Source organism: Advenella sp. EE-W14, from assembly GCF_012923605.1.
Classification (GTDB): domain Bacteria; phylum Pseudomonadota; class Gammaproteobacteria; order Burkholderiales; family Burkholderiaceae_B; genus Advenella; species Advenella alkanexedens.
This window is the reverse complement of sequence record NZ_JAAVNG010000009.1, coordinates 287,886-343,769: the sequence shown is the minus strand read 5'-3', so window position 1 is coordinate 343,769 and position 55,884 is coordinate 287,886. Positions and strand designations below refer to the sequence as shown.

Genomic DNA, 55,884 nt, shown 5'->3' with positions numbered 1-55,884 from the left:
TTTGAACGAAAAGGTGGAGGTGTTTTTGTGGGGGCAGGCATTGTTCCCAATTGCTTTGAACGGATGAGACAGGATGGGCTTGATTTTGACCCGACGCTGTTCAGCCAGCGTCATGAGGGCAGTGCTCATGCGGCCTCATTCAACGATATCGTTATGGAATGATATGGGCCCCGCGTATGCAAAATAGCATGATCTGGTTTGTATTGGTGTTGTGCAGTGTTGCTGCTGCCATTCTGTTCTGGTTTGCCTTGAAATGGTTTCTGAGCGCTTTCAGGAAGTATGAACATGATTTCAAGTACCAGACCCAAAAAAGTCTGGGTGATTTTTTCCTGTTTTTTGATCCGGTGCAGTTGTGGGTATTGGCTGTGCTAATGGGCGCGTTGACCGTTATTCTGGTCTGGTTGCTGTCTAATAGCTTGCCGGTTGCTGTGGTGATGGGGCTGGTGATGTTGATGGCGCCACGTCATGTGCTGTCTGTGTTAAGAAAACGTCGTCTTGAGCGGTTTGACCGCCAATTGCCGGATATGTTGTTGTCCCTGTCTGGTGCGCTGCAGGCTGGAACAGGCGTGCAAAATGCCCTGAAGTTGCTGGTCGAGGAAGCACCGTCTCCCTTGGGACAGGAGATTGGTTTGATGCAGCGGGAGCAGCGTCTGGGGTTGTCATTTGAACAGGCCTTGGACAACCTTGCTCAACGCATGCCTTCGGAAGCAACCGGGTTGGTGGTGTCAGTCCTGAAAATCGCGACTCAAAACGGGGGGAATCTGTCCGAAGCATTGGATCGGATCTCTCTGACATTACGTTCACGGATACAGGTTCAGGGACGCATCAAGGCGCTCACTTCTCAAGGAAAAATGCAGGCCTGGGTTATGTCCAGCCTGCCCGTTGGCCTGATGCTAGTGCTTAACGTGATTGATCCGCAGTCCATGCGGTTTTTATGGGAAACACCTATAGGTTGGGTTGTGCTGGCCGTTATTGTGGTGCTTGAGGTGGCCGGGGCATGGATGATTAGAAAAATCGTGTCCATAGATATTTAGGAGCAGAAATTGAAGTTCTGGTTAAGTATAAGTGCTGCGGGGGTTTGCTTATGTTTGTGTGTGCTTCTGTTGCTTCGCCCCGGCATGCAAGGTGCCTCATTGCCCTCGGGGGATGCACATCCCTGGATGTTGAGGCTGCTTTGGCCATGGATAGATCGTATGGGGCATTTTGTGCAGCCATTTTTACCCTGGAAGTACCGGCTTCGGGTTGACAAAGAGTTGCGTCATGCAGGACTGGAACGCAATCTGACTTGCATGAATATGAGCGCGTTGCAGTTGCTGGCCGGACTGACTGGCACTTTACTGATGATGTGGGTGAGTGTTCGTGTTTTATCACGGCCTTTGGGTTTGTCTTTGCTGCTTGCCATAGTGCCAGGCCTGTTTTGTGGCTGGTTACCCCGGCACTGGCTGCGTTTGCGGGGCAGACAAAGGCAGCGGCAAATATTGAAGGCTTTTCCCTTCATGCTTGATATGACCACTTTGTGCGTGGAGTCCGGGCTGAACCTGCAGGGGGCACTTATTCAGACAGCCCGACTCAGTCCTGAAGGACCTTTGCGTCAGGCGCTTGGGCATGCGCTTAATGATATGCGTGCAGGCATGCCCCGGCTGGATGCCTTGCGGGCCATGGCAGACCGTACCGGGGTGCAGGCTTTGCGTCAGTGGGTCACGGCCATGGCGCAGGCCGATGCATTGGGTATGGGGCTGGGGCCCATTTTGCGGGCGCAATCCGATCAACGACGTTCGGAACGCTTTCTTCGGGCAGAAAAACTGGCCATGGAAGCACCTGTCAAAATGCTGTTGCCTTTGGTGTTATGTATTTTTCCCTGTACATTTATTGTGATTGCCTTTCCAATCGGCATGAAACTGCTTCATTCAGGCCTGTCTTAATGCAACTGTCTCAGGCAAACACCTTCTGGCAGCGCTTCAAGGGCCTGCTTGGCAAAAAAAACTGGCCTGCCAACCAGGTATTATTGATTCGGCCCTGCAGCAGCGTACATACCGTGGGCATGCGGTTTTCCATCTGCGTGATTTTTCTGGGCCGTGATTATCAGGTGCTTAAAGTGATTTCTTTCCTGAAACCATGGCGGTTTGCCTATTGTCGCAAGGCATATTGTGTGCTTGAGCTGGCAACAGGCGTTTTGTCTGATGATGAGGCACTTGCCTGGGAGCAGGCATGTTGTCTGGCTGAAGGTTTTTTTCAGCAGATATCTGAAAAGCGGACAGGCAACTGATGCAATGGCTGGCGTACACCAGAGCAACACCGCTGAATTGATATCCTCTCCGCCCTAAACGGCGGGGCCTGTCGCGCACCGGGTCAATCAGACTCGTTTTAAAAATAAAAACGCCAATATATTGTTTTATATTAAATTTAAAACCCGCGATCGAAACAATTTTTAACAGTTTTATCGTAGAATAAATCGTTTATATTAACCAGACTTGGGTTTTTTTTCTGGTAGCCAGATGTGGGCCGTTTTATATTGGTTTTTTGGCCATCGAAATTGGTCAGGTCGTTTTTTTGAATTTATAACTATTGAGCAGGGACAAAAATGAGCTATAAAGCGCCAATTGAAGATATTGTCTTCAATCTTAAAGATATGGGTTTGTTGAACGATGTTTTGCCATTGCCCGGATTTGAAGAGGTCTCCGAAGATGTGGTAGAGGCGGTGCTAGAGGAAAATGCCCGTTTCGTGGAAGAGGTGGTGGCACCATTGAATGTGGTTGGCGATCGCGAACACTCCATCTGGAACGATGGGCATGTCAAAACCCCGCAGGGTTTTAAAGAAGCGTTTGAAATTTTTGCCTCGGGTGGTTGGCAAGGTTTGCAGCATGATGCTGAACATGGTGGGCAGGGCTTTCCCAAAGTCGTGGCGGCAGCCACTTCTGAAAACCTGAATGCAGCCAATCTGTCTTTTGCCTTGTGCCCCATGTTAACCGATGGCGCCATAGAAGCCATTACCCAGGCAGGATCCCGGGAACAAAAGGAAACCTATATTCCTCCCATGCTTGAAGGGCGCTGGACCGGCACCATGAACCTGACCGAGCCGCAGGCCGGTTCGGATCTGGCATTGGTGAATGCCAAGGCTGTTCCCCAGGATGACGGCAGTTATCGTATTTTTGGCCAGAAAATTTTCATTACTTACGGAGAGCACGATATGGCAGAAAATATCGTGCATCTGGTGCTGGCCCGTACGCCAGGTTCACCGGTGGGTATCAAGGGAATTTCACTTTTTATTGTGCCTAAATTCCTGGTCAATGAAGATGGCAGCCTGGGTAAACGCAATGATGTATGGTGCGCTTCCCTGGAAGAGAAGCTGGGTATCAATGCCAGTCCCACTGCAGTGCTGTTGTTCGGCTCAGGCAAATCGGAAGAGGTGGGTGAGGGGGCGATTGGTTACCTGGTAGGCCAGGAAAACCAGGGTCTGCAGTATATGTTTGTCATGATGAATGCGGCCCGTTATAACGTGGGTATCCAGGGTATCGCCGTTTCCGAACGCGCCTTGCAGCAAGCTCAAGAGTATGCTCAGGAACGGGTCCAGAGCAATGCCCTGGAAGGGTCTGCCGGGCCAGTGCCCATTGTCAATCATCCCGATGTGCAGCGCATGCTGGCCACTATGCGTGGCCTTACCGAGGGTGCCCGTGCGGTTGCCATGTATGCGGCCCGTGCCAATGACCTGTCAGTCAATCATCCGGATGAGTCCGTCCGGGCCAGTAACAAGGCGGCTTATGAGTACCTGGTGCCTATCGTAAAAGGGTTTTCTACCGAAAATGCCGTTGAGGTTTCCTCGCTGGGTGTACAGGTGCACGGAGGCATGGGTTTTATAGAAGAAACAGGTGCTGCCCAGTATTACCGTGATGCCCGTATTTTATCCATCTATGAGGGTACCACGGCTATCCAGGCCAATGATTTTGTGGGTCGCAAAACCTTGCGTGATGGCGGTGCCGTTGCCAAAGGATTTGTCAAAGCCATGCATGAAACCGTGGCTGAGCTTAAGCAGGCAGCCAATAGCAGCAGTCAATTGGCTTTTATTGCCACCCGTCTGGACATTGCCATTCAAGCCTACGAGGCCAGCATTGATTATGTGCTTGAGACTGCCAAAGCGGGTAATGTGCGTGCTGTTTTCATGGGTAGCGTGCCATTTTTGATGCTCTCTGGTTATGTGCATGCCGGTTGGCAACTGGCACGTGCCGCGCTTAAATGCCAGGGGCGCGACGAAGCTTTTTACAGGCAAAAACAGTCTACGGCCGTTTTTTATGCCGCGCATTTGTTGCCTCGCGTCTCTGCATTGTCAGCAGCTGTACAGGCTGGCGACCTGGCCCAGGAAAGCCTTGCTTATTTGAAAACGGTTTAAACCGCTTGTTTTGCCGGCTTTTATTGGGCCCGAATCCTCGCGATAGCAAGTAAGCGCTTGTTGTTTGTACGGATATAAGACCGCTTGCTCCTTTTGGGGCAGGCGGTTTTTTTGTTGTGTTTTCACCAAGGAGAAAATAATCACTTGCCAAAATTACTGTATAAATATACAGTACAGGTTATCGCATGCATAGTTGCGATATCCCAGGTTAGGGTCCTGGTACTTCTGCCGGGTGTGGCTAATGCCATATCCGGCAGTCCCGAACTTTCAGGAGGCTATAAATGCAAGCAGGTAAACTTTCTTCATCAGGTTCAATCAATCGTCATATGGCTAACGACATTTCCTGGTCCCCATATGATCAAACGTATGCCATGTTAAACAATCTCAAGCATCATTGCCACCCCCGTAAAAACCATTTGTCTTTAGGTCGAATGTTTATGGACGTTTGTTCCGCACTGGTATGGGCAGTGGCCATACCCCTTGTGTTGTTTATTGGTACCATGGCAGGGTATTAGCCTAGTATTAGCCAATATAGTACTCAATAGCACCCGAATGTTGTGAAAATATTACTTTTTCTGGTCTGTAAAAAGGTGCTTAATGTCTTAAACATAAGAAAACACTGGCATTTATCCGTTTAAGGATATATAATTTTCTGCTTTATTGTATTCATCCTCTGGCGGCTTTGCGGGTAAAGGGTTATCTGCAAGTACGGCGTAAAAAATAAATGCTTTGTATCAGTTTTTAGCCGTGTATGATGATTTAAGGAGTTCTCATGAACCTTATCGAACAACTCGAGAAAGAAGAGATTGATCGCCTGACTGGTGGTACACCAGCTGTTGAGTTTGCACCGGGTGACACAGTTATCGTTAACGTAAACGTGGTTGAAGGTACACGTAAACGTGTGCAGGCTTACGAAGGTGTTGTTATTGCCAAGCGTAACCGCGGTCTGAATTCTGCTTTTATCGTACGTAAAATTTCTTCCGGTGAAGCCGTAGAGCGTACATTCCAGTTGTATTCTCCCACCATCGCTTCCATCGAAGTGAAACGTCGTGGTGATGTACGTCGTGCCAAACTGTACTACTTGCGCAACCGTTCCGGTAAAGCTGCTCGTATTAAAGAAAAACTGGTACGCAAAACAGTGGCAGCATAATTTCATTTTTTATGAAATTCAGTTGTCCCTGAAGGAAAAAGCACCTATATTTATAGGTGCTTTTTTTATTTCAGAGGATTTTTATTTGTCGAAAGAAATTATCAGGCCCCAGCAAAAAATAATATTGCCATTTGATCCGGTTATTCAGCCTTGGTCTCCGGCCAGTGAAAACCTGTCTGCGGTGCCAGGCTCATTGTTGACCCCCGATTTATTTCAAAAGGCTTTTGATCATCGTTTTGTCTGGCAGGCAGAGTCGCTGCTGCACGACTGGAATAATGTCAAATTCACAGAACAGCAAACGTATATAGATGCGGCTGTCCTGTTGCCGCTGGTTTATGTCAACAAAGAAATTCATGTTATTTTGACAAAACGTTCCCCTCGGCTGAAAAAACATGCCGGTCAAATCAGTTTTCCTGGAGGACGGGTTGAGGCAAGCGACCCCTCTGCCAAAGATGCCGCTTTGCGTGAGACGGAAGAAGAAATTGGTATTCCGGCTTCCAGTATAGAGGTGGTTGGCCAGTTGCCAGACCTGTTTACCGGGACCGGTTTTCTGATGAAGCCCTATGTGGGCTGGGTTGATGAAGGGTTTTCAATCCGGAAGGACAGTAACGAGGTGGAAGAGGTGTTTTATGTCCCCTTGTCTTTCCTTATGGATCCACGCAACCACCGTTTGCACAATGCAAAATTGCCCGATGGCACGATCAGAAATTATTTTTCAATGCCCTGGAATTCTTATTTTATCTGGGGTGCAACGGCCTCGGTTATCAGAAATTTGTATCATCGCCTGCACCAGGCAGCCATTTGAGCAAAGCAGGTAAAACCACCAGGATTGCCACGGCATAAGCGAGGGGTGGTTTTGCCCGTTTTTTCTTTTAATCAATAGCGTTTTGCTGACTGGCTTTCAAGCAGGATACGCTCATAAAGCTCATGGCGCTTGCTGTTTATTTTGCCGTCTTTCAGCGCAGCCAGCACGCCACATCCCGGCTCATGCAAATGGGTGCAATTATAAAAGCGACATGATTCAATATGTTCCTTGAATTCAGGAAAGCCATTGGCAATATCGGTTTGTGCCAAATGGTAAAGACCAAATGCCTGGAAGCCGGGCGAGTCAATAAGACAGCCGGTTTGGCCGGGTAAGTGATACAGCCGTGTGCTGGTTGTGGTGTGTTTGCCGGTACCCAAAGCTACCGAGTGCGCCTGGGTGTGCGCTTTGGCATCTGGAATAAGCACATTTAAAATGCTTGATTTGCCCATGCCGCTTTGCCCAAGCAACAGGCTGGTTTTGTCTTTCAGCAAGGGTAGCAGGTCGCGCTTTAACTGTTCGGGCTCGTAAATACTGCATGAAATAATCGGAACGCCCATCTCACGGTAAATTCCAAGGGATTCCTGCGCGCGGGCCAAACCGCTTTCCAGATCGCATTTGTTCAGCAGGATGATGGGGCTGATGTTTGCACTCCAGGCGCCGGTCAGGGCACGTCCGGTAAGATCATCAGAAAAAACCGGTTCGGTGGCGACCACAATGAGCAACTGGTCTACATTGGCGGCAAACTGCTTGGAACGCATTTCATCCGAGCGGTAGAGCAGGTTTTGTCGTTCCAGGGTTTCTTCAATGCTGCCTTCGTCCTCTCCCTGGGGTTGAATGCGAACAAAATCGCCAACGCAGATGCCGGTTTTTTTGCCACGGGTGTAGCATTGCCGCAGTTGGCCGTTTTCAAGTTCAACCTGGTAATGACGGCCATGGGCGGAAATTACGCGTCCTTTCATGTGTTTACGCCTTTGAACCGGTTAACAAGTGCTGGATACGGACAGAGGCCGGTGGATGGCTGTCATAGAAGGCCGAGTGTATCGGATCAGGAGTGAGTGTGGCGGCATTGTCATCATAAAGTTTGACCAGGGCTGAGACCAGTGATTGGGCTTCGGTTTGCTCACTGGCATATTGATCGGCCTGGAATTCGTCTTTACGGGAAAACCAGCTTGCCAGCGGAGAGAGCAGGAAGGTAAATACCGGCACGGCCATGAAAAACAGAATGAGTGCCAGCGCATCATTGCTGTGCATGAGTGCCGGGGGGGCACCCAGGCCTTCGTAAAACCAGATGGTGTTTTTGACATAACCTAACAAGGCAAAAAACACCAGGGCAACAAAGAAGCTGATGGCCATTCTCTTGATAATGTGTTTGTGTTTGAAGTGACCCAGCTCATGGGCAAGCACGGCCTCAATTTCAGGACCATTGAGTTTGTTCAGCAGAGTGTCAAAAAACACGATGCGCCGTGATTTGCCAAAACCGGTAAAGTAGGCATTACCATGGGCGGAGCGTTTGGATCCATCCATGACAAACAGGCCCTTTAATGTAAACCCGCAGCGCGAAGCCAGTTTATTGATCCGTTCAGCCAGTTCCGGGTTATCAAGCGGGGTGAATTTATTGAATAGCGGTGCAATAAATGTGGGGTACAAATACAGGATAAGTACATTGAATCCAACCCAAAGAGCCCATGCCCAGAGCCACCAGCCGTTGCCCGCTTCAGCCATTAGCCATAAAATGGCGGCCATTAAGGGCAAGCCAAGAATAAGACTGACCACAATACCTTTGATGGAATCGCTGATGAACAGTTTAAGGGTCATGCGATTGAAGCCGTATTTGGCTTCAAGCCTGAACTGACGCCATAAACTGAAAGGCAGGTGCAGCAGCCCGGTAATAATGCCAACTGAAGCAAGCAGGGCCAGCTGACGCCACATGTCTCCTGAAAATTGCTGTTGCAGGAAAATGTCCAGCAGATGCAAACCACCCAGCAGGGTAAAGCCAATAAGTATCATTGCGTCAAATATCCACTCGCCCATCCCCAGTTTCATGCGTTCAATCGTATAATCAGCTGCCCGCTGGTGACTGCGCAGGCTTATTTTTTCAGAGAATTCTGCAGGAACCGCGTTGCGGTGCTGGCTGACGTGACGGATTTGACGGCTTGACAGCCAAAGTCTAACGATGGCTTCGAGGCCAAGAAACAGGATAAATAAGAGTGTAAACAGCGTTGTTGTCATATGTTAATGATTGCTCTGTGCGAAAATAACGAAACTCAGTATTAAGGATAAATGAAAATGGCAGTAAATGATTTGCGTCTGGTTTGGCTGGATATGGAAATGAGCGGTCTGGATCCTGAAAAAGAAAAAATCCTGGAGATCGCCGTTGTGGTTACCGAACCGGATCTGACTATTGTGGCTGAAGGGCCTGTATTGGTTATTCATCAACCTGATAGTGTATTAGATGCCATGGATAAATGGAATACGTCCACCCATGGTAAAAGTGGATTAATCCAAAAAGTTAAAGATTCCACTTTAACAGAAGAGCAGGCTGAAGATATTTTGATTGAGTTCCTGTCCCAATATGTGCCGAAAGGTGCATCTCCCCTGTGTGGCAATACCATTAGTCAGGATCGGCGTTTCATGTTCAAGTACATGCCTCGTTTTGAACAGTATTTCCATTACCGCAATCTGGATGTCAGTACGCTTAAAGAACTTTCCCGCCGTTGGAAACCCGAGGTTTACAAGGGTTTTGCCAAGAAAAGCAAGCACGAGGCGCTGGCCGATATTCATGAGTCGATTGAGGAAATGAAGTATTATCGGGAACACTTCATTAAAGTGTAGATGTATTGGGGACTGGCGAAGACATGCAGACACTAATCGGACAGGCGGGCCCGCAGGGAATTGCCGGTATTGGCACAGACCTGATTTATATTCACCGGATACAGTCGTCTTATGACCGTTTTGGCATGCGCTTTGTAAAACGCATCCTGGGGCCAGGGGAAATCCTCAAGTTTGAGAGGCGCTACACGCGTGATGCGGCCCGTGGCATCCGTTTTCTGGCCACTCGTTTTGCTGCCAAAGAGGCTTTTTCCAAGGCCATTGGCTTGGGCATGCGCATGCCCATGTATTGGTCCGGGATGCAAACCCTGAATGCGGCCAGTGGCAAGCCCGTGGTGGTGCTGGCTGAACCGCTTAAAACCTGGTATGAACAACGGTTTGGTACGGCACATGTGTCAGTTACCGACGAATCTGATCTGGCCATGGCATTTGTCCTGGTTGAATCTAAAAAAGGACAATAAAATGCAATCATTGGCAGTACCGCCCGGACCCGTTATGGTTGATGTGCAGGGCACGCAGTTAACCCAGCGCGAAAAAGAACGTTTGCGTCACCCGTTGGTGGGGGCGGTTATTTTGTTTGCCCGCAATTATGAAAGCCCCGAACAGCTAAGTGCACTTACCCGGGAAATCCATGAAGTCCGGAAAGCGCCTCTGCTGATTGCGGTTGACCATGAAGGGGGGCGGGTACAGCGTTTCAAAACCAACGGTTTTACACACTTGCCCGGCATGCGCGAATTGGGGTGTTATTGGGAGAAGGATCCGCAGTCGGCCATTCGTGCCGCCACTGAGCTGGCTTATGTCATGGCGGCCGAGTTGCGTGCCTGTGGGGTGGACTTTACCTTTGCACCGGTACTCGACCTTGACTATGGGGTCAGTCAGGTGATTGGCAGTCGTTCTTTTCACCGCGATCCCAAGGTGGTGACCACATTGGCGCGAGCCATTATTCAGGGGCTTTGCCTGGCGGGTATGGCGGCCTGTGGCAAACATTTTCCGGGGCATGGCTTTGTGGAAGCCGATTCCCATTTGGCCATTCCGGTGGATGAGCGTACCCTGGATGAAATCATGAATGAAGATGCGCTGCCATACCAGTGGCTGGGTGATATGGTTTTGCCCGCTGTGATGCCCGCCCATGTTATTTATCCCAAGGTTGATAATTCACCTGCCGGTTTTTCCCGGAAATGGGTGCAGGATATTCTGCGCCGGCAACTTGTCTATAATGGGGTGGTGTTCTCTGATGATCTTACGATGGAAGGTGCATCGGTCGCTGGCGATATCGTCGCACGTGCGCAGGCAGCCCTGAACGCCGGTTGTGATATGGTGCTGGTGTGCAACCGTCCTGACCTGGCTGATGAATTGCTTGAACGGCTTGAATTTGCCATTACAAGCGAGTCCATTGAACGGATTCAGCGCCTGATGCCAGCCATGCCTTTCATGAATTGGGAAGCCTTGCAATTGAATAAGCGGTACCAAGATGCCCGAGCCTTTCGACATAAAATCGTTTCTGAGTGACCTGCCTCATTTGCCGGGTGTTTACCGACACCTGGATGAAAATGGTACGGTCCTTTATGTGGGCAAGGCGCGTGACCTGAAGAAAAGGGTTTCTTCCTATTTTCAGAAAACCCCGTCCAGTCCGCGTATTGCCCATATGGTGGCCCGCGTGGTGCGTCTGGAAGTCACTGTCACGCGCTCCGAGGCCGAGGCCCTGATTCTTGAGAATAATCTCATTAAATCATTGCGCCCGCGCTATAACATCTTATTCAGGGACGACAAATCCTATCCCTATTTAATGGTTAGCGATCATGCGTTCCCGCGGATTGTGTACTATCGGGGCAGCACCAGCAAGAAAGGGCGCTTTTTCGGACCCTATCCAAACTCCTGGGCAGTGCGGGAAACCATTCAGATCCTGCAAAAGGTGTTTCGTTTGCGCACCTGTGAAGACACGGTCTTTGCCAACCGTTCCCGTCCCTGTTTGCTGCATCAGATCGGGCGCTGTTCCGCATCTTGTGTGCAGGCGCTTTCCGAAGATGCTTACCGGCAGGACGTGGAAAGGGCTGTGCGTTTTCTGGATGGTCAGGCCAGTGATGTGATTGATGATATTGAGAAGCGCATGATGGCGGCTTCCGATGCACTTGAATTCGAGCAGGCTGCCGTTTTGCGCGATCAGATGCATGCCCTGGCCACGGTTTTGCACCAGCAATCCATGGAAGAAGCCGGTGGAGGCGATGTGGATATTATTGCGGTTGAAATGCTGGGCGGCAAGGTCTGCGTCAATTTGGCCATGGTAAGAGGCGGGCGGCATCTGGGTGACAAGGCATTTTTTCCGGCACAAACAGATGGCGATACGCCTTCTGATGTGTTAAGTGCCTTCGTGGCACAGCATTATCTTGATAATGTGATGCCTGCCTTATTGGTTTGCTCTCACCCCTTGTCTGAACCGGAATTGCTGGATATGCTGAATGAGCATGCGGCAGGCAGGGTGAAGGTGCGGTTGCAGACGCGTGTTCAGGGTATTAAAAAAGCCTGGCTTGAACAGGCAGTGAAAAATGCCCAATTGGCCTTGTCGCGGGTGTTGTCCGAGTCGACGGCAAAAGCGGCCCGTACGCGGGCGCTGGCCGAGTTGCTTGGGCTGGATACCGATGAGAATGCACTGGATGACATTCGGATTGAATGTTTCGATATCAGCCATACTGCCGGAGAGGCTACCCAGGCTTCATGTGTGGTTTATCTTCATCATGACATGCAACCTTCGCAGTATCGTCGTTACAATATAGCGGGTATTACACCGGGTGACGATTATGCCGCCATGCGCCAGGTGTTGGAACGACGCTTCTCAAGAGTGGCCGATGCGGAATCTCCCATGCCAAACGTGGTGTTGATTGACGGCGGCAAGGGTCAGGTTGAAATTGCCCGGCAGGTATTTGAAGAGTTGGGTCTGGATACCAGCGTGATTGTTGGTGTGGCCAAGGGTGAAGGGCGTAAATTGGGACTTGAAACCCTGGTATTTACCGATGAACGGGAACCGGTGGCGCTTGGTTTGGGTTCTCCGGCCTTGATGCTGGTAGCACAGGTGCGTGATGAGGCGCACCGCTTTGCCATTACCGGCATGCGGGCCAAACGGGCCAAAACCCGTAATGTATCCAGGCTTGAGGAAATCGAGGGAGTGGGTACCAAACGCAGACAAAAGCTGCTGGCACGTTTTGGTGGTTTTTCTGGTGTGGCAGCCGCCAGTATTGATGATTTGCGATCGGTGGAAGGAATTTCGCAGGCTTTGGCAGAACGTATCTACGAATCACTAAGATAGTGGTAGGATTACACATTATGAAAACAATGAACATACCCATTATTTTGACCTGGATGCGGGTTGCCATGATTCCGTTGGTCATTGCCCTGTATTACTTGCCTACCGAGTGGATGGGCATTCATTTGCGCGATACGATTGGTGCATTGGCTTTTATTGTAGCTGCGCTTACTGACTGGTTCGATGGCTGGTTGGCCAGGCGCTGGAATCAGACTTCTTCGTTCGGGGCGTTTTTGGACCCGGTTGCCGACAAGCTGATGGTGTGTGCCGCCTTGCTCATTTTGCTTGATCTGAGCCGGCTTGATTCTTTTATTGCGCTTATTATTATTGGACGTGAATTAACCATTTCCGCCCTGCGTGAATGGATGGCGACTGTTGGTGCCCGTGATAGTGTGGCCGTGCACTGGCTGGGCAAGCTTAAAACCACGGCACAAATGGTGGCCATTCCCTGTTTGATGTTTGCTCAAACCTGGCAAGGTATTCCTTTTTATCAGGTGGGGCAGGTACTTATTTATGTGGCTGCCATATTAACGGTATGGTCCATGTTTTACTACATGCGCAAGGCATGGCCTATTCTCCGGAAACAGGCATGAAATAACTTTTTGAAAATATTAATTAACCACTCGTATCAGGGTGGTTAATTTTTTTAAAAACAAAATGAGACATGAACACGCAAGTATTATCTCCTGATGCAACGCTGGATGAAAAAGAAGCGGCAAGCCGTGACTGGCAAGTCATTTCCCTGATTGGGGTAGTGCATGCCGGGTCACATTTTTTTCAGCTGGTATTGCCATCTCTGTATCTTTCACTTAACCGGGAATTTGGTTACAGTTTTGCCGAGCTTGGTTTGGTCACCATGGTGTTTTTCGTGGTTTCCATGCTGGGGCAGGCCAGTTCAGGCTTTATCGTTGATAAAAAAGGGGGGCGGCCAGTCTTACGCTTTGGTTTGGCATTTATGGCAATTTCCGCTTTCCTTATCGCCCTGGCGCCAGGGTATCCGGCTTTGCTATTGGCGGCTATTATCGGAGGATTGGGTAATGCCATTTTTCATCCGGTGGATTTTTCTCTCATCAATCAACATGTCGGGGTAAAACGCCTGGGGCATGCATTCAGTGTGCATGGAGTGTCAGGTAACCTGGGTTGGGCATTTGCGCCTGTTTTCATGGCGTTCATGATTGCCATGACCGGCTCATGGCGAATTGCCGCAGCGGCTGCCGGGGTGTTGTTGCTATTGCTGCTTTTGCTAACGTATCTCAAGGGGGCATTGATTGCGCCCGTCAAGGATAGTGGGCAGACTGCACATCCCGAACCCCATCAAAGCATGGGGTTTGTTCAAAAATTGTTGTTTTTGCTGAAAAATCCGGCTTTATGGGGAGCGTTTATCTTTTTTGCCTGTGGCACGATTGCCATGTCTTCGGTGCAGAATTTCACCGTACCCATTATGGGTGCGCTTTATGACACGACCAAAGAGGTTGCCAGTACGGCTTTGTCGCTTTATATGCTCTCGGCAGGGGCGGGGTTGCTGATTGGTGGTTTTCTGGCCGGCACTACCAGCAGGACTGAAAAAATAGTGGGCGTGGCTTTGTTTGGCTCAGGGCTGGCCTATTTATTCCTGGCCAGTGGTCTTGTTCCGTCGTCCTGGGCTATTTTTGGTTTATGTGTAGCTGGTTTTCTGTTTGGGATGGCCGGACCGTCGCGCGATATGCTTATCAGGCGGGTGGCGCCCAAAGGGGCCATGGGCTCGGTTTATGGGCTGGTTTATTCGGGTATGGATGTCGGCTCGGCACTTGGGCCGGTTGCCTATGGCGTCATGCTTGATTATGGACAGTTTTCGGGGCCTTGGATAGGTGCCGGACTGGCTTCTTTTGTGGCCGTGGCGGCTGCATTCTGGGTTGCTTATTGTGCAAAGCTAAAAGGGTTGTAATAATGGATGTTCAAACAGAAAAACAAAAAGTTCTCACTATGGCGCAGCTCTTGTTTTGTGGCGCCTTTATTGTCACCATGTCAATGGGGATACGACATGGTTTTGGCTTGTGGTTGCAGCCCATTACCCAGGCCAACGAATGGGACAGGGAAACCTTTTCATTTGCCCTGGCCATGCAAAACCTCGTTTGGGGGTTCACCGGTATTTTTGCCGGGATGGTTTCTGATCGTTTCGGTGCAGTCAAGGTCATTATCCTGGGGGGTATTTTGTATGCTCTTGGTTTGTTGGGAATGGCCTACTCAACCACCGGTCTGGGATTTATGCTGTCCAGTGGTTTTTTAATTGGTATAGCCCAGTCAGGTACGACGTACGCGATTATTTTTGGTGTCATAGGACGTAATATTCCGGCTGACCGTCGTTCATGGGCCATGGGGGTTGTTGCTGCAGCCGGTTCTTTCGGCCAGTTTTTAATGGTGCCCGTTGAGAATTTTCTGATTGATGTGTTTGATTGGAAGATTGCCCTGGTGGTGTTAAGTGGCCTGGTCCTGGTTATTGTTCCGTTGGGTATGGGCATGCGTGAGCCTTCACCAGTGGCCGGTGTTGCCTCGGGTGCACGCCAGGGTATTGTCCCTGCCATTAAAGAAGCATTTGCATACCCCAGTTTCCGCTTGCTGGTGGCCGGGTATTTCGTATGCGGCTTTCAGGTCGTGTTCATTGGCGTTCATATGCCCAGTTACCTTAAAGATGCAGGCATGAATCCGGAAGTGGCCAGCTATGCCCTGGCTTTAATCGGGCTTTTTAATGTATTTGGCACTTATGCGGTTGGCCTGATGGGACAAAAATATCCCAAACGTTATTTGCTGGCCGGTATTTATACCTTGCGTGGGATTACGATTATTATTTTCCTGTTGGCACCCCTGACGCCTGTGAGCGTATATGTGTTTTCAGCTGTCATGGGTTTGCTTTGGTTATCCACCGTGCCGCCGACGAATGCGATTGTGGCGCAAATATTTGGTGTCCAGCATTTTGCGATGCTGGGTGGGTTTGTGTTTTTCAGTCATCAGATAGGTTCTTTCCTGGGGGTCTGGCTGGGTGGTATCATGTACGATATCTATGGCAGTTATGACCCTGTTTGGTATTTGGCCATTGCGCTTAGTGTTTTTGCCACTGCCATGAATTTACCGATTAAAGAGAGTGCCATTGTTCGTCCGGTGGTAGTCGCTTAGTCCAGGAGTAAAATCGGCATGCATCCAATGTTAAAAAAATGTTTTATTTATGGTGGCTTGGTACTGGTTCTTGCACTGGTATTTATTATGTATACACAGCCCAGCCTGTTTATTACATTATCCAACCAGTTTTGGTCCTGTTTTTAGCGCCTGAACTTTTCCCTTTTTACAACACCGTCATCATGACGGTGTTTTTTATGGCTGGCTGGTTTTGATCATAACCCTTGCTTATATGTTTGTTTTTTATATTGTGAATACAGCATTTCATAATATGAAAAAATGATGTTGCGATGTTGAAAAAAATATTTCATAAACAAAAAAAGCATTCCATATTATAAAATTAAATTTATAAGTATATGAAAAATATATAAAAAATAAATGGTCTTATATAAGACATAAGTGTGTTTTGCGGTGCCGCAAAGAGATAGAATTTATCCAACTTCTCAAACATTTTTAATCTTTATTTTTTATCTTTATTTTTCCAGGAGATGACTATGTCAAACCGTGAAACAGCAATCCGTAACTTGCAAAAAGAATGGGCCGAAAACCCACGCTGGCAGGGCATTAAGCGCAATTACAGCGCGGAAGATGTTGTCAAGTTGCAAGGTTCCCTGCAACAGGAATATACCCTGGCACGTCGTGGCTCAGAAAAACTGTGGAATTTGTTGCACACCGAGCCTTTCGTCAACTCTTTGGGCGCACTTACCGGTAACCAGGCCATGCAGCAGGTCAAGGCCGGCCTTAAAGCCATTTACCTGTCTGGCTGGCAAGTAGCTGGCGATGCCAATATTGCCGGTGAAATGTATCCCGATCAATCCCTGTATCCGGTTAACTCTGTACCAAACGTTGTTCGTCGCATCAACAACGCTTTAACCCGATGTGACCAGATTCAATGGATGGAAGGCAAAGAGCCCGGCGATGAAGGCTTTATCGACTTCTTCGCTCCTATCGTTGCCGACGCCGAAGCCGGTTTTGGTGGCGTTCTGAATGCTTACGAATTAATGAAATCCATGATTGAGGCAGGTGCTTCCGGCGTTCACTTTGAAGATCAGCTGGCTGCAGCCAAAAAATGTGGTCACATGGGTGGCAAAGTGTTGGTCCCAACCCGTGATGCTGTTGCAAAACTGGTTTCAGCACGTTTGGCCGCCGACGTAATGGGTGTTCCCACTTTGTTGCTGGCCCGTACCGATGCTGATGCCGCCGACCTCATCACCAGTGATATTGATGAAAACGATCGTGAGTTCATCACTGGTGAACGTACTGTTGAAGGCTTTTTCCGTACCCGTGCCGGTGTTGATCAGGCAATTTCACGTGGTTTGGCTTATGCGCCTTATGCAGATCTGCTCTGGTGTGAAACCTCAACCCCTAACCTGGATGATGCCAAAAAATTTGCTGAAGCCATCCATAAACAATTCCCTGGCAAATTGCTGGCTTATAACTGCTCACCATCTTTCAACTGGAAGAAAAACCTGGATGACGTTACCATCGCCAAGTTTCAGAAAGAGTTGGGTGCCATGGGTTATAAATTCCAGTTCATCACACTCGCAGGCTTCCATGCACTGAACTATGGCATGTTTGAATTGGCTCATGGTTATGCCCGTCGTCAAATGAGCGCATTCGTTGAGTTGCAGCAAAAAGAGTTTGCAGCTGCTGACTTGGGCTTTACAGCGGTTAAACACCAGCGTGAAGTTGGAACAGGTTACTTTGATGCGGTTACACAAACGATTGAAGGTGGTCGTTCTTCAACCACAGCACTCACAGGCTCTACCGAAGAAGCCCAGTTTGCCGCTCACTAAGCTGGCCGGGTTTAAAAACAGCTTGTAAAGGCTCCGTCAGGGGGCTTCGCAAGATAGGATGCGAGGCCTCCGTTTCTTTACACAGCAAGCGATTGCCATGCAGTACTCATTCTTTGCAAGGCAGCACTTATGGAAAAGTAATGTTGTAACCGTTGCTGCGTTGTTTCTGGGCCAGAGCCTGGGCCAGGTCGGCAACAGCGGTGGCGTAGAAGTAGCTGCGGTTGTATTTGGTGATTGCAAAGAAATTGGGTGTGGCGGTGCGATATTCGGTTTGCCCACGGATTTCATCAGGCAGGTTGATAACGCCCAGTTGTTTACCCGACTTCCAGTTGCTGTTGTTGCTGTTGTTGGAAAGCGTTGCACCGGAAGATTGCAATTGTTCCCAGCTCAGGTAAGGCTCAAGGCCACCATCAACCAAGGCAGCGGGATTGGCAGGCAGGCGAACAGGTGCAAAGATCGGTGTGTTTTTTTGCCAGCCGTGTTTAACCAGGAAATTGGCCACAGACATAATGGCGTCTTCTGTACTGTTACGTAAATCAATTTTGCCGTTTTTGTCACCGTCAATTGCGTAGTGCAAAATACTGATTGGCATGAATTGCGGTAGACCGGTTGCACCGGCAAAAGAACCCTCTTCGTGCAAGGCATTCAGCTTTCCCTGGTAGTCAAGATTTATCAAGGCAGCCAGCTGATTTCTGAACATTTGGCTTTTCTCGGGGCGAGAGGCATCAGGGTGATTGAAGCCCAGGGTATACAGGGCATCCAGCATGCGGAATGAGCCCATGTAACGGCCGTAAACTGTTTCTACGCCAATAATGCTGGCAATAACGGCTGCGGGTACTCCGTACTGGCTTTCAGCCCGTGCAAGTGCGCTTCGGTTGGCTTCCCAGAATTCGGTACCTTGTTGCAAGCGGACCGGTTCGACAAAACGTGCCCGGTAACTGGGCCAGACACGCTTGATGCGGCCTTTGGGGCCTTGCGGCATAATAAGCCGGGCAACCCTTTCATTGTATTGGGCATTGTTCAGCAGGTTTTGTACATATGTTTCGGGAATGCCATAACGTTGGGACACTTGTTTTACAAACTGCTCCCGAATGGCTGACAGCGGAGAGTTTTCAAGCTGCCAACCGGTTTTGGCGGATTGGGTCGATGTGTTTGCGTTGTTGATGGCTGTTTTGTTTTTCTGCTCAACAGGGGCGCCGGCACAGGCTGTTAAAAGCAGGGAGCTTAGGGCTATCAAGAGCGGGGTTCTGGTTTTTAACATCATGATTCGGTATGCTTGTTTTAAGGTTGGACGCGGTAATTGGGATTTAGGGCGTATCACGTTTGATTTGATGAAAAATGTAATGGATAGGCCGACTTCTTTGAAAGAAGTATGTTAGATTGTAATGATTCATTAAAATAAATGGTGTTTTTTTTAGCCATAACACTATTCAATCAGAGAGTTGAGCGTGGAGACTTTATATATTACACATCCAAACTGTCGTTTGCACATGATGCATAAGTGGCATCCAGAGGCGCCTGCCCGCCTGGATGAAATCAATGATCGTTTGTTGGCCAGTGGTGTTTCCTCATGCCTAAGGCACCTTGATGCGCCTAATGCCTCAGATACCGATGTGTTAAGGGTACATACGCCAGAATACCTTGCCTATCTGAAAGAAAACCTGCCCCAGGAGGGTTATTTCAGTATAGACAACGAGGAAACCAGCATGAATCCGCATACCTTGCGGGCCGCGTATTCTGCAGCAGGAGCAGGCATTCTGGCTGTTGATGAAATTATGGCGGGTCATGCGCTTAATGCTTTTTGTGCGGTCAGGCCTCCGGGACATCATGCCGAACGTGGCCGAGCCATGGGTTTTTGTTTTTTCAATAATCTTGCCATTGCTGCCCGTTATGCGATTGAAAAATTTCAATTGAAAAAAATTGCCGTCATTGATTTTGATGTTCATCATGGTAATGGTACCGAGGATATTTTCAAGGATGATCCCCATATCATCATGTGCAGTTTTTTTCAGTATCCGCTGTATCCTGACTGTGGTATTGGCAATGTTGCGCCCAATATGCTCAATACACCGGTACCTGCCTTTACCAAAAACGATGTGATCAGGGACATTGTCCTGAACAGGTGGTTGCCTGCCTTAAATGCCTTTGAGCCCGAACTGGTGCTTATATCGGCAGGTTTCGATGCCCATCGTGAGGATGAAATGGGGCAATTGGATCTGGTGGAAAAAGATTATGAATGGATAACCAAACAACTGATGGAAGTGGCCGATAGGTATGCACACGGACGAATCATCAGTTTTTTGGAAGGAGGGTATAGTTTATCGGCGTTGGGAAGAAGTGTAACCGCACATATCAAGGCACTGGCTTCTTTATAAAAGCTGAAACAGGTCTTCAGTAAAGAAAAATAGTCAGTTGTATTAAAATAGCTTACCTTTATCATGACTACATTGTAGAATTGATGGGTTTTGTTTATGGCAGTAAAGTTGCCAATATTAGGAGATACTTGGATGAAGGTATTAGTACCTGTAAAACGTGTCGTTGACTATAACGTCAAAGTGCGCGTCAAATCAGATCAAACCGGGGTAGATATTGCCAATGTAAAAATGTCAATGAACCCGTTTGATGAGATCGCTGTTGAAGAAGCAACACGATTGAAAGAAAAGGGTGTTGCTACTGAAGTAGTGGCGGTTTCTTGCGGTGTCACACAGTGCCAGGAAACACTGCGTACGGCAATGGCCATCGGTGCTGACCGTGCCGCTCTGGTTCAAACAGATGCTGAACTTCAGCCATTGGCCGTGGCAAAACTGCTTAAAGCCGTTACCGAAAAAGAACAGGCCCAACTGGTTATTCTGGGTAAACAGGCCATCGACGACGATGCCAACCAGACTGGTCAGATGCTGGCTGCATTACTGGGCTGGCCTCAGGCTACTTTTGCCAGCAAAATTGAAATTGAAGGTGACAGCGCCAAGGTTACCCGTGAGGTTGACGGTGGTCTGGAAACCATTTCAGTCAAATTGCCTGCCATTATCACCACAGACTTGCGCCTGAATGAGCCACGTTATGTAACGTTGCCCAACATCATGAAAGCGAAGAAAAAACAACTGGATACTTTTACACCGGAAGATCTGGGCGTTGATGTGACTCCTCGTATCAAAACATTGAAAGTATCAGAGCCGCCAGCACGCAAAGCCGGTATTACCGTTCCTGACGTGGCTACTCTGGTAGATAAACTAAAGAATGAAGCAAAGGTGATTTAATATGACGATCTTGGTTATTGCTGAACATGATAATGCAGAATTAAAAGCAGCCACATTAAATACCGTTGCCGCAGCAGCAAAAATTGGTGGTGCTATTCACGTTTTGGTTGCCGGTAGTGGTGCTCAGGCTGTTGCCGATCAAGCCGCCAAAGTGGCTGGTGTCAGCGCCGTATTGCTGGCAGATGCGCCTCAATTGGCTGATGCTTTGGCTGAAAACGTGGCTGAACAGGTTATTGCCGTTGCCGGTAATTACAGCCATATTTTGTTCCCGGCTACAGCTTCGGGTAAAAACGTGGCTCCTCGTGTGGCTGCCAAACTGGATGTGGCTCAAATTTCCGACATCATCGCTGTAGAGTCTGCCGATGTGTTCCAACGCCCCATCTATGCCGGTAACGCTATCGCAACCGTAGAATGTGCTGACGCCAAAAAAGTCATTACCGTACGTACTACCGCTTTTGATGCTGTTGCTGCTGAAGGTGGTTCTGCTGCGGTACAAAGCGTTGACGCAGTTGCCGACTCAGGCCTGTCTTCATTTGTTGGCCGTGATGTTGCCAAGAGCGATCGTCCTGAACTGACCGCTGCTTCCATTATTGTTTCTGGTGGTCGTGGTATGGGCAGCGCCGAGAACTTCAAGATTCTTGATCCTCTGGCTGACAAACTGGGTGCTGCATTGGGTGCTTCACGTGCCGCAGTTGATGCCGGTTATGCGCCTAACGACTGGCAGGTTGGTCAAACCGGTAAGATTGTTGCGCCACAACTGTATGTTGCGGTCGGCATCTCCGGTGCGATTCAGCACCTGGCAGGTATGAAAGACTCCAAAGTGATCGTTGCCATCAATAAAGATGCGGAAGCACCTATTTTTGGTGTGGCCGATTACGGTTTGGTTGCTGACCTGTTCACAGCGGTTCCTGAACTGGTTGGTGCGCTGTAAGGCACAGCATGAACAAGGCAAAACACATTTGTTGTTTTGCCTTCTCAAAACCATAAAAAAACGCTTCTTATGAAGCGTTTTTTTTATGGTTGGGATTTATTACATTTTTTCTATCCGGTCTGCCCGCCTGGCAGAATCGGGGTGGCTGGAGAAGAAGCCACCACCACCGCTTCCCAGTTTGCGCAAGGCTGATACAGCATGTGATTTATCGTAATTGTTTTCCTGCAGGATTTTCAGGCCATAGCTGTCAGATTCCAGTTCGTGTGATTGCGAATACTGGGCATTTACCAGGTTATGGGCCAGCGTGCCAATCTCATTGGCTGACAAAGAAGCAATAATAGTGTTGCCACTGGCGGCACCAGCTTTGCGAGCGGCTAATGTAAGCAGGTCGGTACGTGCCTGTGATTTTGAGTGACCATTCATAACATGGCCAATTTCATGACCAATCACAAACAGCAGTTCAGGGTCTGTCATTTTATCCATCAGGCCCGAATAAACGCGAATGCTGCCATTAGGCAAGGCAAAAGCATTTACTTCCGGGTTAAGGTAGACTTTGTAGTCCAGTGCCTTGCCATTGTAACTGCGCAGGTTGCGGGTGATGTTGTCCAGTCGTTTGGTATAACTGTTATTGGCATCGGCAACGGTATTTTGTTGATCAAGTTGCTGTTGTGACTGTACGCCCAGCGCCTGGATGTCGGCATCGTTAATGGTGGCGGCCTGGAACAGTGAAGAGGCCGCGTCAACCATGCCTGCGGTATTCATACCTTCACAGGCACTAAGTGATCCAATCAGAAGGCTGGAAATGACAAGTTTTTTAATCATGATGGCTCTTGGAAAAAAACAGGATGGATGTGATTCAGGGTTGTATGGCGCGAACGTCGGGTTTGCCAAATATGGCAATATAACTGGAATAAAAACCGCAATACATGCTGACGGCAATAATCATGACCAGGATTTGGATAACAAAGGCAACCAGCATGAGCGGGAGTCCTATAGCCACCAGCAGGTCGGTGAGCAGATACTGGCTGACATAAAATAATATACCCCAAACGGAAAAATAAACGATAAAGGCAAGTTTATTGCGCCAGGAAGCAACCAGGGAATAGAACAGGGCCTTTTTAACACTCATGTTTTCCCATCCGATTAATTGGGGGACATTCCAAAAAGTAATGGCGGTTAAAAATGTTAGGGCAGCCCATAACACATACTGAAAAATGCTAATGGAAAAACTGGGAATGTCGTTCAGGGTAAGCTTGGACTCGGGGTCGGAAAGCAAACGGGAAATTTTTTGCATGTCTTCATGGCTGAGGGCATTCAGGGTGGGGTAAAAGGCAATGAATGTAATCAGTACGAAGATGCTGGCGTATAAAAAACCAATGATGGCCAAACGTTGGATAACCGCGGGTTTCTTGAGCGGCTGGATCCACTCGGCTGGAATGACTTTATTGTGATGATCGATGGAACGACAGGCGGTTACCATTATCAGGCTGGAAATGGGAATACTGACAATGAAAAGCGGCAAGCCGATCAGTGGCAGAATGATCAGAATTTGGCTCAGGAAATTGATAATAAACGTAATGGCCAGCAATGCCGTAGGCTGCTTTTTGAACAAGGCAAAAGCGGCCTGGACCCATTGTAGCCCTGCGGAAAAGGGAAGTTTAGCAGCTTGCATGATTGCTTATGGCAGTTGTGGAATGGCTGAGACAGTACGCAACTTGAGAATGCGCTCGAAATGGGTAGGATCGTGTGGTTTCAGGGTTTGGGCCGGACGTGGTATGTAAAAATCATACAGCCGGGATGTCCAGAAGCGCAAGGCGGCAGCCCTGAGGGCGACAGGCCAGACTTGCCGTTCTTCATCAGTAAAAGGACGTATACGGTTGTAGGCTTGCAACCAGGCCTTTACATGTTCCTCGAGAAAAGCTCCTGTGTCGCGTTCTATGCACCAGTCATTGACGGCCACGGCCACGTCGAAAATCCATTTATCGCAGCCGGCAAAGTAAAAATCAATAATGCCGCCCATGCTTGGGTTTTCAAATGTGCCATCAAACAGGACATTATCACGGAACATATCACAGTGACAGGGGCCTTCCGGCAGGTTTTGCCACAGGGCCGAACCCTGGACCTTTATTTGTTCGTCCAGTGAGGTTTGGTACAGATGGGTCAATTCCTGGTTCAGGAAAGGCTGGATGCTGGGGTAAGTGGCTTGCCACCAGTCGAGTCCACGTAAATTGGGCTGTCCAATTGGAAAATCCAGCGCAGCAAGGTGTGCCTGGGCCTGGGTTTGGGCGGCAATAATGCAGTGATTGACACTGGGTGATGCTTCGTAGCCGCCAGCCAGACGGGTAACGATTGAGGCGGGTTTGTTTTTGAGGGTGCCAATGCGCTTGCCATCTTTGCGGGTTTGCGGCATGGGTACCTTGACGCCCTTGCTGGCCAGGTGGTGCATTAATTCAATGTAGAAGGGCAGCTGTTCATGGGTTAGTACTTCGAAAATGGTCAGAACATACTCACCCTGCGTACTGCTCAGGAAATAATTGGTGTTTTCGATGCCGGCTGTAATGCCCCTTAAGGAAACAAGCTCACCCAGATCATATTCAGCAAGAAATGCTTCGGCTTCAGAGGTAGTCAGATTCGTAAAAACAGCCATATCAGGTATTGATCACATAAATTAAGTTAACACGGATGCTTCGTATTTTAGTCCAGGTTGAAGAGGGAATGATACATTCGTTTGCTGTATATAAAAATAAAGCATGTCAGGGTGTTGATGGGTTATAACAAGGTTTGGATATAATGATTTTTTTAATCCTGGCATTTTTGGATGAACAATGATTTTCAGTGATGGCCTTGGCGTGCTCAGGGAACAATGCAAACAGGCCCGGTGGCTTTCGGGGCAGCCTGCCTTACTGGTGTGGGCCCTGCTCATGGGCGTGGTCGGTGCACTGGCGACTATTGTTTTTTATTGGGGTATCCATCAGGTCCAGTTGTTTCTGTCCGGGCAGTCAGGGTCTATTGTTTCGGTTGCGCGCAGCTGGTCTGCACCAGAACGCATCCTGTATCCGGCGTTGGGTGGCCTTGTAGCCGGGTTGCTGTTATGGTGGGCAAGCAAACTCAAGGTGGACAGTAATGCCGATTACATGGAGGCGGTCGCCATTGGTGATGGCCGTTTGTCGTTGAGGCAGGGGGTTTTACGGGTTTTGTCTTCACTAAGCGTGATTGCTACCGGGGGATCGGTTGGGCGCGAGGGGGCCATGATTCACCTGGCAGCCATGGGTGCCTCTGCCACCGGCCGGCTCTTTTGCTTTGAAGCCATTCCCCTACGCCTGCTGGTGGCTTGTGGTGCGGCGGCAGGGGTTTCGGCGGCTTATAATGCGCCCATTGCAGGAGCCTTGTTTGTGGCGGAAATTGTCCTGGGTAGCATGTCCATGCGGATTCTGGGGCCTTTGCTGTTGTCGGCGGCAACGGCAAACATTACCATGCGGCTGTTGGGTTATTACCATGTCATGTACGATTTACCCGAACTGGCGCCGGTTTCCCCGTATTTTCTGGTGTTTGCCATTTTGTTGGGTCTGTTGTCGGGCTTGCTTGCGCCACAGTTTTTGCGTTTTCTTGATTTTGCCAAACGTCTGTTTAAAAAAACCGGATTGGGTTTGCCACTGCGGCTGACGCTCGGAGGCCTGGTGCTGGGTTTGTTAATGCAGATAGAGCCACGGGTGGCCGGCAATGGCTACAGTATCATCAACTCTTTTTTGCATGACTCCTGGGCCTGGTCGGCGGTAGCGGTTATCTTGCTTAGCAAGGTGCTGTCTACGGGTATTACGGTGGGGTCAGGCGCGGTGGGCGGTGTCATTACCCCTGTGATGTTTGTAGGCGGTGCCCTGGGTTTGCTATGTGTGCAGGTTTTCAGTTTGCTCTTGCCGGTCGTGCCCGCCGATACCGCGATGTTTGTGTTGCTGGGCATGGGCTCTTTTCTGGCTGCCGCTACCAGTGCGCCTTTAATGGCGATCCTCATGATTTTTGAAATGACGCACAGTTATACTATAATACTGCCCCTGATGCTGGCTTGTGTATTTTCATATTTCACCTCCCGATCCATTGCGGGTGCAGTCATGTATGCGGTTACCGAGTCGCGTGACAAAGACTTGCAGCTGCGTCATAGTCTGCGACGACTCAGGTTGGCCAGTCTGGTTAGCCCGGTCAGCACAGTCATTAAACATCATCAAACGGTGCAAGATGCCTTGGACATGTTTATTGAATATGGTGTTCGTTTCATTTATGTGGTTAATGAAATGAACGAATACCAGGGTGTTATTGCGCATAAGGACATCAGCAGCTTTCTGTTGTCGGGCAATGATCTGAAGGCACCTTTATCCGGAGAGCTGGTTAATCGTTCCTATTTGACCGCGCTGAAACCGGATATGACGCTGGATGAAGTACAGGACTATTTTGAAGCCTTCAACGGTGAACGCTTGCCAGTCTTGAGTATGGATGAGAGGCCAGTATTGCTGGGTGTGGTTTATAAGTCGGATGTGCTGAAAAAACTGAATGAATTGAAAAGATTGCTGGATGCCAGCAGTGACGCTATTTTGGATGTAAGAGCGAGAAAATTGTATGACGATCGTCGAAAATAAACAGCAGGAAAATGGGGCGCCTGGCGGGCTTTACCACCGTGCCGATGCGCCATGGCGATTGTCGGTTGCACCCATGATTGATGTCACGGACCGTCATTGCCGCTTCTTTCATCGTCTTTTGGCTCCCAAGGCGCTGCTGTATACCGAAATGATTACCACGGGGGCGCTGATTTATGGGGATATTGCCAGACACTTGCGATTTAATGAGCAAGAGCATCCCGTTGCCTTGCAACTGGGCGGTAGCGAGCCACATGAACTGGCGCACTGTGCCCGACTGGGGCAGGAATGGGGCTATGATGAAATCAATCTAAATTGCGGCTGTCCTTCCGAGCGGGTACAAAAAGGGTCTTTTGGTGCCTGTTTAATGGCCGAGCCCAAATTGGTGGCTGATTGTATGAAGGCCATGCAGGATGCCGTTGATCTGCCCGTCACCGTCAAGCATCGTCTGGGGCTTGATTACGATGAGTCTTATGCTTTTGTGCGTGATTTTGTTGGAGAAATTTATCATACGGGTTGCAGGGTTTTTGTAACCCATGCCCGCAATGCCGTGTTAAAAGGTTTATCACCCAAAGATAACCGGGAAATCCCGCCCTTGCGTTATGATGTGGTTGCCAGGCTCAAGCGGGACTTTCCCGATGCCCTGTTCATTCTGAACGGTGGGCTCAACGATGTACGGCAAATGCAGGCCAGGGCCAATGAGTTTGATGGTGTTATGATAGGGCGGGCCGCCTGGCACGAACCTTATCTGTTGCGCGAGGCCAGCCAATTGTTATGGCCTGATGTTGAGGTTCTTTCCAATGAGGCTATTGTTGAAAGCATGATGGCTTATGTCAGCCAAGAGCTGGAGAACGGGGTGCCCATGCGCTTGCTCGTCAAGCCCATGCTGGGGCTGGTCAATGGTCAGAAAGGATCGCGCCTGTGGCGTCGCACTTTGTCTGATCATCACCTGTTGGCCAACAATGATCCTGCTTTGCTTAAGCAGGCTTTTGACCAGTTGGCAAACAGTCAAACTGTGGCGTGAACCAACAAAAATTGTAATTTTTTATAAAAAAATCTGTTGTCTGGCATGGGGAAAATTGGCTGTTTTATCAATTGATTGTAGAGCACAATAAGGTTTTCAGGCGGGTTTTTTGCGCTTGATATTGTCACCAAGTTACTATATATTGTGGTTCGGCCTTGAGCCCTTACTAAATGTAGAATTTTTTCCAATAGCTGTCTTTACTGTTTTTCATCGAATACAATGAAGATGGCTGTTTTATTTTAATAAATCCATTCCAAAGAAACCGTTTACATTCCTGTGGCAGGCAGGTTGATAAGCGGGAAGTGTTGTTAATATTTTTTCGGGTAAATACATGAACAAGAACCTCTTAGTCACCAAACGTAGCGGGGAAAAAGAACCCCTGAATCTGGATAAAATTCACCGTGTTGTCGCATGGGCTGCTGAAGGCTTGGATCATGTTTCTGTCTCTCAGGTCGAGTTGCGCTCCCATATCCAGTTTTATGATGGCATCCGTACCGATGATATTCATGAAACCATCATCAAGGCGGCCGCAGATCTGATTTCTGAAGAATCGCCCGATTACCAGTATTTGGCTGCTCGCTTGGCTATTTTCCATTTGCGCAAAATCGCATTTGGTCAGTTTGATCCCCCCAAGCTGTACGATCACGTCAGTAAAATGGTGGATATGGGTAAATATGATGCCCATATTCTGCAGGATTACACCAAAGAAGAGCTGGACGAAGTCGATTCCTATATTGATCACTGGCGTGATATGTCCTTTTCCTATGCTGCAGTCAAACAGCTGGAAGGCAAATACCTGGTCCAAAACCGGGTCACCCAGGAAATCTATGAGAGTCCCCAGTTCCTGTATATTCTGGTTGCGCTTTGCCTGTTTTCCAAATACCCCAAAGAAACCCGCTTGCAGTATGTGAAAGGCTTTTATGACGCTATTTCCACCTTCAAGATTTCCCTGCCAACTCCTATTATGTCGGGTGTTCGCACGCCTACACGCCAGTTCAGCTCCTGCGTGCTGATTGAATGTGGTGACAGCCTGGATTCCATCAATGCCACCACCAGCGCAATTGTGCGGTACGTATCGCAACGGGCCGGTATTGGCATTAATGCGGGTCGTATCCGCGCGGTGGGCAGCACCATTCGTGGTGGTGAAGCCAAACATACCGGCTGCATTCCATTCTATAAACACTTCCAGACGGCCGTTAAGTGCTGCTCGCAGGGCGGTGTGCGCGGTGGTGCGGCAACCTTGTTTTACCCTATTTGGCACCTTGAAGTGGAATCTTTGCTGGTGCTCAAAAATAACCGCGGTGTGGAAGAAAACCGGGTACGCCATATGGATTACGGTGTGCAAATCAACCGCCTTATGTACCAGCGCCTGATCAAGGGTGGCGATATCACGCTGTTTTCTCCCTCTGATGTGCCGGGTCTGTATGATGCTTTCTTCGAAGACCAGAACCGTTTTGAAACTTTGTATCAGCAATACGAAAACGATCCGGACATCCGCAAGCGCAAGGTAAAGGCGGTTGACCTTTTTTCTCTGATGATGCAGGAACGGGCAGGGACAGGCCGTATTTATATCCAGAACGTCGACCATTGCAATACGCATAGTCCGTTTGATCCAGCCGTGGCACCGGTTCGCCAAAGTAACCTGTGCCTTGAAATTGCGCTGCCAACCAAGCCACTTAATGACATTAACGATGAAAACGGCGAGATTGCCCTGTGCACGCTGTCAGCGTTCAATCTGGGGGCGATCGAGTCACTGGATGAGTTGAAGGATTTGTCTGAACTGGTGGTGCGGGCTCTGGATGCCCTGCTGGATTACCAGGATTACCCGATCAAGGCGGCTGAAATTGCCACCATGAACCGTCGTACCCTGGGTGTGGGCGTGATCAATTATGCCTATTACCTGGCCAAAAACAATGCCAAATATTCCGATGGCAGTGGCAAGGCACTGACGCATCGTACCTTTGAGGCCATCCAGTATTATTTGCTGCAGGCATCGGTTGCGTTGGCCAAAGAATATGGTGCTTGTCCGGCCTTTAATGAAACCACGTATTCAAAAGGCATTTTGCCGATTGATACTTATAAAAAAGATCTGGATGCCATTTGCGATGAGCCTTTGCATCTGGATTGGGAAGCCCTGCGCAAGGATATTGTGACCTATGGCTTGCGCAACTCCACCCTGACGGCCCTGATGCCTTCGGAAACCTCCAGCCAGATTTCCAATGCCACCAATGGTATTGAGCCCCCGCGCGGTCTGGTCAGTGTAAAAGCGTCCAAAGACGGTATCCTGAAACAGGTGGTGCCCGAATATGAGCGCTTGAAAGACAAGTATGAGCTGTTGTGGGATATGCCCGGCAATGATGGTTATTTGCAATTGGTGGGCATTATGCAGAAATTTGTCGACCAGTCCATTTCGGCCAATACCAATTATGACCCGTCCCGTTTCCCGAATGGTCGCGTGCCCATGAACCAGCTGTTGAAAGATTTGTTAACCGCTTATAAGTTCGGCCTTAAAACCTTGTATTACCAAAATACCCGTGATGGTGCCGAAGATGCACAAACCGCCGACCAGGGGGCCGATGATTGTGCCGGTGGCGCTTGCAAAATTTAAGCTGTGGTTTTAATAGAGTAAAGAAATTATGTCTTATAGTACTTTTTGTCAGATTGCCAATGATCCGTTAAAAGAGCCCATGTTCTTTGGTCAACCCGTGAATGTGGCTCGTTATGATCAGCAAAAATACGAGATTTTTGAAAAACTGATTGAAAAGCAATTGTCTTTTTTCTGGCGCCCCGAGGAAGTGGATGTTTCCCAGGACCGGATTGATTATGCCGCCTTGCCCGATCATGAAAAACATATTTTCATCAGTAACCTGAAGTACCAGACTCTGCTGGATTCCATTCAGGGTCGCAGCCCTAACGTGGCTTTGTTACCCCTGGTTTCCATTCCTGAACTGGAAACCTGGATAGAAACCTGGTCTTTTTCAGAAACGATTCATTCGCGTTCTTATACGCACATTATCCGGAATATTATTAGCAATCCTGCCACGGTATTTGACGATATTGTGGTTAACGAGCATATTCTTGCCCGTGCCCGTGACATTTCCGCGTATTACGATGAGCTTATTAAACTGACCGAATATTATGATCTTTTTGGTCAGGGTGTTCACACGCTTAACGGAAAGACTGTGACCGTCAGTTTGCGTGAACTGAAGAAAAAACTTTACCTGTGCCTGATGGCGGTCAATGCCCTTGAGGCGATTCGTTTTTATGTCAGTTTTGCCTGCTCGTTTGCGTTTGCCGAGCGTGAACTCATGGAGGGCAATGCCAAAATCATCAAACTGATTGCCCGTGACGAGGCGCTGCATTTAACTGGTACGCAGCATATTCTTAATATTATGCGCAGCGGTGAAGATGACCCCGAAATGGCCGAGATCGCCCAAGAGCTCGAGCAGCAATGTTTTGACCTGTTCAAAAAGGCAGCTTTGCAGGAAAAGGAATGGGCGGAATATTTGTTCAGGGATGGTTCCATGATTGGCCTGAATAAAGATATTCTGTGTCAGTATGTTGAGTATATTACCAATCTGCGTATGCAGGCAGTTGGTCTGGCACCTGCTTTTGAAGGTAATAAACAGAATCCGATCCCATGGATCAATGCCTGGCTGTCATCCGATAATGTGCAGGTTGCACCACAAGAAGTGGAAATCAGTTCTTATCTGATCGGTCAGATTGATGCGGAAATCAATACGGATGCCTTGCAAGATTTTGAGTTATGACCCTTGTTGCAACACTGGATACCAGTTTTGATTTGCTTGACGGGGAAACCCTTCTGGAAGGGCTTGAAAGAACCGGTCATGAAGTGGAATACCAATGCCGTGCGGGTTACTGCGGCTCTTGTCGCACCCGTCTGATTTCGGGTGAAGTCAAATATTTATCCGAGCCGCTGGCTTTTATTTCCCGTAATGAGGTATTGCCATGTTGCTGTGTCCCCGTGAATACCGTGCACCTGGATGTTGCCCAGACCTATGAGCCCGGGCAACCTGCTTTAAGTGAAGAATTCGAGCCACAAAGCAGCCTTGATTTCACTAAACCTGATTTTTAAATGAAAGCGTGAGTTCAGCGTGTTCCCATGCGGATCATGGGAACAAGACTCTTCTGCCGCCAATCAATCCAGCTTGATATTGGCACGTTTAATGACTTTTTCCCATTTTTCACTATCTTCAGAAATGAAGTCTTTGAACGCTTCTGGTGTGCTGCCGACCAGTTTTCCGATATAGCTTTTTTCCCAGCGCTCGGCCAGCTCTTTGTTGTCATTGACCTTTTGCATGGCTTCTCCCAGCACTTTCAGCGCTTCAGGCGGTGTACCGGCCGGTGCCAGCAAACCTTGCCAACCGAAGGGGCTATAGTCTTCAAGGCCAACTTCTTTGAATGTGGGGACATCGGGGAAGCTGGGGTGGCGTTCGTCACCGGTAATCGCCAGCAATTTCAGTTTTCCGGTTTTAATACCACCAGCTGCCGCTGGCAGGGCGTCAAATAAAAAATCCACCTGTCCTGCCATTAAATCGCTAAACGGATTAGTGGTGCTGTAAGGGATGAAAACGGGTTTGGTTTCGCTGTCAAAACCAAACCATTCGCCTGACAAATGAGAATAACTGCCGATTCCCATGGTGGCAACATTGAATTGCCCTGGATTTTCTTTCAATTTCTTAATCAGATCCTGCACGTCCTCAACGGCCACCTGCGGGCTGGCAATCAGGCCGGTGTTCATGACGCCAAGCAAACTCACAGGCACAAAATCTTTTTCAATATCATAAGTTTTTGTGGAATAAAGGTGTGGCTGAATGGAAAGTGTACTGGTTGAGCCAATCAATAAGGTGTAACCGTCAGGCTTGGCTTGAGCGGCAGCAGCGTTGCCAATGGCTCCTGATGCACCTGGTTTGTTGTCAATAATAACACTGACACCCAGATTTTTTTGAAGCTCGGCCGCAACTTCGCGAGCATTGGTGTCAGGGCCGGTGCCGGGGGCAAACGGTGTAATGATGCGAATGGGGCGATCGGGATAAGCCGCTTGCGCGCTTAAAGCGATAAGACCCAGGCTTAGTCCGAGTGTGATTTTCTTTGAAAGTTTATTAAGCGTGAAACGCATGTTTGTCTCCTTAGGTATGTCGTTGTCCAGATTAAATTTAATAAAACTTGATATTTATTAAATTATCATAATATAATAAAAACATCAAATAATATTTGTTTAATTTTAATCAAATTATCGTTAAATGATATTTTCATTTAGGAGACAAAATGACACAGTCCAAAGACAATATTCAGCTTTCTCTCAGCCACCTGGGTATTTATGTGCAGGACCTGGAAAAAATGAGTGCTTTTTATAAGGAAACGTTTGAATTCACTCAAACCGACAAAGGTGATCTGGGGCATACCCAACTGGTGTTTTTAAGTCGTGATCCCGCAGAGCATCACCAACTGGTATTGGCAACCGGGCGTCCGGACAACCTTCAATTCAATCTCATCAACCAGATTTCCTTTCGTGTTCCCAACCTGGACAATCTGCGCCGTTTTTATGCACGTGCAAAAAATCACAAAGATGTCAGTGATATCCAGTGTGTTACCCATGGAAATGCCGTTTCTGTTTATTGCCGTGATCCGGAAGGTAACCGGCTTGAAATTTTCATGGATACCCCGTGGTATTGCGACCAGCCTTTGCGTGAACCCATTGATCTTGAATTGAGTGATGAGCAAATCATGGCCAAGGCCGAAGCTATCGCACGCAAATATCCAAAATTCAAATTGCGTTCCGAATGGCATGAAGAGATGCGTCAGTTGATGGGAGTGTAAGAGAATGACAGACAAAAAACTCTATGATGTGGCTATCATTGGTTATGGACCTGTAGGTGCCACATTGGCCGGTTTGCTGGGTCAGGAAGGTTTGAAGGTGTTGGTGCTGGATCGTGAGGCCGCTATTTATCCCTTGCCACGTGCCATTCATTTTGATGGTGAAGTCATGCGGATTTTCCAAAGTCTGGGTCTTAAAGATAAAGTGCTTGAAATCAGCCGGCCAGGAATTCATGGCATGCACTTTCTCAATGCCGAGGGAGAAACCTTGCTGGTTCGTGCGGGCAGTGCCGGGAATGGACCTAATGGGTGTGCCAATAACTATTATTTTCATCAACCTCATCTGGAAGTCTTGCTGCGGGAAAAAGTGGCCAGTCATCCAAATGTAACGGTAAAACTAAAGTCGGAACTGACGGGGCTTCAGGAACAGAACGATCATGTGGTATTGACCGTACACAACCATCAAACCCAGTCAAGTGAACAGTATCAGGCCAAATATGTCGTGGGTTGTGATGGTGCCCGTTCATTTGTACGAACAACCATGGGTAGCCCTATGGAAAACCTTGGCTTGCGTCAGCAGTGGCTGGTTTTTGATGTCTTGCTCAAAGAAGACGTGCAATTGTCACCTTACACCATTCAGCATTGCGATCCGGCACGTCCCATGACTTATTGCAATGTGGTGGGTAACCGCCGTCGCTGGGAAATCATGGTCATGCCAGACGATAATCAGGAAGAATTGGTCAAACCTGAAAATATCTGGAAGATGCTGGAACGCTGGATCAGCCCTGAGCAGGCGGACCTGGAACGTGCCGTCATTTATACTTTTAACTCACTGATTGCAGAAGGTTGGCGCAAAGGGCGCCTGATGCTGGCCGGTGATGCCGCACATCAGACACCACCTTTTCTGGGGCAGGGTTTGTGTGCCGGCATACGTGATGCTGCCAACCTCTATTGGAAACTGAAAGCAGTTATTGCGGGTAATGCCAGTGACGTCATTCTCGATACTTACGAGTCAGAACGTTCTGCGCATGTGCATGAAGTGATTGGATTGGCCGTTTATTTGGGCAGTATTATCCAGACGACGGATCCTGAAAAAGCGGCAGAGCGGGACAGGAGATTCCGTGAAGATGCCAGTCGTGAGTTTTTTATGCCAGTTTCCAAATTGGGTGAAGGACTTTGGGATGGACAACAACAGGCAGGAGGGCAATTGTTTTTCCAACCTAAAAATGAGGAAGGCATTGCGCTGGATGATTTGGTGGGTAACCGCTTTGCGATATTGTATACCAGTCAGGCCAGTCTTCCCAACTTGACAGGTGTGTTGCCGGAAAACATGGATATTGTTCCGGTGCAAATGGACTGCAAAGAGGTCGGAGAATGGCTGGCTGACAAAAATGCGGACTTTGTTGTGCTACGTCCGGACCGTTATGTACTGGGAACGGGTAAAAATGAGGCACAATTACAGGCATTGTTGTCATTAGTGCCCTATTGCGGTCTAAGTTAAAGGTTTTATGATGAGTGAAAAATCCCCTTCCAGTCTGGTTCGTATGTTAATGGTGCTGGATTTCTTTACCGAAGCCACTCCCATATGGAGTGTTGAAGATATTGCCCAGAAACTGGAAGTGTCCATTCCAACCTGTTATCGCTATATGAAAATGCTGGTGGAATCGGGATGGCTTACCCATCAGTCAGAATCTTGTTATACCTTTGGTCCTCGCATACTGGTCATGGATTATTATGTACGGCAGTCTGATCCGGTCTTGCGCGCCAGTGCTCCGCTTATGCAAGAGCTGGTGGCCAAAACCGGGTTTGAGTGCGTGCTGTCCGCCTTTTATGGTGATCAGGTGCTGGATTCGCATCATGAAAAAAGCAATGGGAAAACTTTCCTCAGCTATGGCAGGGGTATGCCACGACCCTTGTTTCAGGGGGGGGCTCCAAAGGTTATCCTGGCCCATCTGCCCACCAGGCAGCTACGTAAAATTTATGATGGCCACGCCGAAGAACTGAAAAAATCGGGTATGCCCGAAGATTGGAATGGTTTCAGGGCTTACTATCAAGGCATCAAAAAACAGGGGTTTTATTATTCTGCCGGTGAGCTGGAATCTCATTTGGGTGCTTTGTCGATTCCCATTGAAAAGCAAGGGCAGCCGGGTGTGTGGGGAGCCATGTCACTGGTGGCTGAATTATCACGATTTGAGGTGGTTGATTTTCTCAAAATGAAAGAGATGCTTGAAGGCGCCACCCGGAGTATTTCATACAATTTGGTTTAATGGTTTTCAACAATATAGAAACAGGAAGAAGGAAGAGAGATGAAGTTAATCAGTTTTGTTTTGAATGGTAAAAATACTTACGGTGTGGTTACCGATGAGAAAAAAGTGCTGGATCTGGGGCCATTGCTGGGAGGGCGTTTTGCTGATCTGGCCAGCCTGCTGGGCAATAACGATCTTTCACCAGTCCAAGAGGCACTTGAAAACAATCCTGCTACGCTGGATTATGAGGACCTGGATTTGTTGCCCGTAATTCCCGAGCCTGGCAAGATTTTCTGTATTGGCCTGAATTACGCAGACCACGTTAAGGAAACCAATCGTGAAGTGACCGAGGCCCCCACCATTTTCCTGCGTGTGGCTGAGTCCCAGGTCGCTCATAATGACAGCATTGTATTGCCTCCCGAATCGGTCAAACTGGATTACGAAGGTGAAATCGCCATTGTGATTGGCAAAGGTGGTCGTCGCATTTCAGAAGAAGAGGCATGGGATCATATTGCCGGTTATGCCTGTTACAACGATGGTAGCATCCGTGATTGGCAAACAGCCACTTCACAATGGGGTCCGGGCAAAAACTTCTGGAAAACCGGCGGTTTCGGCCCATGGCTGGTTACTGCCGATGAAATCCAGCCCGGTCAGGAATTAACGCTGGTTACCAGACTGAATGGTCAGGAAATGCAGCGTACAACAACGAAATTTCTGATTCACAGTATTCCAAGGCAGATTGCCTATATTTCTTCATTTTTGCCGTTGAATGCCGGTGATGTGATTGTGACGGGTACGCCAGGTGGTGTGGGTGCCAAGCGTAATCCGCCTGTATTCATGAAAGAGGGTGATGTGGTGGAAATCGAAGTGGATGCGGTGGGTGTATTGCGCAATACCATCAGTGCTGAATAAGCGTTTTCCGTAAAAGGTTTTTGTAAAAAAAATTACAATTACCTGTCTCCAGGAACAGCCGTCAAGCAGAAAGTTAATCTGCTTGCCGGCTGTTTTTCTTGGTGTTTTCACTTCTTGAATGTCTTTAAAAATCTTGTAAGATACCGGTTATAAGAGGAAAGACAGCGTGTGTAACAGGGGGTTGACAATACTTGATGTCATGCTGATTATTCCTGCACTTGGGCCTAAGTGTCTCGTAGAAGAAATCCCTTTTTCGGTAGGGGGAAAGTGCCAATACTTAACATCACCAAGGAGATGACATGGATCTTTCAGAATTGAAGCAGTTTGGTCTGGATGTAGCTTATCCTTATAAAAAGCAGTATGACAATTTCATAGGAGGTCAGTGGGTCGCGCCTGTATCAGGCGAGTATTTCGAGAACATTTCTCCCATTACCGGAAAGCCGTTTTGTCAGGTTGCCCGATCGGGTGCGGAAGATGTCGAGCTGGCGTTGGATAAGGCACATGCTGCCCGACGTGCGTGGGGGAAAACCTCGGTCATGGATCGCTCGAATTTGTTGCTTCGCATGGCAGACCGCATGGAAAAGAACCTGCAGTTGCTGGCTGTGGCCGAAACCATTGATAATGGCAAACCCATTCGTGAAACCATGGCTGCCGACTTGCCGCTGGCAATAGATCATTTACGTTATTTTGCCGGATGTATTCGCGCCCAGGAAGGCACTATTTCAGAAATTGATGAAACCACGGTTGCCTATCATTTTCAAGAGCCATTGGGTGTCGTAGGTCAAATTATTCCCTGGAACTTTCCGATCCTGATGGCTATCTGGAAACTGGCTCCAGCGCTTGCCGCAGGTTGCTGCGTGGTCTTGAAGCCGGCTGAGCAGACCCCCGCTTCCATTCTGGTTTTAATGGAGTTGACGGCAGATCTCTTCCCGCCGGGTGTGATCAATGTGATTAACGGTTTTGGCAAAGAGGCCGGTAACGCCCTGGCAACCAATAAACGTATTGCAAAAATTGCGTTTACCGGCTCAACGGCAACCGGCAAGCATATTTTGCACGCTGCGGCAGAAAACCTGATTCCTTCCACTGTTGAGCTGGGTGGCAAAAGCCCGAACATTTTCTTTGCCGATGTGATGGATCAGTCGGATTCTTTCCTGGACAAGGCGCTGGAAGGACTGGCCATGTTTTCGTTGAATCAGGGTGAGGTATGTACTTGCCCGTCCCGAATCCTGATCCAGGAATCCATATATGATGCATTTATTGAAAAGGCCATCAAACGTGTTCAGGCCATCAAGACCGGTAATCCGCTAGAGGCCGGTACGATGGTAGGCGCGCAGGCATCCCGGATGCAGATGGATAAAATCATGTCCTACATTAATATCGGGCGGGAAGAGGGTGCGGTTTGTCTGATAGGGGGTGACCGTCATCGACCGGGAAATCTGGAGGATGGTTATTATATTAATCCAACCATGTTGCTGGGCAAAAATGATATGCGCATTTTCCAGGAAGAAATTTTCGGGCCCGTTGCTTCGGTAACGACTTTTAAAGATGAGGAAGAGGCGCTTGAAATTGCCAATGCCAGCTACTATGGTTTGGGGGCTGGTGTCTGGACGCGTGACGGAACACGTGCCTATCGGATGGGAAGGGGTATAGAAGCCGGCAGGGTATGGACAAATTGCTATCACTTATACCCGGCGCATGCCGCTTTTGGTGGTTACAAGCAATCGGGCATTGGTCGGGAAACCCATAAAATGGCTTTGGCGAATTACCAGCAAACCAAGTGTTTATTGGTGAGCTATAGTGCAAAGGCTTTGGGCTTTTTCTAGTTTTTAATAGTGGAATAAAGATATTAACCAGAAAAAACAACAATAATTTATTGTTCCCCTGCCAAGGCAGGGGTTTTTTTTAAGGTCAGCCGAAATGTGAAAAGAATGCATAAGCACCAGATAGTGATCCAGATACCATGCACCGTTAATAAAAGGATTTGTTTGGCTGTCAGGGCACTTTCCTGGTTCAGTGCGGTAGCAATCTCGGCAACAGAAAAGCTCATGACCAGAAGGGCAAAGAAAAGTATGCCAGCCAGTATTTGCAGTTTATGAATCGTTTTCATACCCGGCCTTTTTTGTTGGTTATCTTGTTGCCAGTGTAAGGGGAGCAGCTAAAATTATTAAATACAAATTCTCAATTTATATATATCTTTATGGTTATTAGCGTGCTTTTTGGGAGCTTGACGGTTTGCGTTCCCACGCTGGAGCATGGGAACGAGTAATGCTGGAGCATGGGAGCGAGTAAACGAGTAAGCAGGGGGCGGATCAATGCTCCTTTTGGCCTTTCTTGTTCCCATGCTCCAGCGTGGGAACGCCTACGTAGGTCAGTCAGCATTTCCATGCGGAGTGAACCGGGTATTACCAGGCGGTAAAGTAAGCCCCTGGGAATGTTTTCTCAACAAATGCTTTGACTTCATCGGATTGGTAAGCCTTGATAAAACGGGCAACCCGCGGGTCATCCTTGTTATCTTCCCGGGCGGCAATCACCACCACGGCGAAATCGGCTTTTTCATCCTCAAGTGCCAGGGTGTCTTTGGCGGGGTCAAGGCCGGCAGGAATGGCATAGGCCGAGTTAACGGCAGCGGCATCCACGTCTTTTAATGAGTGCGGCAATTGTGCGGCTTCAATTTCGATGAATTTAAGTTTTTTGGGATTTTCTTCAATATCGAAGAGTGAAGCGGTTGTGGTTACGCCTTCTTTCAGCTTAATGAGCCTGGCGGCCTGCAAAACCAGTAGGGCACGGGCACCATTGCTGGGATCATTCGGAATGGCAATGGTGGCGCCAGACGGTAATTCATCCAGATTGTTATGGCGACTTGAGTAAATCCCCATCAATTGCACAACGGCATCGGCAACAGGGACCAGTTTATAACCACGGGCACTGTTCTGGGCATTCATGAATGGACGATGCTGATAGATATTCAGGTCAATTTCCTTGGTATCAAGGGCAGCATTGGGCTGGATGAAGTCACTGAATTCGATCAATTTGACTTGCAAACCCTGTTTTTCGGCAACCTGGCGAGCTACTTCACTAATTTGGGCGTGAGGACCAACCGTAACCCCCACTTTCAGGAGGGCTTCCTGTGCAAAAGCCAGGGGTGCGGTGCTCAGGCCTAGTGTTAATGTTGCGCAAAGCAGTGTTTTTTTCAGCTTTATAGCGGCGTGAAAAATAGTCATTTTTTATAAATCCCGGTTGGAAAGTGAATGATAGAAAAACAGAGGGTTAAATTAGCAAATAAATCGTTATAAGATTTTTGCCTTATTTTGGCTAAAATTATAACCACAAGGAATAAATGCAATAAGAATTTATTTATTATATGAATATAACCATTGGAAATATATATTGGATTAAAATCCTTGCTTATACAATTACCCATTCAGGTAGTTTTAATTAATTGAGTGAAAGGCTTATGTCATTACCCGAATTGCATCGTTATGTTCCTGATCTGTTAGCTGACAATTATGCAGCGATTGATGCCGATTTGCCCCAGTTGCTTGAAGTGCTGTTTGCACGCAGTGCCAGTGAGGATTGGCACAAGGCCGGTACCTTTAAACATCATTTGCTGGGGGTGTATCGTGCTTTATGTCTGTGGGAGCAGCCCAGGGAAGTACGGATGCTTGGCTTGTTTCATAGTGTATATGGCAATGAGTATGTCAATCTGACCTTGTTCAATCGTGAAAAGGAACGGGCAACACTACGAGACCTGATTGGTGAGGAAGCAGAGTCATGGGTGAGTCTGTTTTGTGCCATCTCACGCACCCGTTTTGTTCAGGCGGTGCTGGATGGACAGGGAACAGGTCCTGAAGGCCTTGATTTGGAAGATGACAAGGGTGAAATCACTCACCTCACACCACGCCAGGTAGCCGCTTTTATAGTGATGACGGTGGCAGATGTTGGCGAGCAATGGCATAGCTGGCAGGATGAAATTTTTTCCGGTTATCCTTATCAGCAAAAACGCGAGCTGGCACCGTATTGGGTCGCTTCCATGTGGCCAGGACCATTGAAACCGCCAGCCAATATTTTGCATATGCTGTCACGTCTGGTCAATATATTGCAGGCAATGCCAACAGATACCGGGATCCCTGTTCCACCCGCTTTCCGGCAAGGGCAGGGCGTACTTGAGCGCAAGGATGAAGCGGCAGCCGCGGCCTTATACTGGCAGGTAATTACCCGCATGCATCCCTTGACCGAAAGCGTCACGGCCAGGCTCATGCTTGAGTCGGTGATAGACCATAACCCCTATGTGGGTGAACCGCGTTTGTTATTGGCACAGTTGGCACTGACTGGTGGTGATTTTGAAACGGCCGAGACACAGGCTTTGGCCGGTTTGCAAGCCTTGCAGTCATGGGGCCTGGCCTGGGACAAGCGGATTGCCTGGGAGGCATGGATTGCCTGGGCACGTATTTTATTGCAACATGCGCGTAACCGTGAATGGCCCAAGAGCCTGGGCGCTTTGAATGGTTTGGGTTTGGTAGAGTAGGTCTTCTCGTCCCCATGCTCTTGCGTGGGGACGTCTACGTGGGTAGAGCTGCATTCCCACGCTGGAGCGTGGGAACGAGTTTCGAGTTTCTTGTGGTAACAGATTGTCTGAAAATCCGGTTAATGCTTATTCTTCTTCCGGTGTGCCTGAGGGCCAGTCACGAATATAGGCCTTGAGCATGGAGTTTTCAAATTTTTGTGCCTCAAGAATGGCGCGTGCCATATCGTAAAAAGAAATCACACCCAGCAGGGTAGGACCATCCATGACAGGCACATACCTGGCATGATGCTCAAGCATTAAGCGCTGTACTTCATTGGCATTGGTATTGGGTGAAACGCTAACGGGCGCATCATCCATGATTTTCCGAATGGTAGTGTTACCCGCCTGATGGTTGTTGTCACTAAGATGGCGGATGATCTCACGGAATGTAAGCATCCCGGCCAGTTGGCCCTGTTCCATAATAACCAAAGAGCCAATATCATGAATGCTCATGGTTTCAATTGCCTGGGCAACGGTTTGATCTGGTGTGGCGGTATAAAGCGTATTGCCTTTAACGCGCAGAACTTCACTGATTTTCAACATATTGCTCTCCCTGATACTTGCCAGCTGTATTTTTATAATTTAAGTGCTTTTGAAAGCCGCTTAAACGGACCTAGCTGCTTTTACGGTAATAAATGAAATTTGATATATAGAAATGTACACCATACAAGGGGTCTTTTAAAGTTAAATTTTCGCGTATGGCTGCAGGGCGACATGGAAACAGTGGTTTTGCCAGTATTAATACCTAGGTGTATTGAATACTGGCATTGTCTTGGATTCTTTATGGTTTTTTAATGATGTCGCCCAATTTGACACTATCGTCGCTCAGAATGAGTGCGGGAATGGCCTCGCGGATTTCGGGTTCGTCATGTAAAGGGTTGGCTTGCCGGTCAAACAGAAAATAATTGGACAGAGCCGTTAGGCTGGCCTTTTCACTGCTGGCCAGTGCCCAACGTTCAGATCTTTTGCCCGTTGTGTTAACGATGTAACCCATTGCCTGTAGCGGATCCAATACTTCGGGCAACTCGTCCTGATTGATTTTTAGCGAAGAAGCAAGAAAGGCAGTGCTTCGGCCGGGTGGATTGTCATCACGGGTGGCATGAAGCAGACGTAAAACACGAATGGCAGCCATAAACCGGGTGCCTGGAAGAATATTGTGCTGGAAGCTGCCAAGCCGGATTTGTGGGGCAATGGCCGTGACCGAGGCGCCAAACAACACAACCAGCCAGGACAGGTAAATCCATAATAAAAAAAGCGGGATCGTGGCAAAAGTACCATAAATAAGCGTATAGGAAGGAAAGCGGGTAATGTAATAAGTGAAGCCGGCTTTCATGATTTCCAGCAAAAGAGCGGTGGTAAAGCCACCGATCAGGGCATCTTTTAAGGCAACCTTGCCATTGGGGGCGACCAAATATAATAAGGTAAAGCCAATGACTGACAGCAGAATGGGGATCAAGGAAACCAGAATACTGCTTAACAGTGAAAGATCATCGGTAAGGCCAAATTTTTCCCGGGCCAGAAAGGCTGTTGCCCACAGACTGGCACCCAGCATGATGGGGCCCAGTGACAGGATGGCCCAATAAACCAGGATACGTTGGGAAATTGGTCGTTGTCGACGGATATGCCATATTTTGTTCAGGGCCTCGTCTATCGTCATCATCAGCATAATGGAGGTAACAATCAGGAAACCCACCCCGATAGTAGTCAGCCGGCTTGCCTGTTGGGCAAACGTATTCAGGTAACTCATGATGTTTTCCGACATCGAGGGAGGCATAAGATTGTTGGTCAGGAAGGCATCCAGTGATTCCTTGAAGTCGGTGAATAGCGGAAAGGCGGTGAAAAGGGACAGGATAACCGCCAGCAGGGGAACAATGGCCAGTACGGTGGTAAATGTCAGACTGGAAGCAACTTGTGTGAGATTGTCACGCATCAGTCGGGTAAAAGCAAACAGAACGGCGTCCCTGTAAAACAGCAACCGGGATTGCCGGGTGAACTGGGAAAGCTGCTCCTGTTCTTCTTGTACTTCCAGGGCTTCCTGCTTTTGCTCCAGGTGCTCTTCCTGATCCAGATAGTTTTGCTTGTCTTTGGTTTTCATGAAAAAGTAAGGGAGGTGGCCAATTTAAAGGCAGTATAACAAGATTATCACCGTCCTTTAAGTCAGGCTGCGCTTATAATACAGTAATTAACGTCCACATGATGATTGAGTATTTTTGTGCCAGCACCTGTAATTTCTTCTCCAGAACCTGATAGCCCCGTTTATTCTGTCAACCATCCCATGATGGTCACGCTGAACCCGGTCTATCGTTATATTTGTTTTGCCAGTCTGTTGGCTTTGTTGCTGCTATGCGTGCTATGGGAGCTGGTGCTTGACCCGCTGGTGCCGGGGGGCAGTATTTATGTCCTGAAAGCCTTACCGCTTATTTTCCCCCTATATGGTGTTTATAAAGGCAATTTATACACCATGCAATGGTCTTCCATGCTGGTCCTGCTTTATATTATGGAGGGCACCGTGCGTTGGTATTCCGATATAAGTACCACCTCAATGTATCTGGGCATGGCTGAAACCCTGCTTTCATTGCTTGTGTTTGCAAGTGCCATTCTATACGTTCGCCCGGCCAAGAAAGTGGCCCGTGCCACCAAGAAACAGGGTAAATAAAATATGTTTGCCCAATTGCCGGTCAGTAATAGTTTTGCCCAACTGTCACCCGAGTTTTATACCCGGCTGCAGCCACGTGGTCTGAATAATCCATCCCTGTTGCATGTCAATAACGATGTGGCAGGCTTGCTGGGTCTTGATAAAGCCCAAACCGAAAGTGATGAGTTCCTGCAAATCATGTCCGGTAATGCACCATTGCCAGGTGGTGTCACCCTATCTGCCGTCTACAGTGGTCACCAGTTTGGCGTATGGGCCGGGCAGCTGGGTGATGGCAGGGCGCATTTGCTGGGTGCCGTGGCAGGGCACGATGACACTGGTAAGCCCTGCGACTGGGAGTTGCAGTTAAAGGGTGCCGGGCTTACTCCTTATTCCCGTATGGGAGACGGTCGCGCTGTTTTACGCTCTTCAGTGCGTGAATATCTGGCCAGTGCCGCCATGGTGGGTCTGTGTATTCCCACCACGCTGGCCTTATGCATTACCGAGTCTGATGATCCGGTTTATCGTGAAACCACCGAAACAGCCGCCATCGTCACGCGGGTGGCCCCCAGCTTTGTCCGTTTTGGTTCTTTCGAGCACTGGTATGCCAATCGCCGTCCAGACCTGTTGCGTGAGTTGCTGAATTATGTGGTCAGTCATTTTTTTGCCGATGAAGTCAAGGTGGCACAAAGCGATGCCGATTTGCCGGCCATGGTGTGTGGTTTCCTTGATAGCGTCATCAAACGTACCGCCGTACTCATGGCAGACTGGCTGTGTGTCGGGTTTTGTCATGGCGTCATGAATACCGACAACATGTCCATTTTGGGCTTAACCATTGATTATGGTCCGTATGGCTTCATGGACGGCTTCCAGGCCAACCATATTTGCAACCACTCTGATAGCGAAGGCCGGTACGCCTGGAATCAACAGGCATCAGTAGGTTTGTGGAATTTATACCGTTTGGCCAATTGCTTTGTCTCATTGGGAGTTCCCCAAGAGGCGCTTACCGAATGTCTTGATCGCTATGAGCCAGTTTTTACCGCCACTTTCCGTGAGAAATTGATACGCAAAATGGGGCTGGTGCAATGGCAGGAAGATGATGAACAACTGCTGGAACAGTGGTGGCAGATGCTGCATGCCCAAAAGGCTGATTTCACTTTAAGTTTCAGGTATTTGTCCGAGGTCATGCACGATGACTCCCGTTTTCTGGGTCTTTTTTCTGACAAATCTGCCGCGCAGCAATGGTTGCAGCAATATAAGGCGCGTATCGCCGGTATTTCAGGAAACGAAGCAGAACGGGTGGATGGCATGAACGCGGTGAATCCCTTATATGTGTTGCGAAATTATCTGGCCGAAAAGGCGATTTGGGATGCCAAGCGTAAAAATCCGGCCACCATTGAAAACCTGTTAACGGTGTTAAGAAACCCGTTTGTGGAACACGCGGGCATGGAGCAATTTGCCGCCTTGCCACCCGATTGGGCCAATGAGATTGCGGTAAGCTGTTCTTCTTGAGTAAGATACATGAACAACAGAAATAAAAACAATTTGGATAAGAGAATAAAATGTCAGGTAATACATTAGGAAAAATTTTTACGGTCAGCAATTTTGGCGAGTCGCATGGACCGGCCATTGGTTGTGTTATTGATGGCTGCCCGGCCGGTCTGGAATTGTCAGCGGAAGATATCCAGCTGGAACTGGACAGGCGCAGGCCCGGGACTTCACGGCACGTGACTCAACGCCAGGAACCCGATCAGGTAGAAATCCTGTCGGGTGTTTATGAAGGTAAAACCACAGGCACACCCATAGGGCTGCTTATTCGTAATCAGGACCAGCGCAGCAAAGATTATTCGGCCATTTCGGATACCTTCCGTCCTGGTCATGCAGATATTACTTACTGGAAAAAGTACGGTATTCGCGACCCGCGAGGCGGCGGACGCTCCTCAGCCCGCTTGACCGCGCCCACGGTGGCGGCCGGTGCGGTGGCCAAAAAATGGCTTAAACAAGAATTCGGCACGCTTATCCGTGGTTACATGAGCCAGTTGGGTCCTGTCGAAATTCCTTTCGATTCCTGGGACCATGTTGCCAATAATCCGTTTTTTGCGGCTAACCAAAGCCTGGTTCCCGAGCTGGAAAGTTACATGGATGAATTGAGACGGGATGGTGACTCTATTGGGGCACGCATAGAAGTGGTGGCCCAAAACCTGCCTGCTGGCTGGGGCGAACCCATTTATGATCGCCTTGATGCCGATATTGCCCATGCCATGATGGGATTGAATGCCGTGAAAGGGGTTTCTATCGGAGCCGGTTTCGAGTCTGTGGCCCAGCGCGGTTCCGAGCATGGTGACGAATTGACGCCTGATGGTTATTTAAGCAATCATGCGGGGGGTATTCTGGGTGGTATTTCTACCGGTCAGGATATTACGGTGTCTTTGGCCATCAAACCAACCTCCAGTATCCGTATTGAACGAAAATCGCTGAACAAGGCCGGTGAGCCGGTCATGGTGCAAACCTTGGGCAGGCACGATCCTTGCGTGGGAATTCGTGCAACGCCAATTGCCGAGGCTTTGCTGGCACTGGTTTTAATCGATCACGCACTCAGGCAGCGGGCTTATCGCTGCTAATTGCCGGTTGCAGACCATTATTGGCAGTCAATGAAAAAGGACGGTTTGAATACCGTCCTTTTTCATTTGAAAGCGCGATTAGAACAAGGCTTTCAGCACGGTTCCAGACACAGAACCCAGGCTGATATCGGGATAACCTTCTTTCCGGCAAACGCCTTTGATAATGATTTCATCACCATCTTCCAGGAAGGTGCGTTTCTCACCCCAGGGCAGCTCGATGGGTTTTTTCCCACCTTCGCTCATTTCCAGCAAGGAACCCGCCTCTTCGGGGTTGGGGCCCGACAGGGTACCTGAGCCCAGCAGGTCTCCGGGTTGCAGATTACAGCCGTTAACAGTGTGGTGTGTAACCATTTGGGCAATGGTCCAGTAGGCATCCTTGAAGTTGCTGCTGGCCAGTTTTGCCGGTTGCTGATTGCTGCTGCGCGATTTTTCGGTGCTGATCAGAACGTCCAGTTTCAGATCATAGGCACCGGCCTTGCTGTTTTCTTCAGAGCTCAGGTACTCAAGGGGCTGAGGGTCTTCAGTGGGATGAGAGAAAGCAGTCTGGAAGGGAGCCAGGGCTTCGGTGGTAACGACCCACGGAGAAATCGTGCTGGCAAAGTTTTTGGCCAGGAATGGACCCAGTGGCTGGTATTCCCAGGCTTGCAAATCGCGGGCAGACCAGTCATTCAGAATGCACAGGCCAAAGATGTGTTTGGGGGCATCTTCTATTTTGATGCGGTGACCCAGTTCGTTGCCACTGCCAATGAAGACACCCAGTTCAAGTTCGTAATCAAGACGTTTGCAAGGGCTGAGTTCGGGCTTTCCGCCTTCGGTAGCAGGACGCAATTGGCCAACCGGACGATGAAATTGCTGACCCGATACACCAATGCTGGAGGCGCGTCCGTGGTAGCCAATGGGAATCCATTTGTAGTTGGGTAATAAAGGATTGTCGGGACGGAATTGTTTGCCAACAGCGGTGGCGTGATGGACAGAAATATAAAAATCGGTGTAATCGCCAATTTTTGCCGCTGTGGTGTATTCGGCATCGGCCTGGGGAACCAGCAGTGGCTGGATGCTGGCTTGCAAATCAGACCCGCTTCGCAGGGCGCGTGACAGGGCCAGGCGTAATGCAGACCAGTATTCCTGGCCCAGGGCCATCAGTTCGTTCAGGTGAGTGCCACGGCAGGCATTCAGGGCCTCTTGGGCTTTGCCTTCAAACAGGTTCAGGTTTGCCAGTGCGGCCAGATCAACGATTTGATCACCAATGGCAACACCAGGACGGAAGGACTCTTGTGAGCCAGCTTTGCGAAAAGAGGCAAAAGGCAAATTCTGGATGGGAAAACCGTTGCCGGGGATGTTGGCTGATTCAACCCAGCTTTGCAGTTGGGGATTATGTGTCTCGTTCAGTGTTGTCATGCGTTTGAATAAATTTAAAAAGAGTTTGAACTTATAGTTGAAAACGCAACCATTATAAGGGGGTCTCTGTGAAAAAAGCGAATAAGGGTTTTCCTGCATGGTACTGCGTTTTGTTGTCTGGCTTAGTGTAACGGATAAAACCGTAACAGATGATACTTTACCGGATAAGTAAAAAAACAGCCAGAGGTAAGTCTGGCTGCTGCTGGAAAAATCTGCTCCGTTCAGCTTTATGGATGATTGATGATGGATTTTTAATCCACTTGTTTCAGGACATTGCCAAGGACATTGAATATCTGTGTGATTTGCTCTTCATTAATAATGAGCGGAGGCGAAATGGCAATAATATCGCCGGTGTAACGCAGCAGGACCCCTTGTTCGTAGCATTTCTGGAAAACTTCAGCGGCTCGGGCGCCTGGGGCTCCTTCCCTCGGTTTTAGCTCGATACCCGCCACCAGGCCAAGGTTGCGTATGTCCAAAACATGCGGGAAGCCTTTCAAGGCATGTGCGGCCTGTTCAAATACGCCACTCATTGCCTGTGCATTTTCAAAAATACGCGCGTTTGTGTACAGTTCCAGGGTTGCCTTGACAGCGGCAGCAGACAGGGGGTGTCCCGAGTAAGTATAGCCGTGAAAGAGTTCGATGCCTCCTGCGGAATGATTGAGGATCGTGTTGTAAATGTTTTCGTGGGCAGCTACCGCACCCACTGGTGCAGCGGCATTACTAAGGCCTTTGGCCAGGGTGATGAGGTCGGGGGTGACGCCAAAATATTCACTGGCAGTGGCCGTACCCAAGCGCCCAAAGCCGGTAATGACCTCATCAAAGATCAATAAAATGCCATGTTTACGGGTGATTTCACGTAATCGTTCCAGATAACCTTTGGGTGGTATCAACACCCCTGTAGAGCCGGCAATGGGTTCCACAATGACTGCGGCAATGGTGGAGGCATCATGCAGGGCGATGATATTTTCAAGCTCATCAGCAAGGTGTGCGCCCCAGGCAGGTTGTCCTTTACTATAGGCATTGTGTTCCAGATGGTGTGTATGGGGCAAGTGATCGACCTGGGGCAGCAGGCTATTGGAAAAGGTTTTTCGATTGGCGCTGATGCCACCGACTGAAATGCCTCCAAAGCCAACCCCATGATATCCGCGTTCACGGCCAATCAAGCGGGAGCGGGTTGGCTCGTTGTTGGCTCGATGATAGGCCAGGGCGATTTTCAGGGCCGTGTCCACAGCTTCCGAACCAGAGTTGGTAAAGAAAATTTTGTTGATTCCCTCTGGCATGAACTCGGCGACTGCCTGGGCTGCTTCAAACGCGATGGGGTGCCCCATCTGGAAACCGGGCGCATAATCAAGTGTATTAATTTGTTCAATCATGGCCTGGGTTATTTCCTCACGGCCATGCCCGGCATTCACACACCATAAACCGGCACAGCCATCCAGTATTTGTCGATCATCGATAGACGTGTAATACATGCCTTTAGCCGCCTTGAGCAGGCGAGGTGCCGCCTTGAAGTTTTTATTGGCGGTAAAGGGCATCCAAAAATGGGAAAGATCGGGTGTCTGGCGCATGGCTTTACTCCGAAAAGTGCGTGATTGATGAAAGGTGTTTTGTCTGATATGAAAAAAAATTTATTATCTGCAATTTACCTGTGCATTATGACATGCTGTCAATCTGGAAAAACAGGCGGGTTTTACCTATAAGATTGAGCTATGTGATTGTTTTGCAACAGTTTGACGGGTAGAGACTGTTGAATGCGCAAGACCCGGTGCCTTGTGTATGAGTGATGAATATTTTATTTATAGTAGTATAAATACTAGTATAAATAATGAGCTTGTTAAGTGCTGACAATCAGCGATAATTATTGTCAATGTTGATGAAAAGGTTTTTGTCAACCCAACAAAGCTATTCATTTAGTTGTGCGGAGAAAAAAATGGCGCAAACACTTTACGATAAACTCTGGGATGCCCATGTCGTAGACCAGGGAGAAGACGGTACTTGTTTATTGTACATAGACCGTCAATTGTTGCATGAAGTAACCAGTCCACAGGCCTTCGAGGGTTTGACGCTTGCCGGGCGCAAACCATGGCGTTTAAGCGCCAACCTGGCAGTGGCTGACCACAACGTACCCACCAAAGACAGGGCAGAAGGTATTGCAGATCCGGTTTCCAAATTGCAGGTTGATACCCTGGATCAAAACTGTGAAACTTTTGGCATCACCGAATTCCGCATGAATGACCTGCGTCAGGGAATCGTGCACGTGATTGGTCCAGAACAGGGTGCAACCTTGCCCGGCATGACGGTAGTGTGTGGCGATTCGCACACCAGTACACATGGTGCGATGGGTGCCCTGGCTTTTGGTATTGGTACTTCTGAGGTTGAGCACGTTTTGGCTACCCAGACTCTGCTGATGAAAAAGAACAAAAACATGCTCATCAAAGTGGAAGGTGAGCTGCCTTTTGGCTGTACCGCGAAAGACGTGGTATTGCATATTATTGGGGTGATTGGAACTGCTGGTGGTACCGGTCATGCCATCGAATTTGCCGGCAGCACCATTCGCTCCCTGTCCATTGAAGGCCGCATGACCGTGTGCAATATGGCCATCGAGGCAGGTGCCCGTTCAGGCATGGTCGCCGTTGATGAAAAAACCATTGAATACTTCCGTGGCCGTCCTTATTCACCAACCGGTGTTTTATGGGATGAAGCCGTTAAATACTGGAAAACATTGCACTCTGATGAAGGTGCCAAGTTTGATACGGTAGTTGAAATCAATGCTAAAGATATCAAACCACAGGTTACCTGGGGTACTTCACCTGAAATGGTGCTCTCCATCGAAGATCGCATTCCCGATCCTGACAAGGAAAAAGATGACGTGCGCCGCAGCGGCATGGAGCGCGCACTTGAATATATGGGTCTGAAACCCAATACGCCTATCCAGGATGTTCGTGTCGACCGTGTTTTCATCGGTTCCTGTACCAACTCCCGTATCGAAGACCTGCGTGCAGCTGCCAAGGTGGCACGTGGCAAACATGTGGCCTCAAACGTTATCCAGGCCATGGTGGTGCCCGGTTCCGGTCTGGTCAAGAAACAGGCAGAACAGGAAGGCCTCGATAAAATCTTTATTGAAGCCGGTTTCGAGTGGCGTGAGCCAGGGTGCTCAATGTGTCTGGCCATGAATGCCGACCGTCTTGAGCCAGGTGAACGTTGTGCCTCAACTTCAAACCGGAACTTTGAAGGCCGTCAGGGTCAGGGTGGCCGTACTCACCTTGTCAGCCCTGCCATGGCCGCCGCCGCCGCAATCGCCGGTCATTTTGTTGACGTCAGAAAATTAGGATAACCGAAATGGAAGCTTTTACTACACATGAAGGCCTGGTAGCCCCCTTGGACCGTGAGAATGTGGACACAGACCTGATCATTCCCAAGCAGTTTCTGAAGTCCATCAAACGTACCGGTTTTGGTCCCAACCTGTTCGATGAATTGCGTTATCTGGATCATGGCGAACCGGGCATGGATAACAGCAAACGGCCGCTGAACCCCGATTTTGTCTTGAATCAGCCCCGTTACCAAGGTGCTTCAATTTTGCTTGCCCGTAAAAACTTTGGTTGCGGTTCAAGCCGTGAGCATGCTCCCTGGGCGCTTACGCAATTCGGTTTCAAGGCGATCATTGCCCCGTCTTTTGCGGATATTTTCTTCAATAACAGTTTCAAGAATGGTTTGTTGCCCATTGTGCTGTCAGAGCTGGAAGTGTCTCGCCTGTTTGATGAAGTTAAAGGTTTTTCCGGCTATAAACTGCGTATCGATCTGGAGCGTCAGGTCGTGATTGCGCCTGATGGCCGTGAAATGTCCTTCCAGATTGACGAGTTCCGTAAATACTGTTTGCTGAACGGGTTCGACGATATCAGTCTGACCCTGCAAAAAGCAGATAAAATCAGGGCATTCGAGGCAGAGCGTCTTGCCCGCCATCCATGGCTTGAAGGCAATGCCGGCTTGGTTAAATAACAGGATATTTACATGACTTATAAAATTGCAGTCTTGCCAGGTGATGGCATTGGAAAAGAAATTGTAGATCAGGCTGTGCGCGTGCTCACTGCGCTTAACCTTGATATTGCACTTGAAGAGGCACCTGTTGGTGGTGCCGCTTACGACCAATTCGGGCATCCTTTGCCACCCTCAACACTGAAGTTGGCAAAAAATTCAAATGCCATCCTGTTTGGTGCAGTGGGTGACTGGAAATATGATTCCCTGCCACGTGAGCATCGTCCCGAACAGGCGATTCTTGGCTTGCGTAAAAACATGGGGTTGTTCGCCAATCTGCGTCCGGCCATTCTGTATCCGCAGTTGGCCAATGCCTCTTCCCTTAAGCCAGAAGTGGTTTCCGGCCTGGATATCCTGATTGTCCGTGAACTTACCGGCGATATTTATTTCGGTACGCCACGTGGCGTTCGTACTGCTGAAGATGGTGCTTTCAAGGGTGAGCAGGAAGGCTTTGACACCATGCGTTACGCCGAAACCGAAGTGCGCCGGATTGCCAAAATCGCTTTTGAGGCAGCCCGCAAGCGTAACGGCAAATTATGCAGCGTTGACAAGGCCAATGTACTGGAAACTTCCCAGTTCTGGCGTGACATCATGATTGATGTTTCCAAACAGTATCCGGACGTCGCACTGTCCCATATGTATGTCGATAATGCCGCCATGCAGCTGGTTCGTGCACCCAAAGAGTTTGACGTGATCGTTACCGGCAACCTGTTCGGTGATATTCTGTCTGATGAAGCCGCCATGTTGACAGGCTCCATTGGCATGTTACCATCGGCTTCCCTGAATGCGTCCAACCAGGGTCTGTATGAACCCAGCCATGGTTCTGCACCGGATATTGCCGGTCAAAATATTGCCAACCCACTGGCAACTATTCTGTCGGCTGCCATGTTGCTGCGTTATTCATTAAATGAATCCGCAGCGGCAGACAAAATTGAAGAGGCCGTCCGCCAGGTACTGGCTCAAGGGTTGCGTACAGCCGACATTTATGAAGAGGGAACGGAAAAAGTTTCAACTTCTCAAATGGGGGATGCTGTATTGAAGGCATTAAGCTGATATAGTGTTGTAATATAAGCACTTAAACAATCAAGAGGGGCTTGTTGCGAAGGTGGAAATCCACTAGCGTGACAGTGTCCCTTTTGTTGTCTGAATTTTTTGTAATTTGAAATTTTGTGAGTTAAAAATGACACAATCTGTCGGTTTGGTCGGTTGGCGCGGGATGGTCGGTTCTGTTCTCATGCAGCGTATGCGTGATGAAGGGGATTTCAATCTTATTAATCCTGTTTTTTTCTCTACCAGTAATGCGGGCGGTTCTGCACCTGACTGGGCGCAAGGCGCAGATCCCTTGCAAAATGCCTACGATATCGAGGCGCTCAAGAAACTGCCCATTATTCTGACGGCACAGGGCGGAGACTACACGACAGAAGTATTTCCCAAGTTGCGCGCTGCCGGTTGGGATGGCATCTGGATTGATGCTGCCAGCTCATTGCGCATGAAAGATGATGCCATTATTGTACTTGACCCGGTTAACCGTGGCGTAATTGATGCCGCGCTTGCCAAAGGCGTTAAAAACTTCATTGGTGGCAACTGCACGGTCAGCTGCATGCTAATGGGTCTGGCCGGTTTGTTCCAGCAAGACCTGATTGAATGGATGACCAGCATGACTTACCAGGCGGCTTCCGGTGGTGGTGCCAAACACATGCGCGAACTCATCACGCAATTCGGCTTGCTCAATGCATCGGTTAAACCCCTGCTGGACGATCCTGCCTCAGCCATTCTGGAAATTGATCGTCAGCTGCTGGCGGCCCAGAAAGATGATGCTCTGCCGCAGGAAAACTTTTGCGTGCCATTGGCCGGCAACCTGATCCCCTGGATTGACAAAGACCTTGAGAACGGGCAGTCCCGGGAAGAGTGGAAGGCCGAAGCCGAGACCAATAAAATTCTTGGCCGTGGTGAGGCTTTTGGTAGTGACCCCGTCCGCATCGACGGTTTGTGTGTGCGGATTGGCGCCATGCGTTGTCATAGTCAGGCTTTAACCATCAAGCTCAAACGCGATGTTCCCCTGGATGAAATCACCGATATCCTTAAGCAGGGTACACAGTGGGCCAAAGTCGTGCCCAATACCAAAGAAGCATCCATGGAATTGTTAACGCCGGTTGCAACTACCGGCACTTTGGATATTCCTGTTGGCAGATTGCGTAAAATGTCCATGGGTCCTGAGTACCTAAGCGCCTTTACCGTGGGTGACCAGTTGTTGTGGGGTGCTGCGGAGCCTTTGCGCCGTATGCTGCGTATTGCGATTGGTGAGCTGTAGTCATGAATTTACCAGCCTGGATGGCCAATGAAACGGCCGTCTTGATTATTGCAGTTTGTCTTGTCATGCTCATTGTGCCTGCGGTGGCGATTGCGGTCCTTAAAAAGAAGGCCGCACAGCAACCGAAAATGATGTCTGATGAACAATTAAAGGCTAAACTGGAAAAAATCAATCTTGACCTTGATTCTCCAGAGAGCAAGTAAGCCTGTTTATGGATATTCAAAACGAATCGCCATTAAAAAGGATCGCCTTGGGGGTAGCCTATCATGGCACCCCTTATTATGGCTGGCAAACCCAGCCAAACGGTCAAACGGTACAAGATAAACTTGAAGCAGCATTACGTCAGTTCACAACGCAGTTAACCCCCACTATTTGTGCCGGACGCACAGATACCGGTGTACACGCACTTTCCCAGGTCGTTCACATAGATACACAGGCTGTGCGTCGTGATGAATCCTGGGTCAGGGGGCTGAATGCTTTGTTGCCCGATAGTATTTCGGTACGTTGGGCCAAAGAAGTGGCTCCGGATTTCAATGCTCGCTTTTCCGCCCGTTCCAGGACTTATGTGTATGTACTCAGGAACGAACGCATCTTGTCACCGCATTGGGTCGGCAGGGCAGGCTGGGATTTTCATCCCTTGAACCTTGAGGCCATGTGCAAGGCAGCTGAACACCTGGTGGGTACGCATGATTTCAGCAGTTTTCGCTCATCCCAGTGCCAGGCGGCCAGCCCGGTCAGAACCATGGAATTGCTGAAGATAGAAAAGCAGGGTACTTTTATTGTCTTTACCTTAAAAGCCAATGCTTTTTTACATCACATGGTGCGCAATATTATCGGCTCTTTGGTGTATGTGGGAAAAGGGCGTTTTCCTAGCGAGTGGGTCGCCTCCTTGCTTCAGGAAAAAGATCGCAAATTTGCGGCGCCCACCTTTATGTCAGATGGCTTGTATTTGGCTCATGTTGATTACCCCGAAGAATATGGCCTGAATTCATTCAGTCAGTTCAATATTGACCAGCCTTTATTTTCTTTACTTCAGTCTTAAGGAAAACCCAAGCGGGGTGTATGTTTTCGTGAAAAAAATTCCATGGCAATTCTGGTTTGTCAAATTAAAATTGTGCCAAGGGTTAATCTCAGCTTACAAGATGTGTTTAATCAGTTATCATCTTGCATCTCCGAATGCATCCGAGGCAGGTTTATAAAATATATTCAGCAAGCATCTTTTTCAAGATGTTTACGCCTGGGTATCAATAGATTTATGTTTCACAATTGAGAGCTTTATGGGTTTTTTACTTTCCATTTCACGGCTGATTGATTCACTCAATACCTTTACCGGCAAGTTTGTTACCTGGTTAACGTTGGTGGTGGTGGTGATTAGTGCCGGAAATGCCGTTTTTCGCAAAGTGTTTCATCTTAGCTCCAATGCCTGGCTTGAGATTCAGTGGTATTTGTTTGGCGCCATCTTTTTGCTTGCCGCTGGCTACACTTTCCTGAAAAACGAGCACGTACGTGTTGATATTCTTTCACAGCGTATGTCCGAACGTGCGCAGGTCACTATTGACCTGGTTTGCGTGTTTCTGTTCATGCTTCCCGTCTGTGGCTTGATTATTTATCTGTCATGGCCGTTTTTTATGCTGTCATATGAGACGCTGGAGCAGTCTTCCAATACAGGTGGTTTGGTTCGCTGGCCAATAAAACTGTTAATTCCGCTTGGTTTTCTATTGCTGGCATTAGCCGGTATTTCCCATCTGATAAAATGCGCGGCTTTTCTTACTGGTCAGGGGCCAAATCCATTGGCTCGTCAAAACACCAAATCAGCAGAAGAGTTGCTGGCGGAAGAAATTGCCCGTGAAGCAGCACAACGTGATCAGCAGGCAGGAGCGAAATAAGCATGGAATTCATCATCAATAACATGCCGCCAATCATGTTCCTGACCCTGATTGGCTTTTTGCTGTTAGGCTTTCCGGTCGCATTTTCTCTGGCGGCAAACGGTATTTTGTACTGTTTGCTGGGTATTTTCATGGGAGAGTTTACCTTTGCCTTCCTTCAGGCCTTGCCTGAACGTATTTTTGGCATTGTACAAA

The 55,884-nt window shown here is 48.8% G+C and carries 52 protein-coding genes (1 of these 52 cut by a window edge); 39 read left to right on the top strand and 13 right to left on the bottom strand.

The window, feature by feature from the left end:
- Window positions 1-188 precede the first annotated feature (188 nt).
- The 6 genes from HCX92_RS08895 (at window position 189) to HCX92_RS08870 (ending at window position 6,339) form a co-directional block, all read left to right on the top strand.
- The gene (locus HCX92_RS08895) at window positions 189-1,034 is read left to right on the top strand and encodes a type II secretion system F family protein (RefSeq protein WP_169294588.1); all 846 of its coding nucleotides are present in this window, start codon (window positions 189-191) and stop codon (window positions 1,032-1,034) included.
- Window positions 1,035-1,094: 60 nt separating this feature from the next.
- Entirely contained in the window at window positions 1,095-1,922 is an 828-nt protein-coding gene (locus HCX92_RS08890) for a type II secretion system F family protein (protein WP_287812107.1), read from the top strand.
- Window positions 1,922-2,266, top strand: coding sequence for a DUF192 domain-containing protein (locus tag HCX92_RS08885; protein WP_169294587.1), 345 nt, complete (start codon window positions 1,922-1,924; stop codon window positions 2,264-2,266). Before HCX92_RS08890 ends, HCX92_RS08885 begins: the two co-directional genes overlap by 1 nt.
- 315 nt (window positions 2,267-2,581) lie before the next feature.
- Complete coding sequence (locus tag HCX92_RS08880; protein ID WP_169294586.1) at window positions 2,582-4,384, top strand: acyl-CoA dehydrogenase; 1,803 nt, start codon at window positions 2,582-2,584, stop codon at window positions 4,382-4,384.
- A 772-nt stretch (window positions 4,385-5,156) separates the two neighbouring features.
- On the top strand, window positions 5,157-5,534 hold the full coding sequence (rplS, locus tag HCX92_RS08875) for a 50S ribosomal protein L19 (protein ID WP_169294585.1): 378 nt from the start codon (window positions 5,157-5,159) through the stop codon (window positions 5,532-5,534).
- A gap of 85 nt (window positions 5,535-5,619) precedes the next feature.
- Window positions 5,620-6,339 carry a CoA pyrophosphatase gene (locus HCX92_RS08870; protein WP_248290026.1) on the top strand — a complete coding sequence of 240 codons (720 nt, stop codon included), beginning with the start codon at window positions 5,620-5,622 and terminating at the stop codon, window positions 6,337-6,339.
- A gap of 71 nt (window positions 6,340-6,410) precedes the next feature.
- Here HCX92_RS08870 and rsgA read toward each other — a convergent pair whose 3' ends face one another.
- Window positions 6,411-7,298 carry a ribosome small subunit-dependent GTPase A gene (rsgA, locus tag HCX92_RS08865; RefSeq protein ID WP_169294584.1) on the bottom strand — a complete coding sequence of 296 codons (888 nt, stop codon included), beginning with the start codon at window positions 7,296-7,298 and terminating at the stop codon, window positions 6,411-6,413.
- A 4-nt stretch (window positions 7,299-7,302) separates the two neighbouring features.
- Window positions 7,303-8,568, bottom strand: a complete 1,266-nt coding sequence (locus HCX92_RS08860) for a M48 family metallopeptidase (RefSeq protein ID WP_169294583.1) — start codon at window positions 8,566-8,568, stop codon at window positions 7,303-7,305.
- Window positions 8,569-8,625: 57 nt separating this feature from the next.
- Here HCX92_RS08860 and orn point away from each other — a divergent pair, with 57 nt between their 5' ends.
- From orn to aceA, 8 genes are all read left to right on the top strand, one after another.
- The gene (gene orn, locus HCX92_RS08855; RefSeq protein WP_169294582.1) at window positions 8,626-9,171 is read left to right on the top strand and encodes an oligoribonuclease; all 546 of its coding nucleotides are present in this window, start codon (window positions 8,626-8,628) and stop codon (window positions 9,169-9,171) included.
- Between the two features lie 23 nt (window positions 9,172-9,194).
- On the top strand, window positions 9,195-9,629 hold the full coding sequence (gene acpS, locus HCX92_RS08850) for a holo-ACP synthase (RefSeq protein WP_169294581.1): 435 nt from the start codon (window positions 9,195-9,197) through the stop codon (window positions 9,627-9,629).
- Window position 9,630: 1 nt separating this feature from the next.
- Window positions 9,631-10,677, top strand: coding sequence for a beta-N-acetylhexosaminidase (gene nagZ / locus HCX92_RS08845; RefSeq protein ID WP_169294580.1), 1,047 nt, complete (start codon window positions 9,631-9,633; stop codon window positions 10,675-10,677).
- Complete coding sequence (gene uvrC / locus HCX92_RS08840) at window positions 10,640-12,469, top strand: excinuclease ABC subunit UvrC (protein ID WP_169294579.1); 1,830 nt, start codon at window positions 10,640-10,642, stop codon at window positions 12,467-12,469. Before nagZ ends, uvrC begins: the two co-directional genes overlap by 38 nt.
- Before the next feature lie 17 nt (window positions 12,470-12,486).
- The gene (pgsA, locus tag HCX92_RS08835) at window positions 12,487-13,059 is read left to right on the top strand and encodes a CDP-diacylglycerol--glycerol-3-phosphate 3-phosphatidyltransferase (protein WP_169294578.1); all 573 of its coding nucleotides are present in this window, start codon (window positions 12,487-12,489) and stop codon (window positions 13,057-13,059) included.
- A gap of 71 nt (window positions 13,060-13,130) precedes the next feature.
- Entirely contained in the window at window positions 13,131-14,390 is a 1,260-nt protein-coding gene (locus HCX92_RS08830) for an MFS transporter (RefSeq protein ID WP_169294577.1), read from the top strand.
- 2 nt (window positions 14,391-14,392) lie between these two features.
- Window positions 14,393-15,616: an MFS transporter gene (locus HCX92_RS08825; RefSeq protein WP_169294576.1), complete on the top strand. Its 1,224-nt coding sequence runs from the start codon at window positions 14,393-14,395 to the stop codon at window positions 15,614-15,616.
- A 494-nt stretch (window positions 15,617-16,110) separates the two neighbouring features.
- On the top strand, window positions 16,111-17,412 hold the full coding sequence (gene aceA / locus HCX92_RS08820; RefSeq protein WP_169294575.1) for an isocitrate lyase: 1,302 nt from the start codon (window positions 16,111-16,113) through the stop codon (window positions 17,410-17,412).
- Window positions 17,413-17,539: 127 nt separating this feature from the next.
- Here aceA and mltB read toward each other — a convergent pair whose 3' ends face one another.
- On the bottom strand, window positions 17,540-18,676 hold the full coding sequence (mltB, locus tag HCX92_RS08815; protein WP_248290025.1) for a lytic murein transglycosylase B: 1,137 nt from the start codon (window positions 18,674-18,676) through the stop codon (window positions 17,540-17,542).
- Between the two features lie 184 nt (window positions 18,677-18,860).
- Here mltB and HCX92_RS08810 point away from each other — a divergent pair, with 184 nt between their 5' ends.
- The 3 genes from HCX92_RS08810 to HCX92_RS08800 all read left to right on the top strand — a co-directional run bounded on the left by HCX92_RS08810 (window position 18,861) and on the right by HCX92_RS08800 (window position 21,600).
- A complete protein-coding gene (locus tag HCX92_RS08810) occupies window positions 18,861-19,787 on the top strand; it encodes a histone deacetylase family protein (protein WP_169294574.1) in 927 nt (308 codons plus the stop codon).
- A gap of 132 nt (window positions 19,788-19,919) precedes the next feature.
- Window positions 19,920-20,669 carry an electron transfer flavoprotein subunit beta/FixA family protein gene (locus tag HCX92_RS08805; RefSeq protein WP_169294573.1) on the top strand — a complete coding sequence of 250 codons (750 nt, stop codon included), beginning with the start codon at window positions 19,920-19,922 and terminating at the stop codon, window positions 20,667-20,669.
- A gap of 1 nt (window position 20,670) precedes the next feature.
- Window positions 20,671-21,600 carry an electron transfer flavoprotein subunit alpha/FixB family protein gene (locus HCX92_RS08800; RefSeq protein ID WP_169294572.1) on the top strand — a complete coding sequence of 310 codons (930 nt, stop codon included), beginning with the start codon at window positions 20,671-20,673 and terminating at the stop codon, window positions 21,598-21,600.
- Window positions 21,601-21,699: 99 nt separating this feature from the next.
- Here the strand turns inward: HCX92_RS08800 and HCX92_RS08795 are convergent, their stop codons facing one another.
- Genes HCX92_RS08795 through HCX92_RS08785 form a run of 3 tightly spaced genes read right to left on the bottom strand, consistent with a single transcriptional unit; the run spans window position 21,700 to window position 24,247 of the window.
- Window positions 21,700-22,422 carry a M48 family metalloprotease gene (locus HCX92_RS08795; protein ID WP_169294571.1) on the bottom strand — a complete coding sequence of 241 codons (723 nt, stop codon included), beginning with the start codon at window positions 22,420-22,422 and terminating at the stop codon, window positions 21,700-21,702.
- Between the two features lie 34 nt (window positions 22,423-22,456).
- Complete coding sequence (locus HCX92_RS08790) at window positions 22,457-23,272, bottom strand: BPSS1780 family membrane protein (RefSeq protein WP_169294570.1); 816 nt, start codon at window positions 23,270-23,272, stop codon at window positions 22,457-22,459.
- 6 nt (window positions 23,273-23,278) lie between these two features.
- Window positions 23,279-24,247 carry a homoserine kinase gene (locus HCX92_RS08785; protein WP_169294569.1) on the bottom strand — a complete coding sequence of 323 codons (969 nt, stop codon included), beginning with the start codon at window positions 24,245-24,247 and terminating at the stop codon, window positions 23,279-23,281.
- 178 nt (window positions 24,248-24,425) lie between these two features.
- On the opposite strand from HCX92_RS08785, the gene HCX92_RS08780 reads away from it, so the two are divergent.
- The 5 genes from HCX92_RS08780 to yfaE all read left to right on the top strand — a co-directional run bounded on the left by HCX92_RS08780 (window position 24,426) and on the right by yfaE (window position 31,345).
- Window positions 24,426-26,228, top strand: coding sequence for a ClcB-like voltage-gated chloride channel protein (locus tag HCX92_RS08780; protein ID WP_169294568.1), 1,803 nt, complete (start codon window positions 24,426-24,428; stop codon window positions 26,226-26,228).
- Window positions 26,209-27,249 (top strand): tRNA dihydrouridine(20/20a) synthase DusA, encoded by a 1,041-nt coding sequence (gene dusA / locus HCX92_RS08775; RefSeq protein WP_169294567.1) that lies wholly within the window; start codon window positions 26,209-26,211, stop codon window positions 27,247-27,249. Before HCX92_RS08780 ends, dusA begins: the two co-directional genes overlap by 20 nt.
- Before the next feature lie 331 nt (window positions 27,250-27,580).
- Complete coding sequence (gene nrdA / locus HCX92_RS08770) at window positions 27,581-29,857, top strand: class 1a ribonucleoside-diphosphate reductase subunit alpha (RefSeq protein ID WP_169294566.1); 2,277 nt, start codon at window positions 27,581-27,583, stop codon at window positions 29,855-29,857.
- A gap of 28 nt (window positions 29,858-29,885) precedes the next feature.
- Complete coding sequence (nrdB, locus tag HCX92_RS08765; RefSeq protein WP_169294565.1) at window positions 29,886-31,019, top strand: class Ia ribonucleoside-diphosphate reductase subunit beta; 1,134 nt, start codon at window positions 29,886-29,888, stop codon at window positions 31,017-31,019.
- Window positions 31,016-31,345, top strand: a complete 330-nt coding sequence (gene yfaE / locus HCX92_RS08760) for a class I ribonucleotide reductase maintenance protein YfaE (protein ID WP_169294564.1) — start codon at window positions 31,016-31,018, stop codon at window positions 31,343-31,345. The genes nrdB and yfaE overlap by 4 nt, the downstream gene beginning before the upstream one ends.
- 63 nt (window positions 31,346-31,408) lie before the next feature.
- Here the strand turns inward: yfaE and HCX92_RS08755 are convergent, their stop codons facing one another.
- Window positions 31,409-32,389, bottom strand: a complete 981-nt coding sequence (locus HCX92_RS08755; RefSeq protein WP_169294563.1) for a tripartite tricarboxylate transporter substrate binding protein — start codon at window positions 32,387-32,389, stop codon at window positions 31,409-31,411.
- Between the two features lie 149 nt (window positions 32,390-32,538).
- Between HCX92_RS08755 and HCX92_RS08750 the strand changes: the two genes are divergently transcribed.
- The 5 genes from HCX92_RS08750 (at window position 32,539) to HCX92_RS08730 (ending at window position 38,068) form a co-directional block, all read left to right on the top strand.
- Window positions 32,539-33,090: a VOC family protein gene (locus HCX92_RS08750; protein ID WP_169294562.1), complete on the top strand. Its 552-nt coding sequence runs from the start codon at window positions 32,539-32,541 to the stop codon at window positions 33,088-33,090.
- A 4-nt stretch (window positions 33,091-33,094) separates the two neighbouring features.
- A complete protein-coding gene (locus HCX92_RS08745; RefSeq protein ID WP_169294561.1) occupies window positions 33,095-34,588 on the top strand; it encodes a bifunctional 3-(3-hydroxy-phenyl)propionate/3-hydroxycinnamic acid hydroxylase in 1,494 nt (497 codons plus the stop codon).
- A 10-nt stretch (window positions 34,589-34,598) separates the two neighbouring features.
- Complete coding sequence (locus HCX92_RS08740; RefSeq protein ID WP_169294560.1) at window positions 34,599-35,354, top strand: IclR family transcriptional regulator; 756 nt, start codon at window positions 34,599-34,601, stop codon at window positions 35,352-35,354.
- Window positions 35,355-35,393: 39 nt separating this feature from the next.
- Window positions 35,394-36,245: a fumarylacetoacetate hydrolase family protein gene (locus HCX92_RS08735; protein ID WP_169294559.1), complete on the top strand. Its 852-nt coding sequence runs from the start codon at window positions 35,394-35,396 to the stop codon at window positions 36,243-36,245.
- 299 nt (window positions 36,246-36,544) lie between these two features.
- Complete coding sequence (locus tag HCX92_RS08730) at window positions 36,545-38,068, top strand: aldehyde dehydrogenase family protein (protein ID WP_169294558.1); 1,524 nt, start codon at window positions 36,545-36,547, stop codon at window positions 38,066-38,068.
- A 47-nt stretch (window positions 38,069-38,115) separates the two neighbouring features.
- Here the strand turns inward: HCX92_RS08730 and HCX92_RS08725 are convergent, their stop codons facing one another.
- Together HCX92_RS08725 and HCX92_RS08720 are read right to left on the bottom strand one after the other, a co-directional pair.
- Window positions 38,116-38,352 carry a hypothetical protein gene (locus HCX92_RS08725; RefSeq protein WP_169294557.1) on the bottom strand — a complete coding sequence of 79 codons (237 nt, stop codon included), beginning with the start codon at window positions 38,350-38,352 and terminating at the stop codon, window positions 38,116-38,118.
- A 295-nt stretch (window positions 38,353-38,647) separates the two neighbouring features.
- Window positions 38,648-39,466, bottom strand: a complete 819-nt coding sequence (locus HCX92_RS08720; RefSeq protein ID WP_169294556.1) for a MetQ/NlpA family ABC transporter substrate-binding protein — start codon at window positions 39,464-39,466, stop codon at window positions 38,648-38,650.
- Between the two features lie 233 nt (window positions 39,467-39,699).
- On the opposite strand from HCX92_RS08720, the gene HCX92_RS08715 reads away from it, so the two are divergent.
- Window positions 39,700-40,770 carry a DUF6817 domain-containing protein gene (locus tag HCX92_RS08715; RefSeq protein ID WP_169294555.1) on the top strand — a complete coding sequence of 357 codons (1,071 nt, stop codon included), beginning with the start codon at window positions 39,700-39,702 and terminating at the stop codon, window positions 40,768-40,770.
- 126 nt (window positions 40,771-40,896) lie between these two features.
- On the opposite strand, the gene HCX92_RS08710 is transcribed toward HCX92_RS08715, so the two are convergent.
- Both HCX92_RS08710 and HCX92_RS08705 read right to left on the bottom strand, forming a co-directional pair.
- Window positions 40,897-41,352 carry a CBS domain-containing protein gene (locus HCX92_RS08710; RefSeq protein WP_169294554.1) on the bottom strand — a complete coding sequence of 152 codons (456 nt, stop codon included), beginning with the start codon at window positions 41,350-41,352 and terminating at the stop codon, window positions 40,897-40,899.
- 238 nt (window positions 41,353-41,590) lie between these two features.
- Window positions 41,591-42,904 carry a YihY family inner membrane protein gene (locus tag HCX92_RS08705; protein WP_169294553.1) on the bottom strand — a complete coding sequence of 438 codons (1,314 nt, stop codon included), beginning with the start codon at window positions 42,902-42,904 and terminating at the stop codon, window positions 41,591-41,593.
- A 180-nt stretch (window positions 42,905-43,084) separates the two neighbouring features.
- Between HCX92_RS08705 and HCX92_RS08700 the strand changes: the two genes are divergently transcribed.
- Genes HCX92_RS08700 through aroC form a run of 3 tightly spaced genes read left to right on the top strand, consistent with a single transcriptional unit; the run spans window position 43,085 to window position 46,062 of the window.
- The gene (locus HCX92_RS08700) at window positions 43,085-43,465 is read left to right on the top strand and encodes a DUF2069 domain-containing protein (protein WP_169294706.1); all 381 of its coding nucleotides are present in this window, start codon (window positions 43,085-43,087) and stop codon (window positions 43,463-43,465) included.
- A gap of 3 nt (window positions 43,466-43,468) precedes the next feature.
- The gene (locus HCX92_RS08695; protein ID WP_169294552.1) at window positions 43,469-44,953 is read left to right on the top strand and encodes a YdiU family protein; all 1,485 of its coding nucleotides are present in this window, start codon (window positions 43,469-43,471) and stop codon (window positions 44,951-44,953) included.
- Window positions 44,954-45,003: 50 nt separating this feature from the next.
- Window positions 45,004-46,062, top strand: coding sequence for a chorismate synthase (gene aroC / locus HCX92_RS08690; protein WP_169294551.1), 1,059 nt, complete (start codon window positions 45,004-45,006; stop codon window positions 46,060-46,062).
- Between the two features lie 78 nt (window positions 46,063-46,140).
- Here aroC and fahA read toward each other — a convergent pair whose 3' ends face one another.
- Both fahA and HCX92_RS08680 read right to left on the bottom strand, forming a co-directional pair.
- The gene (gene fahA / locus HCX92_RS08685; RefSeq protein ID WP_169294550.1) at window positions 46,141-47,460 is read right to left on the bottom strand and encodes a fumarylacetoacetase; all 1,320 of its coding nucleotides are present in this window, start codon (window positions 47,458-47,460) and stop codon (window positions 46,141-46,143) included.
- Between the two features lie 251 nt (window positions 47,461-47,711).
- Window positions 47,712-49,028, bottom strand: a complete 1,317-nt coding sequence (locus HCX92_RS08680) for an aspartate aminotransferase family protein (RefSeq protein WP_169294549.1) — start codon at window positions 49,026-49,028, stop codon at window positions 47,712-47,714.
- A 362-nt stretch (window positions 49,029-49,390) separates the two neighbouring features.
- Here HCX92_RS08680 and leuC point away from each other — a divergent pair, with 362 nt between their 5' ends.
- The 8 genes from leuC to HCX92_RS08640 all read left to right on the top strand — a co-directional run.
- Window positions 49,391-50,794 (top strand): 3-isopropylmalate dehydratase large subunit, encoded by a 1,404-nt coding sequence (leuC, locus tag HCX92_RS08675; protein WP_169294548.1) that lies wholly within the window; start codon window positions 49,391-49,393, stop codon window positions 50,792-50,794.
- A gap of 5 nt (window positions 50,795-50,799) precedes the next feature.
- Window positions 50,800-51,456, top strand: coding sequence for a 3-isopropylmalate dehydratase small subunit (leuD, locus tag HCX92_RS08670; protein WP_169294547.1), 657 nt, complete (start codon window positions 50,800-50,802; stop codon window positions 51,454-51,456).
- Between the two features lie 12 nt (window positions 51,457-51,468).
- Window positions 51,469-52,545 (top strand): 3-isopropylmalate dehydrogenase, encoded by a 1,077-nt coding sequence (gene leuB, locus HCX92_RS08665; RefSeq protein ID WP_169294546.1) that lies wholly within the window; start codon window positions 51,469-51,471, stop codon window positions 52,543-52,545.
- Between the two features lie 127 nt (window positions 52,546-52,672).
- Entirely contained in the window at window positions 52,673-53,803 is a 1,131-nt protein-coding gene (gene asd / locus HCX92_RS08660) for an aspartate-semialdehyde dehydrogenase (protein WP_169294545.1), read from the top strand.
- 2 nt (window positions 53,804-53,805) lie between these two features.
- Window positions 53,806-54,006 carry a hypothetical protein gene (locus HCX92_RS08655; RefSeq protein WP_169294544.1) on the top strand — a complete coding sequence of 67 codons (201 nt, stop codon included), beginning with the start codon at window positions 53,806-53,808 and terminating at the stop codon, window positions 54,004-54,006.
- An 8-nt stretch (window positions 54,007-54,014) separates the two neighbouring features.
- Window positions 54,015-54,845, top strand: a complete 831-nt coding sequence (gene truA / locus HCX92_RS08650) for a tRNA pseudouridine(38-40) synthase TruA (protein ID WP_169294543.1) — start codon at window positions 54,015-54,017, stop codon at window positions 54,843-54,845.
- 235 nt (window positions 54,846-55,080) lie between these two features.
- Window positions 55,081-55,689 carry a TRAP transporter small permease subunit gene (locus HCX92_RS08645; protein WP_169294542.1) on the top strand — a complete coding sequence of 203 codons (609 nt, stop codon included), beginning with the start codon at window positions 55,081-55,083 and terminating at the stop codon, window positions 55,687-55,689.
- Between the two features lie 2 nt (window positions 55,690-55,691).
- Window positions 55,692-55,884, top strand: partial view of a TRAP transporter large permease subunit gene (locus HCX92_RS08640; protein ID WP_169294541.1) — the start only. The gene runs 1,499 nt beyond the window's last position; only the first 193 of its 1,692 coding nucleotides appear in the window; the start codon lies at window positions 55,692-55,694; the stop codon falls past the right edge of the window.

Bases quoted from the DNA above. Each gene is read 5' to 3' on its own strand.
- HCX92_RS08895 (WP_169294588.1), top strand. From the start codon at position 189: ATGATCTGGTTTGTATTGGTGTTGTGCAGTGTTGCTGCTGCCATTCTG.
- HCX92_RS08885 (WP_169294587.1), top strand. From the start codon at position 1,922: ATGCAACTGTCTCAGGCAAACACCTTCTGGCAGCGCTTCAAGGGCCTG.
- HCX92_RS08880 (WP_169294586.1), top strand. From the start codon at position 2,582: ATGAGCTATAAAGCGCCAATTGAAGATATTGTCTTCAATCTTAAAGAT.
- rplS (WP_169294585.1), top strand. From the start codon at position 5,157: ATGAACCTTATCGAACAACTCGAGAAAGAAGAGATTGATCGCCTGACT.
- rsgA (WP_169294584.1), bottom strand. From the start codon at position 7,298: ATGAAAGGACGCGTAATTTCCGCCCATGGCCGTCATTACCAGGTTGAA.
- HCX92_RS08860 (WP_169294583.1), bottom strand. From the start codon at position 8,568: ATGACAACAACGCTGTTTACACTCTTATTTATCCTGTTTCTTGGCCTC.
- orn (WP_169294582.1), top strand. From the start codon at position 8,626: ATGGCAGTAAATGATTTGCGTCTGGTTTGGCTGGATATGGAAATGAGC.
- acpS (WP_169294581.1), top strand. From the start codon at position 9,195: ATGCAGACACTAATCGGACAGGCGGGCCCGCAGGGAATTGCCGGTATT.
- nagZ (WP_169294580.1), top strand. From the start codon at position 9,631: ATGCAATCATTGGCAGTACCGCCCGGACCCGTTATGGTTGATGTGCAG.
- uvrC (WP_169294579.1), top strand. From the start codon at position 10,640: ATGCCCGAGCCTTTCGACATAAAATCGTTTCTGAGTGACCTGCCTCAT.
- pgsA (WP_169294578.1), top strand. From the start codon at position 12,487: ATGAAAACAATGAACATACCCATTATTTTGACCTGGATGCGGGTTGCC.
- HCX92_RS08830 (WP_169294577.1), top strand. From the start codon at position 13,131: ATGAACACGCAAGTATTATCTCCTGATGCAACGCTGGATGAAAAAGAA.
- HCX92_RS08825 (WP_169294576.1), top strand. From the start codon at position 14,393: ATGGATGTTCAAACAGAAAAACAAAAAGTTCTCACTATGGCGCAGCTC.
- aceA (WP_169294575.1), top strand. From the start codon at position 16,111: ATGTCAAACCGTGAAACAGCAATCCGTAACTTGCAAAAAGAATGGGCC.
- mltB (WP_248290025.1), bottom strand. From the start codon at position 18,676: ATGATGTTAAAAACCAGAACCCCGCTCTTGATAGCCCTAAGCTCCCTG.
- HCX92_RS08805 (WP_169294573.1), top strand. From the start codon at position 19,920: ATGAAGGTATTAGTACCTGTAAAACGTGTCGTTGACTATAACGTCAAA.
- HCX92_RS08800 (WP_169294572.1), top strand. From the start codon at position 20,671: ATGACGATCTTGGTTATTGCTGAACATGATAATGCAGAATTAAAAGCA.
- HCX92_RS08795 (WP_169294571.1), bottom strand. From the start codon at position 22,422: ATGATTAAAAAACTTGTCATTTCCAGCCTTCTGATTGGATCACTTAGT.
- HCX92_RS08790 (WP_169294570.1), bottom strand. From the start codon at position 23,272: ATGCAAGCTGCTAAACTTCCCTTTTCCGCAGGGCTACAATGGGTCCAG.
- HCX92_RS08785 (WP_169294569.1), bottom strand. From the start codon at position 24,247: ATGGCTGTTTTTACGAATCTGACTACCTCTGAAGCCGAAGCATTTCTT.
- HCX92_RS08780 (WP_169294568.1), top strand. From the start codon at position 24,426: ATGATTTTCAGTGATGGCCTTGGCGTGCTCAGGGAACAATGCAAACAG.
- dusA (WP_169294567.1), top strand. From the start codon at position 26,209: ATGACGATCGTCGAAAATAAACAGCAGGAAAATGGGGCGCCTGGCGGG.
- nrdA (WP_169294566.1), top strand. From the start codon at position 27,581: ATGAACAAGAACCTCTTAGTCACCAAACGTAGCGGGGAAAAAGAACCC.
- nrdB (WP_169294565.1), top strand. From the start codon at position 29,886: ATGTCTTATAGTACTTTTTGTCAGATTGCCAATGATCCGTTAAAAGAG.
- yfaE (WP_169294564.1), top strand. From the start codon at position 31,016: ATGACCCTTGTTGCAACACTGGATACCAGTTTTGATTTGCTTGACGGG.
- HCX92_RS08755 (WP_169294563.1), bottom strand. From the start codon at position 32,389: ATGCGTTTCACGCTTAATAAACTTTCAAAGAAAATCACACTCGGACTA.
- HCX92_RS08750 (WP_169294562.1), top strand. From the start codon at position 32,539: ATGACACAGTCCAAAGACAATATTCAGCTTTCTCTCAGCCACCTGGGT.
- HCX92_RS08745 (WP_169294561.1), top strand. From the start codon at position 33,095: ATGACAGACAAAAAACTCTATGATGTGGCTATCATTGGTTATGGACCT.
- HCX92_RS08740 (WP_169294560.1), top strand. From the start codon at position 34,599: ATGAGTGAAAAATCCCCTTCCAGTCTGGTTCGTATGTTAATGGTGCTG.
- HCX92_RS08735 (WP_169294559.1), top strand. From the start codon at position 35,394: ATGAAGTTAATCAGTTTTGTTTTGAATGGTAAAAATACTTACGGTGTG.
- HCX92_RS08730 (WP_169294558.1), top strand. From the start codon at position 36,545: ATGGATCTTTCAGAATTGAAGCAGTTTGGTCTGGATGTAGCTTATCCT.
- HCX92_RS08725 (WP_169294557.1), bottom strand. From the start codon at position 38,352: ATGAAAACGATTCATAAACTGCAAATACTGGCTGGCATACTTTTCTTT.
- HCX92_RS08720 (WP_169294556.1), bottom strand. From the start codon at position 39,466: ATGACTATTTTTCACGCCGCTATAAAGCTGAAAAAAACACTGCTTTGC.
- HCX92_RS08715 (WP_169294555.1), top strand. From the start codon at position 39,700: ATGTCATTACCCGAATTGCATCGTTATGTTCCTGATCTGTTAGCTGAC.
- HCX92_RS08710 (WP_169294554.1), bottom strand. From the start codon at position 41,352: ATGTTGAAAATCAGTGAAGTTCTGCGCGTTAAAGGCAATACGCTTTAT.
- HCX92_RS08705 (WP_169294553.1), bottom strand. From the start codon at position 42,904: ATGAAAACCAAAGACAAGCAAAACTATCTGGATCAGGAAGAGCACCTG.
- HCX92_RS08700 (WP_169294706.1), top strand. From the start codon at position 43,085: ATGATGGTCACGCTGAACCCGGTCTATCGTTATATTTGTTTTGCCAGT.
- HCX92_RS08695 (WP_169294552.1), top strand. From the start codon at position 43,469: ATGTTTGCCCAATTGCCGGTCAGTAATAGTTTTGCCCAACTGTCACCC.
- aroC (WP_169294551.1), top strand. From the start codon at position 45,004: ATGTCAGGTAATACATTAGGAAAAATTTTTACGGTCAGCAATTTTGGC.
- fahA (WP_169294550.1), bottom strand. From the start codon at position 47,460: ATGACAACACTGAACGAGACACATAATCCCCAACTGCAAAGCTGGGTT.
- HCX92_RS08680 (WP_169294549.1), bottom strand. From the start codon at position 49,028: ATGCGCCAGACACCCGATCTTTCCCATTTTTGGATGCCCTTTACCGCC.
- leuC (WP_169294548.1), top strand. From the start codon at position 49,391: ATGGCGCAAACACTTTACGATAAACTCTGGGATGCCCATGTCGTAGAC.
- leuD (WP_169294547.1), top strand. From the start codon at position 50,800: ATGGAAGCTTTTACTACACATGAAGGCCTGGTAGCCCCCTTGGACCGT.
- leuB (WP_169294546.1), top strand. From the start codon at position 51,469: ATGACTTATAAAATTGCAGTCTTGCCAGGTGATGGCATTGGAAAAGAA.
- asd (WP_169294545.1), top strand. From the start codon at position 52,673: ATGACACAATCTGTCGGTTTGGTCGGTTGGCGCGGGATGGTCGGTTCT.
- HCX92_RS08655 (WP_169294544.1), top strand. From the start codon at position 53,806: ATGAATTTACCAGCCTGGATGGCCAATGAAACGGCCGTCTTGATTATT.
- truA (WP_169294543.1), top strand. From the start codon at position 54,015: ATGGATATTCAAAACGAATCGCCATTAAAAAGGATCGCCTTGGGGGTA.
- HCX92_RS08645 (WP_169294542.1), top strand. From the start codon at position 55,081: ATGGGTTTTTTACTTTCCATTTCACGGCTGATTGATTCACTCAATACC.